This window comes from Xanthobacter dioxanivorans (genome assembly GCF_016807805.1).
GTDB classification, from domain to species: domain Bacteria; phylum Pseudomonadota; class Alphaproteobacteria; order Rhizobiales; family Xanthobacteraceae; genus Xanthobacter; species Xanthobacter dioxanivorans.
Genome location: NZ_CP063362.1, coordinates 895,432 through 951,246, shown reverse-complemented (window position 1 = coordinate 951,246; position 55,815 = coordinate 895,432). Strand labels below are relative to the sequence as shown.

Here is a 55,815-nt window from a genome sequence, read left to right as displayed (position 1 = left end):
GCCGCCTTGGCGCGCGGCCATTCGTGGTCGAGCAGGGAGAACCAGGCGGTGTCGCGGTTTCGCCCCTTCACGATCATGTGCTGGCGGAAGACGCCTTCAAAGGTGAAGCCGAGGCGCTCGGCCGCCCGCCGCGAGGGGGCGTTGAGGGCGTTGCACTTCCATTCGTAGCGCCGGTAGCCGAGATCCTCGAAGGCGTGGCGGGCCATGAGATACATGGCTTCGCTCGCCCCCGGCGTGCGCTGCAGCGCCGGCGTGTAGAGGATGTTGCCCGCCTCGATCACCCGGTGCGCCGGCTCGATGCGCATATAGGTGGCATGACCCACCGCCCGGCCCGTTGCCGCCTCCTCGATGGTGAACAGGAGAGGGTCGGCCTTGGTCGCCGCCTCGCCGTAATATCGCGCGAAGGCGGCCACGTCGGGAAACGGCGCGGGGGAGAGATAGGCCCAGAGCGCCTCCCGCTCCGGCCCGTGGGACAGGGCGTAGAGGGAGGCGGCGTGCCGGAGCGCGTCGAACGGCACGAGGCGGACGTGGCGGCCTTCCAGCGTGATGGCGCAGGGGCGCCGCGCCGGGTTGCCCTCGACCGGAGCGCCGAGGGGGATCGCCGGCGCTGTCTTTTCGTTCATGGCGGGTGGCTCAGTGGTTGTCGCGGGGCACGCCCATGGTCTGGGCGACGCGCTGGTACTTCACCGCGGGTTTCAGCACCATGCCCTCGTCGAACTGGGCCACCATGGAGCGCTGGATCTCCTGCCAGGGGGTCTGGCTCGGCGGCACCTTGAAGCCGCCATGGCCCTGCAGGTCGGAGCGGCGCTGCGCCAGTTCCTCCGGCGGGATCAGGATGTCGGCGGTGCAGGTGTTGAGGTCGATGCGCACCCGGTCGCCGGTCTTCAGCAAAGCCAGGCCGCCGCCCGCCGCGGCTTCCGGCGAGGCATTGAGGATCGAGGGCGAGCCCGACGTGCCCGACTGGCGCCCGTCGCCGATGCAGGGAAGGGCATGGATGCCCTTCTTGATGAGGGCGGCGGGGGGCTGCATGTTCACCACCTCGGCGCCGCCGGGATAGCCCAAGGGGCCGGTGCCGCGGATGAACAGCAAAGTGTATCCGTCGATGCCGAGGGCGGGGTCGTCGATGCGGTGGTGGTAGTCCTCCGGTCCCTCGAACACCACGGCGCGGCCCTCGAAGGCCTCGGGGTCGTCGGGGTTGGAGAGGAAGCGCTGGCGGAACTCGGGGGAGATCACCGAGGTCTTCATCACCGCATTGTCGAACAGGTTGCCGTGCAGGACGATGAAGCCGGCATCCTCCTTCAGGGGGGCGTCATAGGCCTTGATGACGGCGCGGTCCCAGGAGAGCTTGCCCTTGCAGTTCTCGCCCATGGTGCGCCCGTTCACGGTGCGCGCGCCCTCGTGGATCTTGCCCTTCTCGATGAGCTCCGCCACCACCGCCGGCACGCCGCCGGCGCGATGGAACTCCTCGCCGAGATACTCGCCAGCGGGCTGCATGTTCACCAGCAGCGGGATCTTGTGGCCCACGCTCTGCCAGTCGTCCACCGAGAGCGGGACGCCCACGTGGCGGGCGATGGCATTGAGGTGGATGGGCGCGTTGGTGGAGCCGCCGATGGCGGAATTCACGCGGATGGCGTTCTCGAACGCCGCGCGGGTGAGGATGTCGGAGGGCTTGAGGTCCTCCCACACCATGTCGACGATGCGCTTGCCGGTGTCGTAGGCGATCTGGCCGCGCTCACGATAGGGCGCGGGAATGGCGGCGCAGCCGGGCAGGGACATGCCCAGCGCCTCGGCCAGCGCGTTCATGGTGGAGGCGGTGCCCATGGTGTTGCAGTGGCCGACCGAGGGCGCGGACGAAGCCACAACGTCCATGAAGGTGTCGTAGTCGATCTCGCCGGCGGCGAACTTCTCGCGGTTCTTCCACACCACGGTGCCGGAGCCGGTGCGCTCGCCCTTCCACCAGCCGTTCAGCATGGGTCCGCCGGACAGCACGATGGCGGGGATGTTCACGGTGGCCGCCGCCATGATGCAGGCCGGCGTGGTCTTGTCGCAGCCGGTGGTCAGCACCACGCCGTCGAGCGGATAGCCGTAGAGGATTTCCACCAGCCCGAGATAGGCGAGGTTGCGGTCGAGGGATGCGGTCGGCCGCTTGCCGGTCTCCTGGATGGGATGGACCGGGAACTCGAACGGCACGCCGCCCATGGCCTCGATGCCGGCGCGCACGCGAGAGGCGAGCTCGATGTGATGGCGGTTGCAGGGAGACAAATCGGAACCGGTCTGGGCGATGCCGATGATCGGCTTGCCCGATTGCAGCTCTTCCCGGGTCAGGCCGAAATTGAGGTAGCGCTCGAGATAGAGGGCCGTCATCCCCGGATTGTCGGGGTTGTCGAACCACAGCTGCGACCTGAGCTTCAGGCCGTGTTTCTCGGGCTGCTCGCCTTGACCGGACATACGCGCCTCCGTGGCTTCTATCGGTCTCCGGCGTTCCGCCGCGCCGGATTTTAATCGATTTGATCGGCGGGATTTATGCGCCCCGCCGCGCCGGAAATCAATCGGGATTGGAATGCCTCGCAGGACGGCGGAAGCCGGATCAGTCGGCGGGCCGGGGTGCGATCCGGCGCAGGGCGAGGGACTCCCACGCGGCCACCACCAGAAGCGCGGCCGTGCCTGCCGCCGCAAGGCCGAGCGGGCTGAAGGCCCCGGCGAAGGGAGCCAGCGGCGCCAGCAGGACCAGCCCCGCCAGATGGGAGAGCGGGAAGCGGCGCAGCAGCGGATATTTGAACAGCCCGCAGCCCAGCAGGTAGAGCGCCGGACCGCCGACGATGGCCGCCGTCGCCGCCGGCGACACCTCCCCGCCGGGATGGGCGAGGATCAGTTCGTCGGACAGGGCGCAGCCGATGATGCCGAGGACGATGATCTGGTGGACATACGTGTAGCCCAGCCGGGCCATGTGGCCGCTTTCCTGCGCATGGGCGATGCGGCTGCTGGCGCGCTCCGAGCCGGTGTCGAAATAGATCCACCACATGGCCACGGTGCCCACGAAGGCGACGACGAAGGCGCTGAAGTTCGTCACCGTCCAGGCGAGCCCGGAGGCGGTGGCGCCGGTGACGAGGACGGATTCGCCGAGGGCGATGATGATGAACAGCGCGCAGCGCTCCGACAGATGCCCGCCTTCCACGTTCCAGTCCGCCGCCTTGGAGGCGCCGAGGCCGGGAACGAAGAAGCCGGTGGCCGCGGCGATGCTGTCGATGACCGCGGCCAGCGCCCATACGCCGAGCCGCGCGCCATCGTGCAGGAAGGCGCCGGCGATCCACAGCGCCGACGCCAGCGCCTGCCAGCTGAGGATGCGCGTGAAGTTGGTCGCCTGCGCGCGATCGTGGCGCGCCACCGCCCAGATGGTGAAGGCGGAGCGTCCCATCTGGAACGTGGCGTAGGCCAGGGCGAAGGGAAGGCCGCCGTCGTGGAACGCCTTGGGCAGGGTCGCCGACAGGACGAGGCCCACCAGCATCAGGACGAGCAGCGCCAGCCGCACCGGCTTGCGGTCGGGATCCAGCCAGTTCGTCACCCAGGCGGTATCGATCCACGCCCACCACACCGCGACGAACAGCACCAGCGTCTGCGCCAGGCCGGTGAGGGAGAGGTCGTGCAGCAAATGGTGGGAGAGCTGGGTGATGGCGAAGACGAAGACGAGGTCGAAGAACAGCTCGACGAACGTCACCCGGTGGTGCCCGTGCGCCGCCGCCTCGCGCAGCAAAGACCCGCGTGCCCCGAATCCGGTCATGACGCCCCCGTTTTGCGCCCCATCCGGCGAGGCGGCTCGATCTCTGGCCCGGTGCAGGATGCTGCCGCATCCCGCGGCGGCGCAAGTCCCGCCGCGCCCCGGCGCTGCCGGGTTTGCGGAACGCGGAAATCGGGTTAATCGGAAGGACCGAGCAGGAGACACGATGACCTTCTTCCGCCGCGCCGTGCCGCGTGCCCCAGCCGATGCCGGACCCGTCCGGCTTTCGGGGGTCGAGGTGACGCGCGGCGCGCGGACGGTCTTTGCCGGCCTCACCCTCACCCTCGCCGAGCGCCGCATCGGCCTCGTCGGCGACAACGGATCGGGCAAGTCGACACTGCTGCGGCTGATCAACGGGCTCCTTTTGCCCGATGCCGGCACCGTCACCGTGGGCGCCCTCGACACGCGCGCGGATCGTCGCAAGCTGCCGGCGAGCGTGGGCTTCGTGTTCCAGAACGTGGACCACCAGATCATCTTCCCCTCGGTGCTGGAGGAGATCGCCTTCGGCCCCATCGCCCAGGGCATGCCCAAGGCGGAGGCGAACGCCGCCGCCGACCACCTGCTCGCCCGCCACGGCTGCGCCGGCTGGGGCGAGCGGGCGGTGGCCGACCTCTCGGAAGGCCAGAAGCAGCTTGTGTGCATCCTCGCGGCACTGGCCGCGGGGCCGCGCATCCTGCTGCTCGACGAGCCCTTCTCCAGCCTCGATCTGGCGACGCGCCTCGCCTTTGCCGCGCGGCTCGCCGCGCTGGACCTCCAGGTGATCATGGCGAGCCATGACCTCCACCTTTTCGACGGCTTCGACCGGGTGCTGTGGCTGAAAGGCGGCTGCATCGCCGCCGACGGCCCGCCGGCACACGTGCTTGCGCTCTACGAGGCGGACGCCCGTGCCCGTGCCCGCGCGGCGGATCCCGGCATCGCGATGCCGGCGGGCGGCTGGGGTGGCGCGTCGTGATCGCCGGCTATTTCTCCGGCAGGAGCCTGCTCCACCGCATTCCGGCGGGGGTGAAGCTGGTGGCGCTCGCCGTGCTCTCGGTGCTGATCCTGCCGGTCAGCGATCCGGTCGTGCTGGCCATGGCGCTGGCGGCGGTGGTGACGGTCTATGCCGGCTTCGGCCAGCCGGGGCTGAAGCGCATCCTCGCGTGGCGCAGCCTGCTGCCGCTGCTGGTGCTGATCTTCCTGCTCCAGGCCTGGGCGGCCTCGCTCCATGTGGCGGCGGCGAGCGTGCTGCGCATCGCGGTGATGGTGCTCATCGCCGACCTCGTCACCCTGTCCACCCGTCTCCAGGACATGATGGACGCGCTCGCCGTGCCGCTCCGGCCGCTGGCGCGGTTCGGGCTCGATCCGGCGCGGCTGGCGCTGGCCGTATCGCTGGTGCTGCGCTTCGTGCCGGTGCTGCTGGACAGCTGGCGCGGGCGGGAGGAGGCCTGGCGGGCCCGCAGCCCCCACCGGCCCGGCCTTGCGCTCGTGGGCGCCTTCTTCTCCGGTGCCCTCGTCATGGCGGACCAGGTGGCGGAGGCGCTGGAAGTGCGGGGCTTCGACGCGCCGCCGCCGGAACGCTGAAGGAACAAGCATGGATTCACGCACCTTCGATACGCGGACCCTCGTGCGCGTCGCCCTCGTGGCCGCCCTCATCGGCGCCCTCGGCTTCGTCCCGCCGCTTTATCTGCCGGTGGCCGCCGGCGTGCCCATCACCGCCCAGAGCCTGGGCGTGATGCTGGCCGGGCTCCTGCTGGGGGCGCGGGCCGGCGCGGCGGCGGCGGCCCTGTTCGTCGTCGTGGTGCTGCTGGGCGTGCCGATGCTGTCGGGGGGCGGGGCGGCATCGGCATCCTCGCCACGCCACCGGCGGGCTTCTTCCTTGGCTTCATCCCCGGCGCCTTCGTCACCGGGCTCCTCGCCGAGCGCCTGCGCCTTGCGCCCCTCCTCTCGGCCTTCCTCGCCGCCGCGACCGGCGGCATCGGCGTCGTCTATCTGTGCGGCATTCCGGTGAGCGCAGTCATCGCGCACGTCCCGTTCGGCTATGCGGCGGTCGGATCGGCGATCTTCCTGCCCGGGGACGTGTTGAAGGCGGTGGGGGCGGCCCTGCTCGCCACCACCGTGCTGCGCAGTTGGTCGGCCGCGCCGCAACCGCGCCCGTGAGCATCACCCGCTCCCTCGCCGTCCAGGCCGCGACGCGCGCCGACGCGCCGGCGCTGACCTGCGAGGGGGAGCAGCTCACCTATGGGGAGCTGGATGCGCTGGTGGCCCGCTGCGCCGCCCGTTTCGCCGCGGCGCCGCCGGGCGGGATCGCGCTGGATCTTCCCAACGGTGCGGCGCTGGCGGTGCTGTTCCTCGCCGCCGCCCGTGGGGGACGCGAAGCGCAGGTGCTCGATCCCGCGTGGCCGCGCGCCCTGCGGGCGGATGTGCGCGAGCGGATCGCGCCCGGCCTTCTGGTGACGATCGCGGCGGACGGGGATGTGCGCCTTCCACCCGGGCAAGGCCTTGCCGGCCTCGCCGAGGCGGTGGGTGCCGGCGCGGCGGCGCCGCTGCCCGAGCCGGATGGCGCGCTGCCCTTCTATGTCGGTTTCACCTCCGGCTCCACCGGCGTGCCCAAGGGCTACCGGCGCACCCACCGGTCGTGGACCGAGAGCTTCGACGCGGACACGCGCGAGTTCGGCATCGGCCCCGCCGACGTGATCCTCGCCCCCGGCGCGCTCACCCATTCGCTCTTCCTCTACGGGCTGGCGCGCGGGCTGGACGCCGGCGCCCACGTGGTCCTGTGCCGAAGCTTCCGGCCGCGCGCGGTGGTGGAGCTGGCCCGGCGGCATGGCGCCAGCGTGCTCTACGGCGTGCCGACCCAGCTCGCCTTGCTGCTCGACCTGCTGGAGGGGGAGGGCCGTGTGCTGGACGGCATCCGGCTCGTACTCTGCTCCGGCGCCAAATGGCCGCCGGGGCGCAAGGCGGGGCTGTCGCGGCTCATGCCCGGCGCCCGTTTCGCCGAGTTCTACGGCGCCTCGGAATTGTCCTTCATCACCGTGGCGAAGGCCGAGGAGGAGGTGCCGGAGGGCTCGGTGGGGCGCGCCTTCAGCGGTGTCGGCCTTTCCATCCGCGACCGGGCCGGCCGGCGCCTGCCCGCGGGGCGCACGGGACTGGTCTTCGTCGAGAGTCCCTTCGTCTTCTCCGGCTATGCCACCGGCGAGAGCGCCGATCTCCTGCGCCATGGGGCGGCCCTGAGCGTCGGCGACATGGGCATGCTCGACGCCAACGGCTTCCTCACCCTCGTCGGCCGCTCCAAGCGGATGATCGTCACCTCGGGCAAGAACCTGTTCCCGGAAGAGGTGGAGCGCCTGCTGGAGCAGCATCCCGCGGTGCGGGCGGCGGCGGTGCTGGGGGTGCCGGACGGCCTGCGCGGCGAGCGGCTGGTGGCTTTCCTTTGCCTGAGGGAGGGGGCGGCGGCGACCCGCGCCGAGCTGACCCGCTGGCTGAAGCCGCAGCTACCGCTGTTCAAGGTGCCGCGCCGCTATGCCAGCGTCGCAGACTGGCCCCTCACCGCGTCCGGCAAGACCGATTTTCCCGCCGTCGCCCGCCTGTGGCCGGGCCGATGCGAGCTCCTGCCATGAGCGCCGTGGAGATCCGTGCCGCCCGTCGCACGGCGGTGGTGCCGCGCGGCGGCGCTTTCCGCGACGTGGAGGCCTTCGCCCTCGCCGCCGCCCTCATCGGGCCGGTGCTGGCGGACGCTGGCATCGCGCCGGAGGCGGTGGACGAGCTGATCCTCGGCAATGCCCTGTCCGGCGGCGGGAACGTCGCCCGCGTCGCCGCGCTCGCGGCGGGCCTGCCCGCGGGCGTGCCGGCATCGACCCTCGACACGCAATGCTGCTCGGGCCTCGACGCCATCCGTCTCGGCGCGGCGCGGATCGCGGCGGGGGAGGCGCGCTGCGTGCTGGCGGGCGGGGTGGAGAGCTTCAGCCGGGCACCGCTGCGCGCCCATCGACCGCGCATCAAGGACGAGGCGCCGGCCTTCTACCGGCAGCCGGCCTTCACGCCCTGGCCGGAGCGTGAGCCGGACCTGGCCGACGCCGCCGCCGCGCTGGCGCGGCTGGAGCACGTCACCCGCGCCGAGCAGGACGCCTTCGCCGCTGAAAGCCATCGGCGCGCGCTGGCCGCGCCGCCGACGGAGGAGATCGTGCCGGTGGAAGGGGTTGTCGCCGACCCGTTCGCCCGCCGCCTTTCGCCGGCCCTCCTTGCCCGCCTTCCGGCCCTCGCCGGGGAGGCGGCGTACGCCGTCACCGCCGCCACCACGGCGGTGGAGGCGGATGCCGCCGCCCTGGTGCTGCTCGTGCCGGCCGGAACCTGCGGCGTGCGCATCGCCGGGGCCCTGGCGTGCGGGGGGGATCCGATGATGCCGGCGCTCGCGCCCGTTGCGGCGGTGCAAGCCCTGTGCGCGCGGCTCGGGCTGCGCGCCGCCGAGGTGGAGCAGGTGGAACTGATGGAGGCTTATGCCGTGCAGGCCCTCGTTGCCATCCGCCGGCTCGGCCTCGATCCGGCGCGGGTGAATGCCCGGGGCGGCGCGCTCGCCCGCGGCCATCCCATCGGCGCCTCGGGTGCCATCCTCGCGGTGCGCGCCTTCCACCGGCTGCGCGCGGCGCGTGGCCGCGCCCTCCTCGCCATCGCGGGGGCGGGCGGAATCGCCAGTGCCATGGTACTGTCCCGAGGGGAGACGGAACCGGGCTCCCCGTGGCAGGATTGAAGCCGTGACCCCCTCGCCCGCTGCCCCATGATGAATGCTCCGTCCTCGATAACCGGCACGCCCGAAGATCTCGCGCCCGCCTCGCATGCGGGAGCGGCGCTGGTGCGCGCCCTGTCGGCCAGCCTCGATGCGCTGGAAAAGGCCGCCGCCGACCCGGATCCGGTGGAGATGGTCCACGACGCCCGCAAGGCCATGAAGGAATATCGGGCCTTGCTGCGCCTCGTGCCCGACGCCGTGGCCCGCGTGGCGCGGCGGCACTCGGCCGAGGCGGCGCGCGCCATGTCCCACGCCCGCGACCGCGCCACCGCCCACGAGGCGCTCGATCTGCTCGACGCCATGGGCCTGCTGCTGCCCTGCGACCTCGCCGATGCACGCGCCGCCGTCGGCGATGACGCCACGCCGGAGGAAGCCGAGCGCCACCGCGCGTCCCTCGCCGCCTTCCTGGCCGAGGCGCGGGAGCAGATCGACGGCGCGCTCGGTGCCGCAGCCGGCATGGCGGACGTGGGCGAAGAGCTGGAACACTCCTACCGGCGGGCGCGGAGCGCCGACTTCGGCACGCCCGAGGCCATGCACGAGGCGCGCAAGCGCGTGGTCGCCCACCGCTACCAGATGAGCTTCATTGCCACGGCGTTCGCCGGCCGTGGCGCCAAGCGCGCCCGCAAGGCGCAGCGCCTGCGGGACTTTTTCGGTGCCTACCAGGATCTGGAGACGTTACGCCCCATGCTCCACGGGGCGCAGCCGGCCCTGGCCGAGGGAACGCTGGAGCGGCTCGACCACGCCTTGAAGCGGGCGCAGGCGCACCTCCGGAAAAAGGCCCTGCGCCGTCACGCCGCGCTGTTTCGCCGCAAGCCGGAGGACTTTCGCCGTCACTACCGGGATATTCTCTAGGCGCGGCTGGAATTGACGCCGGTCATGGCGTTGCCATGGGCGCGCTGCATGCTGGCGCCTTGAAAGCGCCCCGAGAAGGGGCGAGGAGCTGTATTGCCTTGACGGCGCCCTGCCCGAGACGCGCCAGCGATCCTGAAGAGACCTGCCGATGCCCCTCGTTCCCCGCGCCCTGTCCGTCGTGCCCGCAGCGCCGCCCTCGCCGGCCGGCCCCGAAGCCCTGCCGGCCCCGAAGCCCGCTGACGCTCCGGCTGCCGCGGTGGCGCGCCCGCCCATGGACTTCACCCAGCTGCCCCATCCCGGACGGATGATGGCGGAGGTCTGGGCGCGGCTCGCCTGCCACGACGACGAGGATTTCGACGCGGGCTCCGGCCCCGACGCCTTCCGCGCGGTCGACCGGGCGGCGGCGGCGCTGGCGGCACGCGCGACGTCGGGCCTGTCGCCGGCGAGCATGACCCTCGCCTGCCTGGACTGGTGGATGCATCTGGCCGCCGCCCCCGGCAAGCAGGCGGAGCTGGCGCTGAAGGCCTGGCGCAAGGCGGCGCGCTTCGGCTCCTATGCCATCGCCTCCAGCTTCGACCGCAATTTCCCCAATTGCATCACGCCCCTGCCCGGGGACGAGCGGTTCAGCGCCCCGGCGTGGCAGGACTGGCCGTTCCGGTTCTGGTACCAGGCCTTCCTGCTCAACCAGCAATGGTGGCACAATGCCACCCACGGCGTGCCGGGCGTTGCCCCGCATAACGAGGCGATCGTCTCCTTCGCCGCGCGCCAGCTCCTCGACATGATGTCCCCGTCCAACTCCGCCGCCAATCCGGAGGTGATCCGGCGGACGCGGGAAACCATGGGGATGAACGTCGTGCAAGGGACGCGCAACGTCCTCGAGGACATGGCGCGCAAGGCGACCGACCAGCCGCCGCCGGGCGCCGAGGCCTTCGTTCCCGGCGAGACCGTGGCGGTGACGCCGGGTGACGTGATTTTCCGCAATCACCTCATCGAGCTGATCCAGTATCGCGGCGCCACCGAGGTGGTCGACGCCGAGCCGGTCCTCATCGTCCCGGCCTGGATCATGAAGTATTACATCCTCGACCTTTCGCCGCACAATTCGCTGGTGAACTACCTGGTGTCGAAGGGGCACACGGTGTTCTGCATCTCCTGGCGCAATGTCACGCAGGAGGACCGCAACCTCGGGTTCGAGGATTATCGTCGCATGGGCGTCATGGCGGCGCTCGATGCGGTGAACGCCGTGCTGCCGGGCCGAAAAGTGCATGCGGCGGGCTATTGCCTTGGCGGGACGCTGCTCTCCATCGCCGCCGCCGCCATGGCCCGCGTCGCCGACGACCGCCTCGCCTCGGTCACCCTGTTCGCGGCGCAGACCGACTTCTCGGAGCCGGGCGAGCTCCAGCTTTTCGTCGACCCGAGCGCCCTCCACATGCTGGAGAGCATGATGTGGGACCAGGGCTTTCTCTCCGCCGGGCAGATGGCGGGCGCCTTCGAGATGCTGCGCTCCAACGATCTCGTCTGGTCGCGCCTGGTGCATGAGTATCTGATGGGCCAGCGCGCGCCCATGAACGACCTGATGGCCTGGAACGCCGACGCCACCCGGATGCCCTACAAGATGCATTCGGAATATCTGCGCCGGCTGTTCCTCGACAACGACCTCGCCGCCGGCCGCTATTCGGTGGACGGGCGGCCCGTGTCGCTGCTCAACCTGCGGGTCCCCCTGTTCGTGGTGGGGACGGAGCGGGACCACGTGGCGCCGTGGCGGTCGGTCTACAAGATCCACCAGATCACCGACACCGACGTCACCTTCGTGCTGACCTCCGGTGGGCACAATGCCGGCATCGTCAGCGAGCCGGGGCACAAGCACCGGCATTTCCGCATCCACGAGACCAAGCTCGGCGACCTGCATCTCGGCCCCGACGAATGGGTGGAGGCGACGGCACCGCAGGAGGGGTCGTGGTGGCCGGCCTGGGAATCCTGGCTGGCGGCGCGGGCCTCGGGCAAGGTGGCGCTGCCCACGCTGGGCGGGCCCGGCTATCCGGTGCTGGGACCGGCGCCGGGAACCTATGTGATGCAGCGCTGAAGCACGGGAGCGCTCACGGCACCAGCACGGCGGCGCCCTTCAGGCGGCCATGGCGCAGGTCGTCGAGGGCGGTGTCGGCCTCGGCGAGGGGGTAGGGCGTCACATGGGTGGCGACGCCCGCCTTCGGCGCCAGCTCCAGGAATTCGCGGGCGTCGTCGCGGGTCAGGTTGGCGACCGACAGGATCTTCCGCTCCTCCCACAGCCAGCGATAGGGGAAGCCGGGGATGTCGCTCATGTGGATGCCGCCGCACACCACGCGCCCGCCCTTGCGCACCGCCCGGAGCGCCTGCGGCACGAGCTCGCCCGCCGGGGCGAAGATGAGGGCGGCGTCCAGCGGCTCGGGTGAAGGGGTGTCGGAGGGGCCGGCATACACCGCCCCGAGGGTGCGGGCGAAATCCTGCGCCGCCGTGTCGCCCGGCCGGGTGAAGGCGTAGATCTCGCGGCCCTGCCAGCGGGCCACCTGGGCGATGATATGGGCCGCCGCGCCGAAGCCGTAGAGGCCGATGCGCTTGCCTTCGCCCGCCATCTTCAGCGTCCGCCAGCCGATGAGGCCGGCGCAGAGCAGGGGCGCCAGCGCCACATCCTCGCCCGCCTCGCCGAGGGGGTACACGAAGGCGGCGTCCGCCACCGTGTGGGTGGCGAAGCCGCCATCCCGCGTGCAGCCGGTGAAGGCGGGGGCATCGCACAGGTTTTCCTCGTGCGCCGCGCAATAGGGACAGGTGCCGCAGGCGTGCCCGAGCCATCCCACCCCAACCCGTTCCCCCATCCGCAGATGCGTCACGCCGGCGCCGAGGCCGGCCACCCGGCCGACGATCTCGTGCCCCGGCACGATGGGAAGGATGGTCTGCGGCAGCTCCCCGTCCACCACGTGGAGATCGGTGCGGCACACCCCGCAGGCGGTGACCTTGATCACCACCTCGCCGGGGCCGGGCACGGGATCGGGCCGTGTTTCGGCGACGAGCCGTTCCCCGGCGCGCATCAGGACCATGGCATGCATGTGGGGCCTCCCCGCTTCGCTGCGGAAGACTGGCATCGTCCGCTCCGGGGCGCCATGGCCTCCCCCGGGGAATGCCGCCGTCAGCTGCCGCCGATGAAGATGCCCGCCGCCAGCACCAGCGCGCCCCCCAGCACCACCTGGAACACCGAACGCCAGAAGGGCGTCTCCATGTAGTGATTCTGGATGAAGGCGATGGCCCACAGCTCCACGAACACCACGGCGATGGCGATGATCGTCGCGGTCCAGAACTGCGGGATCAGGTAGGGCAGGGCATGGCCGAGCCCGCCCACCGCGGTCATGACGCCGGAGGCGATGCCGCGCTTGAGGGGCGAGCCGCGGCCGGAGATCACGCCGTCGTCGTGCACCGCTTCCGTGAAGCCCATGGAGATGCCCGCGCCCACCGCGGCGGCAAGGCCGACCAGCAGGGTGGTGTGCGAGTTCTGCGTGGCGAAGGCGGTGGCGAAGATGGGGGCGAGGGTGGAGACGGAGCCGTCCATGAGCCCGGCGAGCCCCGGCTGCACCCAGGTGAGCACGAACTGGCGACGGGCCTTCTCGTCCTCCTCCTTGCGCTTGTCCACCGGCAGATAGCGGGCTGCGAGGGAGCCGGCGATCTCCTCGTGCTGCAGCTCGACCTTGTAGAGCTCCTCCAGCAGCTTGCGGGTGCCGGGATCGGCCGTCTTCTTCTGTGCCTGAAGGTAGAAATTGGCCGATTCGTCCTCCATCCGCCCAACTTCCTGGCGGATGCGATCGAGGCCGAGGTTACAGATGTACCAGACCGGCCGGCGGCTGTAGTAGCCGGCGATGCTCTCGCGGCGGATCAGCGGCACATGGGCGCCGAACCGGCGCTCGAACTCGCGGGTAAGGTTGGTCTGGTGGCCGCGCTCCTGCGCTGCCATGCTTTCAAATACCTTTGCGGTATCCGGATAATCTTTTCGCAGGGTCTCGGCGTAATCCGTATAGGTGCGGGCATCGTCGTCCTCCGAGGTGATGGCGAGGGCGAGCATCTCCATTTCCGACAGATCGGAAAAACGGCGGCGGCCGGGGAAAAGCGACATCATCCCGGGTGACTCCAAATTAGAATATTTCTAATATTTAGTTTAGAGCACACCTGCGCAAAGGCAATGCGACGGTATCGCCGCGCACCATCGGGAGGCGGGCTTGGGGCGGCGGACTTGGGGGCGGTGGGCTTGGGGGCGGCGGCCATGATGCGGCAGCCGGGCGCCGCGCGGGACCGCTTTTTGCTGGTCGCCGCCGCCGTGCTGCCCCTTGCCGCCGGCCTCGGCCTCGCGGCATTCGGGCGGCCGGAGGCGGCCCACCTCGCCTTCATCCTCGGCACGCTGCCGGTGCTCGCCGTGCTGCTGTTCGACATCGCCCGCTCCCTGCGCGAGGGGCGGTTCGGCCTCGACATTCTCGCCGCCCTCTCCATGGCGACGGCGCTCGGCTTCGGCGAGCCGCTGGCGGGCAACGTGGTCGCGCTCATGTATGCCGGCGGCCAGCAGCTGGAGCGGTTCGCGGAGGGCCGCGCCCGCCGGGAGATGACCGCGCTCGCCGCGCGCGCGCCCCGCACCGCCATCCGGCGCGAGGGCGAAGCCCTGAACGAGGTGCCGGTGGAGGCCGTCGCGCCGGGGGATGTGCTCCTGGTGCGGCACGCCGATACGGTTCCGGCGGATGGGATCGTGCGCGGCGGAGCGGCGGTGCTCGACCTGTCCTCCATCAACGGGGAGGCGCAGCCGGTGCGCGTGAGGGCGGGCGAGGAGGCGCCCTCGGGGGCGATCAATGCCGGCGGCGCCTTCGAGATGGACGTGGTCCGGCCTGCGGGCGAAAGCACCTATGCCGCCATCGTCCGCCTGGTGGAGGCCGCGGCGGCGAGCCGGGCGCCCATGGCGCGGCTCGCCGATCGCTACGGGCTCGTCTTCCTGCTGGTATCGCTGGCCCTCGCCATCGGGGCGGCGCTCGTGGCGGGAGATCCGCGGCGCGCCCTCGCGGTGCTGGTGGTGGCCACGCCTTGCCCGCTGATTCTCGCGGTGCCCGTGGCGCTGATGGCCGGGCTGTCGCGCACGGCCAAGCGCGGCGTGCTGGTGAAGAACGGCGGGGCACTGGAGAAGCTGGCGCGGGTCGGCGCCCTCGTCATCGACAAGACCGGCACCCTCACCCACGGACGGGCGGGGCTCGCCGAAATCCGCGCGGCGGAAGGTTTTCCGGCGGACGAGGTGTTGCGCCTTGCCGCCTCCCTCGACCAGGCGTCCAGCCATGTGGTGGCGTCCGCCCTGGTGGACGCGGCGCAGGCCCGCGGCCTCGCCTTGTCGCCGCCGCGGGCGGTGGAGGAGGACGGCGGCGTCGGCATTTCCGGCATGGTGGGCCGCCGGCAGGTGGTGGTGGGCGGCTCCGGCTTCGTTGTCGCGCGGTCGGCGGGGGATCCGGCGCCGTTGCGCGCGGGGCTGCCGCCGGCGAGCGCGATCGTCGCGGTGGCGGTGGACGGCCGGCTCGCCGGCATCATCGCGCTCGCCGACACGATCCGGGAGGATGCGTCGCAGATGCTCGCGGCGCTGCGGGCCGGCGGGGTGAGGCATATCTGCCTCGCCTCGGGCGACCGGTCGGAGGCGGTGGCGGCCCTCGGCGGCAGTCTCGGCCTCGATGCCTGGGCGGGGGAGCTCTCGCCGCAGGACAAGGTCGCCTGCGTCCAGGCGGCGCGGCGTCAGGCCGGCGAGCGGTCCGGGCGATCCGGGGCGGTGATGATGGTGGGTGACGGGGTCAACGACGCGCCCGCCCTCGCCGCCGCCGACGTGGGGGTGGCCATGGGCGCGCGCGGCGCGGCCGCGTCCGCCGAGGTGGCGGACGTGGTGCTGCTGGTGGACCGGCTGGACCGGCTCGCCGAGGCCATGGCTATCGCGCGGCGCGCGCTGGCGGTGGCGCGCCAGAGCGTGTTCTGGGGCATCGGCCTGTCCCTCGCCGGCATGCTGGCGGCGGCCTTCGGCTATCTGGAGCCGGTCGAGGGCGCGCTGCTGCAGGAGGCCATCGACGTGGTGGTCATCCTCAACGCCATGCGGGTGCTGGTGCCGGGGCGGGGAGAGGGCGCGGCGTAGCCGATGGCCCGCCGCCCGCCGGCGTCGGGGCGGACCGAGCCTCCTGCGTGGTCGGGCGGCGGGCGCGCCAGAACGGCGCGTCGGGCCAGCGGCCCTCGGCCGCGTAGAAGGCGGCGCGCAGGCGCACATTGGCGGTGAAGCGCGCGAACAGGCGCGCCTGATAGGCGAGGAGCGGGGCGGGTCCCACTCCGGCGCGGGCATCCGCGATGGCCGCGCCGGCCGCAAGGCCATCGTCGAGCGCCCGGACGATGCCCTGGGACAGAAGCGGATCGCAGCTGGCGGCGGCATCGCCCACCGCCAGCCAGTCCGCGCCGGCCACCGCGCTCAGGATGGCGGTGGGGGCGATGCGGACCTGCGGGGTCGCGGCTTCGTCGGGTCTTCCGCCAGCGAGCACGGGGCCGACGAGGCGGGTCTCGGCGAGCGCCGCGCGCAGGGCGCCGGCCTGCGGCAGCCCGGTTTCGCGGGCGGTCGCGGCGTCGGAGGCGCGGGCGACCACCATGCGTCCGCCGGGCACGCGGCTCGCATACCACCAGCCCTCGGGGACGGCCTCGACGAAGGTGCGGGGCGGCACGTCCCCGGGCCTGCCGAGGGGGAGGACGAGGCAGTGAAAGACAAGCTCGTCCAACCGGTTGCGTGCCACCTTCAGGCCCCGCAGCGCCACTGCGCCGATGCCCGAGGCGTCCACCAGGAAACCCGCCTCCACCGTTCGCGGCCCGGATGGCCCGTCGAAGCCGAGGGCGTAGCCGCCGGCCGCGCGGCGCACGATGGTGCGCAGCTTCAGCGGGGTGAGGACGGGAACGCCAAGCGCTTGCGCCCGCTCGCGAATCTGCCGGTCGAAGGCGGCGCGGTCGAGATGCCAGCCGGCGCCGAAGGGAAGGAAGACCGCATCGTTGTGGCCGGGCTGCTCCTTGCCCCACAGCGAGGTGCCGCCCGTCGCGCTCAGGTGCCCGGCCGCGGCGAAGCGGTCCCATGCGCCCAGGCGCTGCAGCAATGGCACGGCGGCGCCGGGGATGGTCTCGCCGATGCGGATGGCGCCAGGCTGCCCGCCGGCGTCGAACAAAGCGATGCCGCCGACGCCGCGCTGCGCCAGCGCGATGGCGCACGAACATCCGGCGACACCGGCGCCGACGATGGCGATGTCCACCCGTGTCGGCGGCGTGTCGGGCCGGATGTCGGGCGACATGTCGGCCATCGCCTCAGGGCGCCGGCGGACTGTTGAAGGTCGGCCACGGCGCGACCGCCTGGGTGGCATCGGCGGGGAAGCCGCAGGCCACCTCCAGGAACGGGTCGTCGGCCGAGGCCGCCCGCGCGGCCGGATCGATGCGGCTCGCCTGCACCACGAAGCCCACCTGGTGCCATTGCGAGATGAAGGTGATCTGCTCCTGGAAGCGGCCGGCATTGGCCGGATAGGGGGTCGCGGTGCCGGTGCCGCGGATGGCGAACAGCTGCGGCCCCGGGGTCCAGCCGGTGGCGGGATCGAAGCTGGCGAGGGCCTGCGGGTAGACCACCACCGGCCGCTCGGCCGGCCACGACCAGTAGAGGGCCTGGTCGTTGGCGGGGTTGGGGTCGAGGGGGTGCGAGGCGCAGTGGTTGTAGTCCGTGTGCCAGGGCACCGCCATGAACTTGGTGAGATCCCCGGGCTCCGCCGGGGCGGTGCGCAGCGGCACGTAGCCGACCGAGAGGAACGGGGCATCCGCCCGCGCCTTGGCGTAGTCGAGCCGGGCGGCATTGATGCGGAAGGCGCCCGCGGACGCCCAGTCCCGCACATAGAGGTTCGGGTCGCGCACCGGGAAGGAGACTTCGATGCCGGGGCTGAAGCGCCCGCCGAGGCAGTTGGCGAGGGCGACGCGGTCGAGGTCCTCGCCCGCCCCCAGGGCGTTGCGCGGACCCGGCGTGAAGCGGTGGCGGTGCCATTGCTTCAGCAGGAAGAACTGGGTGTGGGTGAGGGTGAGGAACGGCCGGTCGGTGTCGCCCAGCGCCAGCGGCATCATCGGCGCGCCGGTGGCGAAGGTCTTCGGATCGGAAGGGTTGCGGATCAGGGCGTCGAAATAGGGGATCTTCTGCGTCGGGTCGTCCGCCGGCGTGATGGCGCCGATGCGGTTGTGGGCGGCCACCGCCGGGGCCGGCAGGTTGGTGTTCCAGCGCTGCAGCGTCACCGCGTGGAACAGGGGGCGGATGTCGTCCTCGAAGGCGGGGGTAAAGTCCGGGTTGAACGCGCCGTTGTCATGGAGCGCGGGAGCGAGGGCGAGCTTGCGCACGAAGGTGTCGTAGACCTCGTCCCAGGCGCTGACCACGTTGCGGGTCTGCGGGGCGAAGCCGGGATCGCCGGTCATGGCCCAGGCCCCGGTCACCGTGTCGGTCGAGCCGTCGTCATAGACGATGAGGGCGTTCACCGGCCCGTCGCTCATGTCGTCGAACCAGTCGGTGTTCTCCGCCCCCCAGTATTCGCTGACGCTCGGCAGGGCGCCGTTCACGTCCATGCCGACCGCAGCCCCGAAGCCCGGGGCGAAGATGAGGCGCCCGGAGCCGGCCTCGATGCGGATGTCGCCGAGGCGCGTGAGCGGCGCGGAGGGGGCGTGCAGCTTGAAATGGTCCTGCGGGAAGGAGACCGGATATTGGGGCAATGCCTGCACCGGGGCCTTCGCCGCGGCGGCGGGCTCGGCCATGCCGCTGGCCGGGGTCTGCCGGTCGAACGCGAGCACCGTGTCCGCGGCTGCGCGGGCCGAGAGGGCGCGCGGGCCCGGGTCGATCACCAGCCGGCGCAGCCGGTCCGGATTGTCGAGGGGCCCGTCCTGCGGCCGGCGGACGGGCGGCAGCTTGCCGTTCTCGAAGCCGGCAAGGGCCGGGAAATGGCCCGGCGTATCCATCATGGCGTAAGTGTTGAGCTTCTTGTTGGCCACATGGACCTGCCAGACGATGTCGGCCACCGTCCGGCCGTTCACCAGCGATCCCTGGCGGATCTCGGTGCTTTCCCCGGTCGGATAGCCGCCCTTCGCATAGGCATAGATGCGAAAACGGATGGCCTGCCGCTTCAGCCGTCCCTGGGCGTCGCGGAAGTCGGCCGCGGTGATGGGCCGGTCGGTCGCCGGATCGAGCGGCAGGCCGCCCCAGATCGGCGGGCCGGAGCGCGGCAGCTCGCCGGCCGCGGTCTCCGGCGCCAGATAATAATCGGGGCTGTTGCCGACGCGGGCGATGCCGATGGCGGGATGGATGCGGAAGACCGGCTTCGGCGCGGCCGGGGCCGGCTGGCCCCGGGCCTCGTCCCCCGTGCGGGGGGGCAGCGCCGCCGCGGCGGCAAGCAGCGTCGTGCTCGCCGCCCCTTTCAGAAGGTCTCGCCGATCCATGCTCGCGCCCCCGCCCCGGTCAAGCTTTGGCGGAGTGTGCGCAGAGTTTCCTGCGGGAAAAAGCCGAAAGTGGCCTTCGGCCCGCTCTTATTCGGAGATCTTGCGCGCCCGGCTGCCGAGGGTGCGCAGCCGCAGGGCGTTGAGCTTGATGAAGCCCGCCGCGTCGCGGTGGTCGTAGGCGACCGCGCCTTCCTCGAAGGTGACCAGATCCTGGTTGTAGAGGGAGTAGGGGCTCTTGCGGCCGATGACGGTGGTGTTGCCCTTGTAGAGCTTCACCGTCACCTCGCCGGTCACGAAGGCCTGGGAGTGGTCGATGGCGGCCTGCAGCATCTCGCGCTCGGGGGAGAACCAGAAGCCGTTGTAGATGAGCTCCGCATAGCGCGGCATCAGCTCGTCCTTGAGGTGCGCCGCGCCACGGTCCAGCGTGATGCTCTCGATGCCGCGATGGGCGGCGATGAGGATGGTGCCGCCGGGGGTCTCGTAGACGCCGCGGCTCTTCATGCCGACGAAGCGGTTCTCCACCAGGTCGAGCCGGCCGATGCCGTTGGCCTTGCCCAGCTCGTTGAGGCGGGTCAGCAGGCTGGCCGGGGACAGCGCCTCGCCGTTGATGGCCACCGCGTCGCCCTTGTCGAAGGCGATGGTGATGATGGTGGGCTCGTCGGGCGCGGCTTCCGGGGAAATGGTGCGCTGGTAGACGTATTCCGGCGCGTCCTCGGCCGGATCCTCCAGCACCTTGCCCTCGGAGGAGGAGTGCAGCAGGTTCGCGTCCACCGAGAAGGGGGCCTCGCCGCGCTTGTCCTTGGCGATGGGGATCTGGTGCGCCTCGGCGAACTCCAGCAGGCGGGTGCGGGAGGTGAGGTCCCATTCGCGCCAGGGCGCGATGACCGTGATGTCCGGTTCAAGCGCGTAATAGGCCAGCTCGAAGCGCACCTGGTCGTTGCCCTTGCCGGTGGCGCCGTGGGACACCGCGTCGGCGCCCATCTTCCGCGCGATCTCGATCTGCTTCTTGGCGATCAGCGGCCGGGCGATGGAGGTGCCGAGCAGGTACAGCCCCTCATAGACCGCATTGGCGCGGAACATGGGGAACACGTAGTCGGCGACGAATTCCTCGCGCACGTCCTCGATGAAGATGTTCTCGTCCTTGATGCCGAGCAGCTGCGCCTTCTTGCGCGCCGGCTCCAGCTCCTCCCCCTGCCCGAGGTCGGCGGTAAACGTGATCACCTCGCACTTGTAGGTGGTCTGGAGCCATTTGAGGATCACCGAGGTGTCGAGCCCGCCGGAATAGGCCAGCACCACCTTCTTCACGTCACGCGCCATCACGTCTCTCGGGGGTTTTCAAGGTGAACAAAGCGGCGCGGACTATAGGCCGGCGCCGCGCCGTGGCAAGTAGCGCGCCGCAACGGCGCGCCCGCCGCGCCAGACGAGGCGGGCAAGACGGATCGCCGACCGCCAGGCCATGCGCACGAAAGCGTGGAGGCCGAGACCGATGCGGCCGATGGCCCGTTCCACCTGGTCGTCGGTCGGCGGGCGGGCGCGGTCGTAGAGCCACAGGCGGGTGAGGGCGACGATCAGCACCACGAGGACGGCGGAGAACACCACGTCGGTGAAGAAGTGGCCGCCAAAGGCGATGCGCAGGCCGCCGGCGACGGCGCCGAAGGTCACCGCCGCCACCATGGCCACCGCCCCCGCCGGCCCCGGCACGAGGCTCGCCGGCGCCGTCAGCCAGAAGCCCAGCGCGCCCTCGCCGGAGACAAAGGAGCAGTTGCCGGGGCAGGTGCCGTCGGTTTCATACCAGGACTTGAACGCGTCCTTGCCGCCGAAGCTGTCCACGTGCACCGGGCGCGGCCGGCCCCATTCCTGTTTCAGGATGCCGTTGACGATGAGGCCCGGCCCCACCGCCATGGTGAGGGCCAGCAGCACCGCCGCCCGCGCCGGCATGAACATTTTTCCCGCTGGGAAGATCAGTTTCAGCACGATGGCGGCGAAGGCCGGGGCGGCGATGGCCCAGGGGATATAGTTGGCGAGGGAGCGGGCGGTCCGGGCCCACGGCGCGGCGGCGAGCGCGAAATTGCGCCGCGAGGCATCCCAGAACAGGCTGGAGATGGCCATGTCCCATTGCGGGAAGACGGTGAACAGGATCGCCACGGCGGCCCCGGTCACCAGCGCGAAGAACACCACCCACTTCAAAGTGTCACCCGCTCCCGCCCCGCCTTGATCCGGAGCTCTTGCGAAAGGCCCTCGCTCCGCCGCACAGTCGGCAGGCGATGTACAGGCAGGATAAGCCCATGGCCAGCGCCCCCCTCGATTTCTATTACGACTTCTCCTCGCCCTACTCCTACCTCGCCGCGGCGCGAATCGCCGCGCTGGCGGAAGGCGCCGATGTGCGGATCGCCTGGAAGCCGTTCCTCCTGGGGCCGATCTTCGCCGCCAAGGGCCATGCCACCTCCCCCCTGGTCTCCGACCCGGACAAGAACGTCCACATGTGGGCGGATGTGACGCGGCTGGCGGAACTCTACCACCTGCCGCCCCTGCGGCGGCCCGATCCGTTTCCGGTCAACAGCCTGCTGGCGGCCCGCGTGGCGCTCCATCTCAACGACGCCTGCCGCCCCGCCTTCACCCGCGCGGTGTACCGGGCCGAATTCGCCGAGGGCCGCGACATCGCCGACCGGGAGACCATCTACCACCTGCTGGCCGGGCTCGGGCACTTCTTCGAGGAGGTCATCGACGAGGCGGAGCGCCAGGAGAACAAGGACCGCCTCCGGGCCCAGACCGAGGCGGCCAGGGCCGAGGGCGTCTTCGGCGCGCCCACCTTCATCGCCGCCGACGGCGCGCTGTTCTGGGGCAACGACCGGCTGGAAATGGCCCTCGACCACGCCCGGCGCCTCGCCCGGGCGGCCTGAGGCGGTCGCGACGGCGGGACGGAAGGCGGCAAGGAAGGCGGCAAGGAAGGCGGGAACTGTGCCGCATGGGCTGTCGCAATGCGGCGCGGCTCTGATATATGCGCGTCACAGTCCTGCGACCGAGGCCCACTTTCCATGGCGAACGTCACCGCATTCCCGGACAAGGCTACCATCGCCGAGCAGACCGCGCGGATGCTGCTCGAGGTGGAGGCGGTCCGCTTTTCCTCCGGGGAACCGTTCATCTTCACCTCCGGTTGGGCCAGCCCGGTCTATATCGACTGCCGGCGGCTGATCTCCTTCCCCCGGGTCCGCCAGACGCTGGTGGATTTCGGCATCTCCACCATCTTCCGCGAGATCGGCTACGAGCAGTTCGATGCCGTGGTCGGCGGCGAGACCGCCGGCATTCCGTTCGCGGCCTGGGTCGCCGACCGGCTGATGCTGCCCATGCAGTATGTGCGCAAGAAGCCCAAGGGCTTCGGCCGCAACGCCCAGATCGAGGGCCACCTCGCCCCCGGCCAGCGCGTGCTGCTGGTGGAGGACCTGACCACCGACGGCAAGAGCAAGGTGAATTTCGTCAACGCCCTGCGCACGGCCGGCGCCGAGTGCTCGCACTGCTTCGTCTTCTTTTATTACGACATCTTCTCGGAGGCCTCGGGCATCCTGGAGGACGCCGGCCTCACCCTGCACCGCCTCGCCACCTGGTGGGACGTGCTGGCGGTGGTCAAGTCCATGAACCGATTCGAATCGGCGCAGATCGCGCAGATCGAGGCGTTCCTGCACGATCCCCACAGCTGGTCGAAGGCCCACGGCGGCACCGCCACCACCGGCGAGTGACGCCGGATGGATGTCTACGCCCTCGTCCGGCCGTTCTTCCGCTTCGTCTCGCCCGAGCGCGCCCACGGCCTCGCCGTGCGCGCGCTGAAGACCGGGCTCGTGCCGGAGCTGTCCGGACCGGATGATCCGGTGCTGGCGACGCGGGTATGGGGCATCGCCTTCCCCAATCCGGTGGGGCTGGCGGCCGGCTTCGACAAGCATTGCGAGGTGGCGGACCAGGTGATGCGCCTCGGCTTCGGCTTCGTGGAGGCCGGCACCGTGACGCCCCGCCCGCAGCCGGGCAACCCCATGCCGCGCCTGTTCCGGCTGGATGAGGACGAGGCGGTGATCAACCGCTTCGGCTTCAACAGCGAGGGCCTTGCCCCCTTCGTCTACCGGCTCGGCAAGCGCCGGTCCGCCGGTGCCACCGGCATCGTCGGGGCGAACGTGGGGAAGAACAAGGAGAGCGAGGACACGCTGGAGGACTATGCCGCCGGCGTCTCCGCCACCTGCCGGCTGGCCGACTACGTGGTGTGCAACGTCTCCTCCCCCAACACGCCCGGCCTGCGCGCGCTGCAGGCGCGGTCCGAGATGGAGGCGCTGCTGGCCCATCTCATCGCCGTGCGCAACGCCTCCATTCCCGATCCGGCGGGCCGTCCGCCCCTGCTGGTGAAGGTGGCGCCGGACCTCGACGACGCGGCCCTCGCCGACGTGGCGGAGGTGGCGCTGCGCACCGGCGTGGACGGCATCGTCATGGGCAACACCACCCTGTCGCGCCCGGCGAGCCTCAGGAGCGGGCACAGGAGCGAGGCCGGCGGCCTGTCCGGCAAGCCGCTGATGGCGCTGTCCACCGAGCGCCTCGCCGCGCTTTCCCGCCTGGTGGGCGGCCGGCTGCCGCTCATCGGCGCGGGCGGCATCGGCTCCGGGGCGGACGCCTATGCGAAGATCCGCGCCGGGGCGAGCCTGGTGCAGCTTTATTCCGCCCTGGTGTTCCACGGGCCGGGCCTGGTCGGCCGGATCAAGGCGGACCTCGCCGCCCGCCTCAAGGCGGACGGCTTCGCCGCGGTGGCCGACGCCGTGGGCGCCGACGTGCGCTGAACCCGCGTCAGGGCTGGCCGGCGCGCTGGGCCAGAAGGTCGCGGATCTCGGCAAGCAGCGTTTCGGTTCGGCTGGGCGCCGCCGGCGGCTTGGCGGCCTCGGCCCGGCGCAGCGCGTTGAGGGTGCGCACCACGAGGAACAGCACCGCCGCGACGATCATGAAATTGATGGCGATGGTGATGAAGGCGCCATAGGCCAGCACCGCGCCCTGCTTCTTGGCGTCGGCCAGGTTCTCGGCGGTGACGGTCTTGGCCAGCGGGATGAAGTGGTTCGAGAAATCGAGCCCGCCGGTCACCGCGCCGATCACCGGCATGAACACGTCGCCCACCAGCGAGGTGACGATGTTACCGAAGGCGGCGCCGATGATCACGCCGACGGCGAGGTCCACCACGTTGCCGCGAACCGCGAACTCCTTGAACTCCTTCAGGATCGGCATTCTTGTCTCCCTTCGCCGCGACTGATGCGGGCCTGAGAATAAGGCCCGCATCACGGAAGGGAACGCGGTCGCATGCGGGCCGGTTCGCCCGCCGGCGCGGTTTCCGCCTGCCCGTGACGCTTTCATGACTTTGAGCGCGCCCCTGCCTATGTTAGGGAGGGCCGCCGCCGGCGACGGAGGCGGGCTTTCGGGCTCAATGGAAACGACCCTCATGAGCCTCGCGCATCATGGGCATCATGGCGACAAGCTTAAGAATGGCGGACCGGCAGACCAGCTTCGAGTATGAGGATCTTCTCGCTTGCGGACGCGGCGAGCTGTTCGGGGCCGGGAACGCGCAATTGCCCCTGCCACCCATGCTGATGTTCGATCGCATCGCGGAGATTTCCGAGACCGGTGGCGAGTTCGGCAAGGGCATGGTGCGCGCCGAGCTCGAGGTGAACCCCGATTTGTGGTTCTTCGGATGCCACTTCAAGGGCGACCCGGTGATGCCCGGCTGCCTGGGCCTCGACGCCCTGTGGCAGATGGTGGGCTTCTTCCTCGGCTGGCTCGGCTCGTCGGGCCGGGGCCGCGCGCTGGGGCTCGGCGAGCTCAAGTTCTCCGGCCAGGTGTTGCCCGACGTGAAGAAGGTCGTGTACGGCGTGGAACTGAAGCGCGTCATGCGCTCCAAGCTCGTGCTCGGCATCGCCGACGGGTGGGTCGCCGCGGACGGCGTGGTGATCTACCGGGCGAAGGATCTGAAGGTCGGCCTGTTCCAGGCCGAGGTGGCGCCGGTGGCGGCGGGAGCCGTGGGCGCCTGACAAGGCGCCGCCACGATCCGTGGCCATAATGGTGCTTTCCAATGGGGATTTGACATGCGGCGCGTCGTCGTCACCGGGATGGGCATCGTCTCGTCCATCGGCAACACCACGCAGGAGGTGCTTGCCAGCCTGCGCGAGGCCAAGAGCGGCATCTCCTTCGCCGAGGACTATGCCAGGCTCGGCTTCCGCTCCCAGGTGCACGGGGCACCGACCCTGAACGCCGAGGAAGTGGTGGACCGCCGCGCCATGCGCTTCCACGGCGGCGGCACCGCCTGGAATCACGTGGCCATGGACCAGGCCATCCGCGATTCGGGCCTGGAGCCCGGCGAGGTCTCCAACATCCGCACCGGCCTGATCATGGGCTCGGGCGGCAGCTCCACCAAGACCATCGTCGATTCGGCCGACATCGCCCGCGACAAGGGTCCCAAGCGCGTGGGGCCGTTCGCGGTGCCCAAGGCCATGGGCTCCACCGCCTCGGCGACCCTGTCCACCTGGTTCAAGATCAAGGGGCTGAGCTATTCCATCTCGGCCGCCTGCGCCACCACCAACATCTGCATCGGCAACGCCTACGAGCTGATCCAGCACGGCAAGCAGGACATCATCTTCGCCGGCGGCTGCGAGGACCTGCACTGGACCCTGTCGGTGCTGTTCGACGGCATGGGGGCCATGTCCTCCAGCTACAACGACCGGCCCCTGGTCGCCTCCCGTGCCTATGACAAGAACCGGGACGGCTTTGTCATCTCCGGCGGCGCCGGCGTGCTGGTGCTCGAGGAGCTGGAGCACGCCAAGGCCCGCGGCGCGCGCATCTACGGCGAGATCGCCGGCTACGGCGCCACCTCCGACGGGGTGGACATGGTGGCCCCCTCGGGCGAGGGCGCGGAGCGGGCGATGAAGCTCGCCATCTCCGGCATCAAGGCGCCCATCGACTACATCAACCCGCACGCCACCTCGACGCCCATCGGCGACCTCAAGGAGATCGAGGCCATCCGCGCCGTGTTCGGCGCCGCGTGCCCGCCCATCTCCGCCACCAAGTCGCTGACCGGCCATTCCCAGGGCGCGACCGGCGTGCACGAGGCGATCTATTCCATCCTCATGATGCAGAACGGCTTCATCTGCGAGAGCGCCAATATCGAGGAGATCGATCCGGCCTTCGCGGACATGCCGATCGTGCGCCAGCGGATCGACAACGTGTCCCTCGGACACGTCCTGTCCAACGGCTTCGGCTTCGGCGGGACCAATGCGAGCCTCGTGATCAAGCATGTGGACGCCTGAGGAGCCGCAGGCTTGAGGGATCGTCCGCCGGATCGTTCGGGCGGCGTTTACGATTGGACATGAATGGTGAAGGCGCCGGTGGCGCCTTCCATGGCGCCACCCGGCGTGGTCTGCTATCGGCGTTTCAGGCGCAAGAGGTGGGTTGATGCAGGACCTGATGAAAGGCAAGCGCGGCCTGGTGATGGGCGTGGCCAACGACCATTCCATCGCCTGGGGCATCGCCAAGGCCCTGGCGGCGCAGGGCGCCGAGCTCGCCTTCACCTATCAGGGCGAGGCGGTGGCCAAGCGGGTGAAGCCGCTGGCCGAGAGCCTCGGTTCCTCCATCCTCCTGCCCTGCGACGTGGAAGACCTCGCCAGCGTCGACGCGGTGTTCCAGGCGCTGAAGGACCGCTGGGGCAGCATCGATTTCCTGGTGCATGCGGTGGCCTTCTCCGACAAGTCGGAGCTGAAGGGCCGCTACGCCGACACCAGCCGGGAGAATTTCTCCCGCACCATGGTCATCTCCTGCTTCTCGCTCACCGAGGTGGCCAAGCGCGCCGCGGCGCTGATGCCCAACGGCGGCTCCATCGTGACCCTCACCTATGGCGGGTCGACGCGGGTGATGCCCAACTACAACGTGATGGGCGTGGCCAAGGCGGCGCTGGAAGCTTCGGTGCGCTACCTCGCCGCCGATTACGGCGCGGCCGGCATCCGGGTGAACGCCATCTCGGCCGGCCCCGTGCGCACCCTGGCCGGCGCGGGCATCGCCGACGCCCGGCTCATGTTCAACTACCAGAAGCGCCACGCGCCGCTGAAGCGCACGGTCACCATCGAGGAAGTGGGCGGCTCGGCCCTCTACCTCCTCTCCGGCCTGTCCGCCGGCGTGACCGGGGAGATCCATTTCGTGGATTCCGGCTACAACATCATCTCCATGCCCCATCCCGACGTGCTGAAGGCCCAGGAAGACGCCGAGGCCAAGCTCGCCGGCGAGGCTCCGGTGAAGCCCGCCGGCGAGGCCCCGGTGAAGGCCGCCGAATAAGCCCATGCGGCGGCTCGGGGAGGCGGGAGGCGGCGGACCGGCCGCGACGGCGCTCACCCGGCGGACGTTTCTGGGCGCCGCCGGCCTCGGCCTTTTCGGCGCGAGCTTCCCCGGTGCGACCACGGGCCACGCCCAGCCGACCGCCGCCGCCGGCATCCCGATCAGCGAGGAGGCGCGCCGGCTGCTCGCCGCCTTGCCCGGCAAGGCGGTCATGGGGGCGCGGGTGCCGCCGCTGGTGACCGAGCTCGTGGATTTCAACGCCCCCGGCTGGCGCCGTTCGGCGGACGACATGCGCACGCTGCTGGCGGGCGACCCCGGCCTGGCTTATGCCGTGGTGCAGGCGCCGCGGCTCGACGTGGGCTCGGTGGAGGCGGCGCGGGTCGCCCTGGCCGTGCTGGCCCTCGATCCGCCGCGGTTCCAGGCCTTCTACGAGGCCCTGGCGCGGGGCGAAGGCCCCATCGACGGGGTCAGGGCGCTCAACGTGGTCCGCGCCGAGGGCATCGACCACTACAAGGTGTTCCGGGCCTCCAACCAGCCGGACGTCACCGACAGCCTGTCCAGGGCGGTGGAGCTCGTCTCGGCCCTGCGGGTGATCGATCCGCCGGCTTATGTGATCGGCGGGCAGGTCTGGACGGGCGAAGTGGACCTCGCCCGCAAGCGCGCGCTCATCGCCGCCGCCCGCGCCTGCGGCGGCTGCTGAGGCGACGCCGGAACCGGGCCGCCCGGCCGGGCGGGGAATCGTTGCGCCCTGACGCTGCGTCCGGCGTATTTCCCTCTTTACCTCTTTCCGCGGACAGGCTGGTATCCCGCCCGAACCGCCATGGTCCGGGCGGGAAGGGGGAACGAGGGGGATGGACGCGTTGATCGTCGCCGTTTTGGTGTTCCTGGGCCTCTTCGGCGGGGCCTGCGCCGGCATGTGGGGAGCGCGCCGGCTCAAGGAGCACCACCTTTCCAAGGAAACGCAGGAGGCGGTGAAGCTCGGGGTCGGCATGGTGGCGGCCATGGCGTCGCTGATCCTCGGCCTGATGACTGCCTCGGTGAAGGGGAACTTCGATTCCACCGCCAAGGACGTGCAGCAGTACGCCACCTATCTCATCACCCTCGACGTGGCGCTGCGCCATTATGGCCCCGACGCCGTTCCGATCCGGGCCGCGCTCGGCGACTACACCCGCAACGCCATCGCCGAGACCTGGCCGGATTCCGGCATGCCCCCGAAGATCGGCAGCGCCGATTCGGAGCAGCGTCTCTCCGAGGTCGGCCACCTCATCCGCGCCCTGGAGCCCAGGACGACGGACCAGACCGAGCTCAGGGGCGAGGCGATCGAACGCTACAAGTCGCTGGCGGCCCTGCGCTGGGTGCTGATCGAGGAGAGCGCCACCCAGGTCCCGCCCGTCTTCATCGGCGTGATCATCGTCTGGCTCACCCTCATCTTCCTCAGCTTCGGTCTGTTCGCGCCGATCAACGGGGTGTCGCTGGTGGTGTTCCTGCTGTGCGGCGTGTCGCTCGGCGGTGCGATCTTCCTGATCCTGGAGATGAGCACGCCCTTCGACGGCATCATCATCGTGGCGCCGGACGCCATGCGGAAGGCGCTGTTGCATATCGCGGGCTGATGCCGGCGGGGCCGTCCGCGTCAGCCGCGGAACAGGCCGGCGCCCTCGGCGGTTGCGCCGCCCCCGCGCAGCGGCTAGAGGCTCGCTGTCCGCCCCTGCCGCGCTCCTTCGGGATGGCCGCGGGGCGGACGCGGATGCGGGCCGGTGATCGGTCGCACGGTCTTTCCAAGGGACAGGGGAGGCGGGAATGGGCCGCAAGACCCTTTGGGTGGCGGCGGCGAGCGTGCTCGTCGGCATCGCCGTCCTCGGCCTCAAGACGCTCGCCTGGTGGGTGACCGGCTCGGTGGCGCTGCTTTCCGACGCGCTCGAGAGCATCATCAACGTGGCGGCGTCCGCGGCGGCGCTGCTGGCGCTCAACGTCTCGGCGCGGCCGGCGGACGCCAACCACCAGTACGGGCACCACAAGGCGGAATACCTCTCCGCCGTGCTCGAAGGGGTGCTGGTGGTGATCGCCGCCCTCACCATCATGCGCGAGGCCTATAACGGCTTCCTCGATCCCCGCCTGCCCGAGCAGCCGCTGAAGGGCATGATGCTGAACGGCGCCGCGACCGCGCTCAACGGGGTGTGGTGCATGGTGCTGCTGCGCGTCGGCAAGGCGCAGCGCTCGCCCGCGCTGGTGGCCGACGGCAAGCACATCCTGACCGACGTGGTGACGTCGGTCGGCGTGCTGGGCGGGTTCGTGCTGGTGCCCATCACCGGCTGGCCGCAGCTCGATCCGCTGCTCGCCGGGCTGGTGGCGCTGAACGTGCTGTGGACCGGCTGGGGGCTGATGAAGGATTCCGTCGGCGGCCTCATGGATGCGGCGGCCCCGCCGGAGGTGGTGGCGCGCATCCGCGAGCTCGTGTCCCTCCATGCCGCCGGCGCCATCGAGGCCCACGACCTGCGCACCCGCCATGCCGGGCGCATCACCTTCGTGGAGTTCCATCTGGTGGTGCCCGGCGGCATGACGGTGGCGGCGGCGCACGACATCTGCGACCGCATCGAGAGCGCCTTCGAGAAGGACATGGACGACGCGGTGATCACCATCCACGTGGAGCCGGAAGGCGAAGCCAAGCACCGCGGCGTGGTGGTGCTGTAGGGGAGGGTGGGGTGGAGAGCGGAGAGCCGCGCCACCCCTCACCCCCGCCCTCTCCCGCAAGGGGAGAGGGAGTCCGGCCGGTTTCCAGTCAGAAGAATTGTCTCAGTCGTACACCGCCGGTGTTCCCTCTCCCCTTGCGGGAGAGGGTTAGGGTGAGGGGGGCGCGCTGCCGCCCTCCTGTCTCCTCCGGCGCCGCGTCGCGGCCGGCCCGGGCGGTTGCCGCGGGACGGCGAGCCCCTCACGCCCCCTTCGGCCGGAACGCGGCGACCACCGCCGGGTCGGTCTCGATGCGCGCCGCGCCGATGAGGTCGAGGCAATAGGGGATCGCCGGGAACACCGCCGCCAGGCACACCGCGATGGAGGCGGGCTTGCCCGGCAGGTTCACGATCAGGGTCCGCCCGCGCACGCCGGCCTCCTGCCGCGACAGGATGGCGGTGGGCACCTCCTCAAGGCTGATGCGCCGCATCTGCTCGCCGAAGCCCGGCAGCGGCTTCTCGATGACGCCGGCCATGGCCTCCGGCGTCAGGTCGCGGGGGGCGGGGCCGGTGCCGCCGGTGGTGAGCACGAGGTCCGCCCCCGCCGCATCGGCGAGATCGATCAGCGTGTCGCGCACGCTCTCGAAGCCGTCGGGAATAACCCGGTAGTCCGTGGTCCAGGCGCTGGTGACGGCGCGCCGCAGCCAAGCCTCGATGGCGGGGCCGCTCAGGTCCGCGTAGGTGCCCGAGCTGGCGCGGTCGGAAATGGTGACGATGCCGATGCGTGCTGGTGCCATGATGGGTGCGCGGGTCCCTGAAAGAATGTGGCCGGCATTGTAGGACCGGATTCGCCCCGCCGTCTCCTGTCGCGCCGGCAGCGGCAATGCGGCGCACGAGCCGGGCGGCGCCATCGGGTCGGCGCATGCTCCTCCTGGCTTTCCCGCGATGGATGCAGATGCCCGATGCAGCGCGAGCATACGTTTTCAGCTTGCCTTGCGTCGGCGAAACCGTATTCATTCGGATACATCTTCTCGGCTGTGTTTTTTCCGGAGGGGGAGGTCGGATCGGGGCGATCGCAGCGCCGGGATCAAAATGCCGGATCGGGGGGGCCTCGCCCCGCGCGAGCTGTCCCACCTGCGGCGGGTGAAATGCTCCGGCTCCGTGTTTCAACGCATTTTCTTCACGCGGAGCCGAATTCGCGCCGCTTGAAAACGCTTCAGGACCCCGTCGCCGCCGGCACGTTTCCCGTCGGCGGGCTCGCCCCTGGGGGCGCCGGAGACCCGGGTCGATGACCAGGACTTCGGAAGCATGTTTTTTGTAAAGTTTTTCACGACATGTAGATAATACGTATTATTCGCATATTGAATTGTATTTTTGTAAGATGTACGGGCGCATCTGAAGAAAAATAATATGTGACAACAGCGAAAGGCACCCCATGGCCAATACGACGGCGGAGCTCGATGCGCTCCTCATGCAGCGATCGCTGACCGATCCGCAGCTTCTGGCGGCGGCGGAGGCGGCGGCGGACTTCCGGATCCTGCCGGACGCGACCGTGATCAAGGTCGGCGGGCAGAGCGTCATCGACCGCGGCCGCGCGGCGGTGTACCCGCTCATCGACGAGATCGTCGCCGCCCGCAACGACCGCAAGCTGCTGATCGGCACCGGCGCCGGCACGCGGGCCCGCCACCTTTATTCGATCGCGGCCGAGCTGAACCTGCCGGCGGGCGTGCTGGCGCAGCTCGGCGCCTCCGTCGCCGACCAGAACGCCGAGATGCTGGGCCAGCTCCTGGCGAAGCACGGCATCTCCAAGGTCGACGGCGCCGGGCTCTCGGCGGTTCCGCTTTTCCTGTCCCAGGTGAACGCCGTCGTCTTCAGCGGCATGCCGCCCTACTCGCTGTGGATCCGCCCCGCCGCCGACGGCGTCATCCCGCCCTACCGCACCGATGCCGGCTGCTTCCTTTTGGCCGAGCAGTTCGGCTGCAAGGCGATGATCTACGTGAAGGACGAGGATGGCCTCTACACCGCCAATCCCAAGACCTCGAAGGACGCCACCTTCATCCCGAAGATCTCGGTGGACGAGATGAAGGCGCGGGGCCTGCACGATTCGATCCTCGAATTCCCGGTGCTCGACCTGCTCGCGGCGGCGCGCCACGTCCGCCAGGTGCAGGTGGTGAACGGCCTCGTCCCGGGCAACCTGACCCGCGCGCTCGCCGGCGAGCATGTGGGCACCATCATCACCGCGAGCTGAGAGCCAACGCCATGTCCGACACCATCAGCGACATCAAGCACGTCGCCTCCCCGCTCGCGCGCCAGACCCTGCTCGACGGCCAGCTCACCCGCCCGGTCGCCGGCGTCAGGCCCATCCGGCTCCTGCCCTGGCTGCAGGTGGTGAAGATCGGCGGCCGCTCGATCATGGACCGCGGCCCGGACGCCATCCTGCCGGTGGTGGACGAGCTGCGCCGGCTCCTGCCCGAGCACCGCATGCTGATCCTCACCGGCGCCGGCATCCGCGCCCGGCATCTTTATGGGGTCGGCCTCGACCTCGGCCTGCCGGTGGGCTCGCTCGCCCCCCTCGCCGCGAGCGAGGCCGGGCAGAACGGCCACATCCTCGCCTCGCTGCTGGCGCCGGAAGGCGTCTCCTATGTGGAGCACCCGACCATCGCCAGCCAGCTCGCGATCCACCTCTCCGCCGCCCGCGCGGTGGTGGGAAGCGCCTTCCCGCCGTATCACCACCACGAGTTCCCCGGCGCGCGCATCCCGCCGCACCGGGCCGACACCGGCGCGTTCCTGCTCGCCGACGCGCTGGGCGCGGCCGGCCTCACCATCGTGGAGGACGTGGACGGGGTGTATACCGCCGACCCGAAGGGCCCCGAAGGCGCGACGGCGCAGCTCCTGCCCGAGACCACGGTCGCGGAGCTCTCCGCCCACGCGGGCACGCTGCCGTTCGACCGCGCCCTGGTGGAGGTGATGGCCACCGCCCGGCACATCGAGCGGGTGCAGGTGGTGAACGGCCTCGTGCCCGGCCGCCTCACCGCCGCGCTGCGCGGCGAGCACGTGGGCACCATCGTCCACACCGGCGCCCGCCGGAACTGAGCGCGTCCTTTGCGTCCCGTCCCGTCAGCCCTCCGGGGCTGACGGGCTCAGGGGCGCCGCGCCGTCCCAAGGTTCACCCGTCCCAAGGTTCACCCCGCCCGAACGCTCACGCCGCTTCCAGCGGCGGCACGTCCAGCGCCCGGAAGATGGCGCAGCGGCGGAACGCGTCGATGCCGGGCGGCTCGTTCTTCTGCGAGCAATACTTGGCCACCAGCTTGGCGAGGCCCTTGATGTCGCGGCCCGAGGTCTCCGGGAACATGGTGACCAGCGTGCCGATGAACTCGTCGGTGAGCGGCAGGCCGAACTGGTCCGCCATCACCCGCCAGATCTTGCGGCGGTCGTCCGGGCCGGGGGAGTGGTATTTGATCAGCGCGATGCAGCGCGAGACGATGGCCTCGTCGATGTCGTCCACCCGGTTGGTGGTGAGGAACAACAGGCCGTTGAAGTATTCGAGCACCCGCAGGAACACGCCGACCACGGCGTTCATGGTGAGGTTGTCCTGCCGGCGCTTGATGTAGACGTCGGCCTCGTCGATCAGCATCACCGCGCCCCAGCGCTGGGCGCGGGTGAGGGCATCCTTCAGCGCCTGCTCCATGTGGGCCACGTCGAGGCCGAGCTGGCCGGAATGCACCCGGTAGAGCGGGCGCTGGATGATCTCCGAATAGACCTCGGCGGTGAGCGTCTTGCCCACCCCGGGCGGGCCGGCGCACAGCACGGTGGTGCCGCCGGACTTGCCGGCCACCACGTCGTCCATGAGCGTGTTCATCTCGGCGGTGAGGATGTCGATGAGGTCGGTCTGCTCCGGCGGCAGCACCAGCTTGTGCTTCAGCTCCGGGTGGTACTCGTAGGGCTTGATGTCGTCCACGTGCACCCACACGTGGTGGTGCAGCTCCAGATGGAACATCAGGATCAGCGGGTGGATCGGCATGTCGGTGAACGAGCCCTTGCGCACGTTCGCCTGCGCCGCCTTCAGCGCCTCGTCCACCGCCATGTGGAAGAGGTTCTGCTTGTCCGCCTTCTTCACGATCTTGTCGAGGAAGAAGCCGGATGTCTCCGCCCCGAGGGTGCGCTCGCCCAGCAGCTCCTCGTCGTTCACGAGCCGCGCCTGCGAGCCGGAGGACGACAGGACGAGAACCGATTTGCGCGCCCAGTCGGTGTCGCGGCGGTTGGCGGTGGGGTCCTCGGCGAAGATGCCGGTGCCGGTGCCGGAGAATTGGTGGCCGTAGCGGGCGCGCCACTCGAAATAGCGCACCATCTGGTCGTCGAACGACGCCAGGAGGCCCTCGTCCTCCATCAGCCAGCCCTTGGCCGCCAGGGTGCCGGGGATGGTGAGCCCGCGCAGGTCCTTGGAGCGGATCAGCAGGTTCTCCACATGGACCTTGCCGCGATTGTTGGCCTTCAGCTCCACGATGAGGCGGCCGGCCTCCTCCTCGCCCGGCGGCGTGTAGTCGAGGCGGGTGATGAGGTAGGGCTCGGGCTTGCCGCCGGGATTCATGCGGAACAGCCAGCCGCGCACGCAGGTGTTCACGAAATACAAGGCGAGGGCGCCGGCGAGGTCCTCCAGTTCCTCCGGGGCGAAGCGGCGGCCCTCGTCGCGGAACACCCCGACGAGGTTGGCCAGCTGCTCCTCCTGCCCGCGGATGGCGGTGCCGCCATTCTTCAGCACCAGGCCATGCAGGTGGGCGAGCTCGTCCGGCTGCAGCGTGTCGAGCCCCAGCTCCATGCGGGTGCTGAGGCGCGGCTGGGCGAGCAGGTGCGCCTGATCCGGGAAGGCCTCGACGAGGGATTCGACGACCAGGCGTTCGACGATGAGCTTCATGGCGGCCTCACGGTGACGAACGATGTCCGGGCTTCGACAAATTTGGCCGACCTGCGACAGACCCTGGCATCGGAAGGGGGTTGAAGCGACGTTGGAAAGGGGTTGAAGCGACCTTGAAAAGGGTCAGAGCAAGAACGGGGCCGCGCTCCGGTTTCGCCCGGCACGGGTTGCGGCAGGTCAATGCGGCTGCCCGTCCCTTGTGCATCGCGGCGCCCATCGCCGCGCCAGCCGGACCCGCCGGCGGCGCGGGTTGGGGGCTATGCAAGTCATTGGCATCACGGCAGAAGTCACGCGTGGCGGTGGGCCGGCCGCGGTGGCGTCCAATACTGAAATCCGCCTGAAATTTCAGCTTGAACAGCAAGGCGAAATAGCTTTGTATGTTATCTAATTTCCGGCGCCGCCCCACGGTTCCGGCCCGCCTTCCAGCGAGGTTGCCCCGCCGCCATGCTCGCCCAGCAGATCGTCAACGGCCTCATGCTCGGGGCCATCTACATGCTGGTGGCGGTGGCCTTCACCCTCGCCATCGGCGTGCTCAACTTCCTCAACTTCTCCCTGCCGGGCCTGTTCATGGTGGGCGGCATGCTCGCCTTCGGGCTGATGAAGGCGGGCTGGCCCTTCCTCCTCGCCGCCGCCGGGGCGCTGGCCGCCGCCGCGTTCGCCTCGCTCCTGGTGGAGCGGTTCGCCTACCGGCCCATGCAGGGTGGCGACCCGGAGGTGCCGCTGGTGTCCTCCCTCGGCTTCCTGGTGCTGCTGGAAAACCTCATGCTCATCCAGTACGGCTCGGACCAGCAGGCGTTCCCGGCGCTGCTGCCCGATCTCAATTTGCGCCTCGGCGGCCTCGTCATCGGCATCGCCCAGCTGATTTCGCTGGCGCTGTCCCTCGGCCTCGTCGCCTTCCTGTCCTGGTACCTCTCCTCGACCGCCGCCGGCCGGCGCATCCGCACCGTGGCGGAGAACCGGGAGACGGCGCAGCTCTTGGGCATCGACATCTCCCGCCTGGTGCCGCAGCTGTTCGTGGCCTCGGCCCTGCTGGCGGCGCTGGCGGGCATCCTGTTCGCGGTGAACTACCAGCAGGTCTCCCCCTTCATGGGCGAGGGGGTGGGCTTCAAGGGCGTGGCCGCCATGATCGTCGGCGGCATGGGCTCCATCTGGGGCGCGGTGCTGGGCGGGCTGGTCATCGGCCTTGCCGAGGTGCTCTCCATCTCGCTCATCGGCGCCGACGTGGTGAACATCTCGGTCTACGGCCTGCTGCTGCTCATCCTCATCGTGCGGCCGCAGGGCCTCGTCGGCCGCGCCGCCAGCCGGGAGAAGCTGTGATGAGCGGCTATCTCACCGGCGTCCTCGTCGTCCTCGCCTTCAACGTGATGGCGGCCTATGCGGTGTACCTGCCGCTCGCCGCCGGCCAGCTCAACCTCGGCATCGCCGGGTTCATGGCCATCGGCGCCTATGCCTCGGCCTTCCTCACCAACGAATATGCCTGGCCCATGTGGGTGGCGATCCCCGCCGGATCGGGGCTCGCGGGCCTCGTCGGCCTCGCCATCGGCTTTCCGGTGCTGCGCACCCACGGCATCTATTTCGCCATGGCCACCTTCGCCCTCGGGCAGGTGATCTCGGCCGTCTTCCTCAACCTGGAAGTGGTGGGCGGCGCGGCGGGCTATCCGGTCACCGATTATGCGGGGCCGAGCGTGGTGTTCGCGGCGGCGGCGGGGGTGGTGCTGGTGATGCTGCTGCTCTCGCGCACCCGCTTCGCCCTCTACCTCACCGCGGTCAAGAGCGACGCGACGGTGGCGGACCTGCTCGGGGTGTCGGTCCGCGGCATGAAGGTCGCGGCCTTCGCGCTGGGCGCCATGGTGGCTGGCTTCGGCGGTGGCCTCTACGCGCACCATTACAGCTTCGTCGAGGCCCAGCATTTCAACGTGCTGTTGTCCGTCTTCACCGTGCTCTACGTGCTGTTCGGCGGCACCCAGACGGTGTGGGGCCCGCTGGTGGGCGCCGCCTTCTTCACCCTGGTGCCGGAGCTGCTGCGCGCCTCCGACCAGTGGCGCTACGCCCTCTTCGCCGTGTTCATCATCGTGTTCATGGCGGTGCGGCCGCAGGGGCTGGTCACCACCTCTCTCTTCCGCCTGTTCCGGCGCCGTCCCGCGGAGGTGTCCTCATGAGCGCGGCCCTCGCCATCTCCGGCCTGTCCAAGTCGTTCGCCGGCGTGCGCGCCATCCGCGACCTCTCCTTCCGCGTGCCGAAGGGCGTCACCACCGCCCTCATCGGCCCGAACGGGGCGGGCAAGACCACGGTGTTCAACCTGGTCAGCGGCGTCTACGGCGTGGATGCCGGGCGCATCGAGGTGAACGGGGTGGATGTCACCGCCATGCCGTCGCGCAAGCGCATCACCACCGGGGTCGCCCGCTCGTTCCAGAACATCCGCCTCATGCCGCATCTCTCGGTGCTGGAGAACCTTCTGGTCGGCCAGCACGTGCGGGCATCCTCGCTCAAGGCGCTGCTCACCCCCTACCGCCTCGTCCCCAGCCACCGCTGGAAGCGGGAGGCGCGCGACGCGCTGGAGGAAACCGGCCTCGGCCGCTGGGCGGACGAGACGGTCTCCACGCTCCCCTACGGGGTGAGGAAGCGCATCGACCTGGTGCGGGCGACCCTCGCCGGGGCCAGCCTGCTGATGCTCGACGAGCCCGCCGCCGGCCTCAACCCCAGCGAGACCAACGCCTTGCGCGATCACCTCACCGCCCTGATGGCGAAGGGGATCACCCTGCTCGTGGTGGAGCACGACATGCACTTCGTGGACTCGATCTGCGAGAACGTGGTGGTGCTGAACTTCGGCGAGAAGATCGCCGAGGGCCCGCTGTCGCGCGTGCGGCAGGATCCGAAGGTGCGCGAGGCCTATATCGGCACGGACGAGGAGGCCTGAGCCATGGCGCTGCTCGAAGTCTCCTCCCTTTCCGTCTCCTACGGCCGCGTCGCGGCCCTCGCCGACGTGTCGCTCACGGTGCGCGAGGGCGAGATCGTCACCGTGCTCGGCGCCAACGGCGCGGGAAAATCCACCCTGCTGAAAGCCATCCTCGGCGCGGTGCCGGTGAAGGGCGGCGGCATCACCTTCGCCGACATCGACCTCACCCGCGCCGCCCCGCACAAGCGCATGGCGCAGGGCCTGGTTCTGGTGCCGGAGGGCCGGCGCATCCTCATCTCCCTCACGGTGGAGGAGAACCTGCTGCTGGGCGCCCACATGCGCACCGACACGGGCGCGGTGCGCGGCGAGATGAACGCCATCTACGACCGCTTCTCCAATCTCGCCGAGCGCCGCCACATGCCGGCCTCCTGCCTCTCCGGCGGCGAGCAGCAGATGCTGGCCATCGGCCGCGCCATGATGGCGCGGCCCCGCCTGATGATGCTGGACGAGCCGTCGCTGGGGCTTTCGCCTTTGTTCGTCTCGAAGCTGTTCGACCTCATCCGCGAGCTCAACGCCGGCGGCCTCTCGGTGCTGCTGGTGGAGCAGAACACCGGCAAGGCCCTGAAGGTGGCCCATGCCGCCACCGTGCTGGAGCTCGGCCGGGTGACCATGGCGGGCGAGCCCGCCGCGCTCGCGGCCGATCCGCGCCTGCAGGCGGCCTATCTCGGCGGCGGCTCCGCCCCCGCCCATTGATCCGAACGACAAGAACCACAGAGGAGTACGGGACATGAAGAAGAGCGTGCTGTTTGGTGCCGGCCTTCTGGCGGCGCTCGTCTCCGCCGGCGCGGCGCGGGCCGAGGAGGACCTCGTCCTCGGCTACATGATGGCCAAGAGCGGCCCCTATGTGAGCCTCGCCAACACCAACGAGGTGGCGGTGGATCTGGCGGTGGAGGAGATCAACAAGAAGGGCGGGATCAACGGCCGCAAGATCAAGGTGGTGAAGTTCGACACCGCCGGCGATCCCAAGCAGGCCACCACGGCGCTGCGCACCTTCGCGCAGGACGCCGGGGCGCTCGCCATCATCGGGCCGTTCTCCTCCTCCGAGGTGCGCACCACCTTCCCGGTGGGCGAGCGCGAGGGCATCGCGCAGATGTCCATGGCCTCCTCGGCGCCGGGCCTCACCAAGGGCTTCACCTACGGCTTCCGCAACACCACCGACGAAGGCAAGGTCATCGACCAGGTGCTGGCGGCGGTGAAGGACAAGAAGCTGCCCATGGCCTCGGGCGCGGCGGCCTATGCCACCGACGACGTGGTGTCCAAGTCCATCGGCACGGTGGTGGTGCCGAAGATGTTCGAGAAGTACGCCATTCCCTCCAAGGGCGCGGTGGACTTCCAGCTCGCCGCCTTCGACCTGTCGCCCCAGGTGGCGCAGCTCAAGCAGATGGCGCCCGACATCGTCGGCCTCGGCTCGCCGCCCGAGGGCGCGGTCAACATCGCCAAGGAGCTGAAGCGCCAGGGCGTTTCCACCCGCCTCATCGGCGGCACCACCATCGCCGACCCCGAGCTGCCCCGGCGCATGGACGGCGCCGGCGAGACCCTGACCATCGGCACCACCTTCTTTCCGGAGGTGAACGACCGCACCAAGGGCTTCGCCGCCGAATTCGCCAAGCGCACCAAGGCCGCCGGCCTTGCCCGCACCGAGCCGAACCAGATGGACGCCTCGGTCTACGACATCGTCTACCTCTACGCCGCCGCCATGGAGAAGGCCGGCGTCACCGGCGACAAGGCGAAGCTCGCCGCCGAGCGCGCCGCCATCCGCGACCAGGTGGCCAAGCTCAAGGACTATCCGGCGCTGGAAGGCTCCATCTCCTTCGCCGACGGCGATGCGGTGAAGCCGGTCTACGTGCTTGAGGTGAAGGGCGGCAAGTGGACGCTGCTCGATACGCGGATGCCGAACTGAACCCGGCGTCCGCGTCCGGCCGGCGCTCCCTTCCCCCCTTTCGGGAGTGCCGGTCTTTTCCCACCGAAGTTGCAGAGGACCACATGCCGGGCACCGCGCTCCATTTCACCATCCACGCCGACGGCCGCGCCTATGAGGAGACGCTGCTCGTCCGCCACGCCGTGATCGCCGGCTGGACCGGCCGGGACAAGGCGGCGCTGGAGAAGCACATCGTCGAGCTGGAGGAACTGGGTGTCGCCCGCCCCGCCTCGACCCCCATCTACTACCGGGTGGCGGCGGCGCGGCTGACCACGGCCGATGCCATCGAATGCACCGGGCCGGACAGCTCCGGCGAGGTGGAGTTCATGGTGGTGCAGAGCGGCGGGCGGCGCTGGCTCGGCATCGGCTCGGACCACACCGACCGCAAGGTGGAGACCTACGGCATCACCGTCTCCAAGCAGATGTGCGACAAACCGGTGGCGCCGGAGCTGTGGGCCCTCGATGAGGTGTTGCCCCACTGGGACAGCCTCGTGCTGCGCGCCCACGCGGTGATCGGCGGCGAGACGGTGCTCTACCAGGAAGGCTCCGTGGCGGCCATGCTGCCGCCGGGCGAGATCCTGGACGGCTATGCGGCCGGCTTCGGCGACGGCACGGCCATGTTCTGCGGCACGCTCGCCGCCCGTGGCGGCATCCGGCCGGCGGAGCGCTTCGCGTTCGAGATCGAGGATCCGGTGCTGGGGCGCGTCATCCGCCACGCCTACGACGTGACGGTCCTGCCGATCGCCGGCTGAGCCCGGCGCGCATGCGCCGGCCGGCCGGACCGGGAGCCGATCGGTCTCGGCCTCGGGGACGAGTTCGGCGCTGAAACCACCGGCGGGAGGACGCCCAATGCAGCTGGATGCGCACGCCACGCAGGAGCAGGCCACCGCCGAAGGGGGCGCCGGCCCGGTGCGCTCCCTGCGCGAGGAGGCCTACGCGCTCATCAAGCAGCGCATCATCATGTGCGCCTTCCGCCCGGGCGAGGCCCTGAGCGAGGCCCAGGTCTCCGCCTCCCTCGGTCTCGGCCGCACGCCGGTGCGCCAGGCCTTCGACCGGCTCATGCGCGACGGGCTGGTGGAGGTGCTGCCGCGCAAGGGCATCATGGTGCGTCCCATCAGCCAGGACGAGGTGCGCGACATGGTGGAGGTGCGCCTGCTCAACGAGGGCCAGTGCGCGCGCCTCGCCGCCGAGCGCGCCGAGCCGGCGACGCTGGAGGCCCTGGCCGAGAACGTGCGCCGCGGCGGGCGGGCGGCGGCCGACGGGGACGTCGAGGCGCTCATGGCCCTCGACCGGGAGTTCCACACCACCATCTCGGCGGGCGCGCGCAACCTCGTGCTCGCCGAGATCCTCAAGAACCTGCACGAGCGGGCGCAGCGCGTGTGGTTCGTCTCCCTGCGCGACGCCGGTCATCACCGCCGGGTGGTGGACGAGCACGCCGCCATCGTCGCGGCGCTCACCGACCGCGACCCCGATGCCGCCGAGCAGGCGACGCGGGCGCACATCCTGTCGTTCGCTGAGAACCTGACGCGGCAATTGTGAGGGCGGCCGTATCCCGGCCGACGGCAACGCAGCGCAAGCGAAGTGGAAGGAGCGCCGGGATCCCGCGCGCAATCAGGCTGCGCAGCAGGCAACGCCAGGACGGCGGCGTCATGAAGCGCCTGCGGCGGACATGTGCGCTGGACCCCGGCTCACCTTCCGCTCACGCTTCAGTCGGCCGGGGAACCAACTCGCCCCCTATCCCAGCCACATCCCCACCAGCGCGGTGGCGATGACCCACAGGGCCATGTTGCCCCAGAAGGCGCGGCGCGCCTCGGCCCGGCCGATGCCGTCGAGAGAGTCCGGCGACAGGCGCAGCCCGTCCCGCGTCGCCTCGTCGAGCTGCTCCATCACGCGGGCGGTGCGGGTGAGGAGGCCGGGCAGGGTGGCGGCGAAGTGCCCCATCTCGCCGAGGCCCGAGCCGGCGCGCTTCAACTGCCCCACGGGGCCGAGATTGCCGGCGATCCAGTCCTCCACCACCGGGGCGGCGGTGCGCCACATGTCGAGCTGAGGGTCGAGGGAGCGGGCGACGCCCTCCACCACCACCATGGTCTTCTGCAGCAGCAGCAGCTCGGGCCGCGTCTGCATGTCGAACAGGGCGGTCACCTCCAGCAGCAGGGCCAGGAGGCGCGCCATGGAGATCTGGTCGGCGGTGCGCGAGTGGATCGGCTCGCCGATGGCGCGGATGGCGAGGGCGAAATCGTCCACCGAATGGTGGAACGGCACGTAGCCGGCCTCGAAATGCACCTCCGCCGTGCGCCGCCAGTTGCGGGTGATGAAGCCGTAGAGGATCTCGGCGAGGAAGCGCCGCTCCTTCAGCCCCAGGCGGCCCATGATGCCGCAATCCACCACCACGAGCCGGCCCTGGGCGTCCACGAACAGGTTTCCCGGATGCATGTCGGCGTGGAAGAAGCCGTCGCGCATGGCCTGCCGCAGGAACGACTGCATGACGATGCGGGCGATCTCCTTCGGGTCGTGCCCGGCGGCGATGATGGCGTCCTTGTCGGAGAGCTTGATGCCGTCGATCCACTCGGTGGTCAGCACCTCGCGGCTGGAGCGGTCCCAGTCCACGTGCGGCACGTGGAGCTCCGGGTCGTCCCGTGTGTTCTCGGCGAGCTCCGCATAGGCGGCGGCTTCCAGGCGCAGGTCCATCTCCATGGAGACGGAGCGGGAGAGCGTGTCCACCACGCTCTCCAGCCGCAGCCGCCGGGCCTCGGCGAAGTTCTGCTCGGCGAAGCGGGCGATGCGGCGGAAGGTGCCCATGTCCGAGGCGAAGCGCCGGCCGACGCCGGGGCGCAGGATCTTCACCGCCACCATGCGGCGGCTGCCGTCGGGATCGACGGTCTCGGCCTGGTGCACCTCGGCGATGGAGGCGGCGGCCACCGCCGGCCCGAAGACGGGGAAGACATCGCGGACGGGCCGCTCGAAGGCGTCGGTGATGGTGGCCTCCGCCACGTCCTGGCCGAAGGGCGGCATGCGGTCCTGCAGCACCTCCAGGTCGCGGGCGACCGAGGCGCCCACCACGTCCGGGCGGGTGGCGAGGAACTGGCCGAGCTTCACGTAGGACGGGCCGAGGCGCGACAAGGCGGCGGAAAAGCGCGCGCGGCGGCTGCCGGCATCCTTGCGGGCGATGAGCCGGGCGATGCGCAGGAGCGGGCGCGCCAAGGGCGGCGCGGCGGCGGGGGAGACGAGGGAGAGCACGCCTTCGCGCGCCAGCACGTATCCGGCGCGGGCGAGCCGCGCGGCGTCGGCGACGAGGAGGAAGATCATGGGCGGCGCCTGCCCTGCGCGCGCGCCGCCATCAGATGCGGAAGCCCCAGTGCAGGGCCACCACGCCGCCGGTCATGCGGGTGAAGTCCACGCGGGAGAAGCCCGCCTCGCGCATCATCTGGGCGAACGCCTCGGCATGGGGAAAGCGGCGGATGGATTCCACCAGATACTGGTAGGGCTCCGCGTCTCCGGCCACGCGCTTGCCGATCTCGGGGATCACGCGGAAGGAGAAGGTGTCGTAGATCTTGTCCAGCAGCGGCACGTCCACCTTGGAGAATTCCAGCACGAAGGCGCGCCCGCCGGGCTTCAGCACGCGGCGCATCTCCTTCAGCGCCACCGGGATGCGCGGCACGTTGCGGATGCCGAAGGCGATGGTGACGGCATCGAAGCTCATGTCGGGGAAGGGCAGGGCCTCGGCATTGGCCTCGGAGAAGGTGACCTGCTCCGAAAGGCCGCGCTTCTCGGCGCGCTCGCGGCCCACCGCCAGCATGTCGGCATTGATGTCGGCGACGATGGCGCGGGTGCCGGCGCCGCCCGCCTTCACCACCCGGAACGCCACGTCGCCGGTGCCGCCGGCCAGATCCAGCAGGTGGAAGGGGCGGGTTCCCGGCGGCGGGCGCAGCTTGGAGACCAGCGCGTCCTTCCACGCCCGGTGGAGGCCGCCGGACATGAGGTCGTTCATGATGTCGTAGCGGCGCGCCACCTTGTGGAAGACGTCGTCCACCAGCGCCTGCTTCTCGGCGAGGGGCACCGTGCGGTAGCCGAAATGGGTTTCGGTCCGGGGCTCGCCCGAGGGGGGCGTGGAAATCGGGTCCGTCATGATGGATCAGGGCCGCACGTTGTTGCTCTTGGGCGGCGACCTTATCGGATGATCCCGGCGCGCGCCATAAAGCCGGCGTCGCACGCCCGGAGGGGGAGCTGTTCCCCCCTGAAGGGCCGCCGCGCCGTTGGCCCACATGCCCTTGGCCCACATGCCCTTGGCCCACAACGTGCCCTCGGCCCACGTGCCCTTGACGCGGCCTCAGCTCTTCTTGCGCGGCGCCCCGGCCATGCCGGACACGTCGAATTCCAGTCCCTCGGCGGTGTAGCGCGGCTCCGGGCCGGCCGCCGCGCTGCCGCATTTGCCTCCCGACGCCTTGCCCGCCGCCGCGTCCCTGGGGCCGCGTGAAAAGCCGAGGGACAGGCCGAGGCGTCGCTTGCGGGCGGCGATTTCTTTCCGCAGCGGGAAGACCGGAACGTTGATCGTGATCGTCATAGCCACGCTCCAAAAGTACATCGCGCGTCAAAGTGAGCACGGATTTGTTACAGTTCTTTACAGTTCAGTAACTTTTCCATGCCGAGAGGGCGTGCTTCTATGGCACGTCCCCATAACGCTGGCTGAACCGGGCGTTTATTGGGCGTTCATGGGGATGAACGAGGCCTTAATTCGGCAGCCCGCAAGGTGTGGCAAAAAGGGCGCGAAAATCCTTGCGCCGGCTCTATTCCGCCGCTGTCCGGGCGAGCCGCCAATGGGCGAGGATGGCCCTGAGAGCCGCCGGTTTCAGCGGCTTGTTGAGGATCTCCATGTCCGCCGCGCGGGCCGCGTCGCGCACCTTCTTGCTGCGGTCGGCGGTGATGAGCACGGCGGGAAGTTTCCCCAGTTTCCACCTCAGCGACATGACCGCGTCGATGCCGTGCCCGCCGTCGAGGTGATAGTCCACGAGGGCCACGTCCGGCTTCTTGCGCCGCCGGCGGACCTCCTCGATGGCGCCGGCGGCGCTGGGGGCGGTGATGACCTCGCACCCCCAGCCGGTGAGCAGCATCCGCATGCCCTCGAGGATGGCCGGCTCGTTGTCGATGGCGAGGATGGTGAGGCCGTCGAGCGGCGCGCCGCGGCGGGCGGGGCTGGGCAGCGCCTGGGGCTCCTCCGGCATGGAGACGGCGACCGGCAGGTCGACGATGAAGGCGGAGCCCTTGCCGGGCGTCGAGCGCAGGGTCACCTTGTGCTCCAGCACCCGGGCGATGCGCTCGACGATGGAGAGGCCGAGCCCGAGCCCCCGCGCCACCTTCGCCCCCTGGTCGAGGCGCTGGAATTCCTGGAACACCAGCTTGTGCTTGGAGCGCGGGATGCCGACCCCGGTGTCGTAGACCTCCACGCGCACTTTGCCGTCGTGCCGCCGGCAGCCCACCAGGATGCGCCCGCGCGGGGTGTACTTCACCGCGTTGGAGATGAGGTTCTGCAAGAGCCGCCGCAGCAGCCGGCGGTCGGAGCGCACGGCCAGCGCGCAGGGCACGAAGGTCAGCCGGAGGTTCTTCTCCCGCGCCAGCGGCGCGAATTCCATCTCCAGGGGCTTCAGGATGTCGGCGAGGCGGAAGGGCGCGATCTCCGGGCGCATCACGCCGCTGTCGAGGCGCGAGATGTCGAGCAGCGCGGCGAGGATCTCCTCCACCGATTCCAGGGAGGCGTCCACGTTGCCGGCGAGGCGCTCCTCCTCCGGGCCCTTGGCCCGCTCCACCATGGAGGTCACGTAGAGGCGGGCGGCGTTCAGCGGCTGCAGGATGTCGTGGCTGGCGGCAGCGAGGAAGCGCGTCTTGGAGAGATTGGCCTCCTCCGCCTCCTCCCGCGCCTTCTCCAGGGCCTGGTTGAGACGCTCCAGCTCCTCGGTGCGCTCGCGCACGCGGCGCTCCAGGGTCTCGTTGGCGCGCTCCAAAGCGAGCGCCGATTCCACGCTCGCGGTGATGTCGGTGAAGGTCACGGCGATGCCGCCGTCGGGCATGGGGTCCGAGCGCGCCTCGATCACCGCGCCGCGCTGGTGCAGGCGCTCGGAGAAATCGGGGCTGGGGCCGGCATAGCGGTTGAGGCGCGCGCCGATCTCGCCGGCGTCGTCGGCCGGGGCGGCGGCGAGGATGTCGGTGAGAGGCACGCCCACGGCGTAGCATTCGGCCGGCAGGTCGAGCATCTGGCCGAACTGCCGGTTCCAGCAGACGAGCCGCAGGTCGCGGTCGAACACGGCGATGCCCTGGTGCACGTGGTCGATGGCGTTTTGCAGCAGCTCGCGATTGTACTGGATGGCGGCGGAGGCGTCGTCGAGCAGCTTCAGCGCCGCCTTGGTGGACACGGTGCGCTTGCGCAGCAGCAGCGACAGCACGAGGCGCGAGGAGGCCGCCCCCACCGCCGAGGCGAGCAGGTGCTCGGCGTAGCGCACCATGCCGGCGTCGGCCTCGCGATGCGGGTCGAGGGTGACGCCCTGCTGGCGCGCATGGTTCTCGAACGAGGCGCGGGCCCGGTCCGGCCCCAAATAGCGCTCCACCGTCGCCATCACTTCGCCGAGGGTCACCGACGAGCGCCAGCGCAGGAAGGCCGGACGCAGGGGCGCCCGCTCGCCGCCGCCGCCCGAGAACAGCCGCGCCTGCACCCGCTCGATCTGGCTCGGCTGGGTGAAGAGGGAGACGGCCACCAGAATCAGGGTGTTGAGCCCGAGGCTCCAGGCGACGCCGTGGGCGAGAGGCCCGGCGGCCAGCCCGAGCAGCGCCGTGGGCTTGAGCAGGCCGATGCCGAACGGCCCGGCCTGCACCACCGTGGACGCCACCAGCCCCGCCTCGGCGAGGCTCGGCAGCAGCAGCGTATAGGTCCACAGCAGGCCGCCGACGACGATGCCGGCAATGGCGCCCTTCGCCGTCGCCCGCTGCCACAGCAGGCCGGCGGCGAAGGCCGGGCCGACCTGGGCGATGGCGGCGAAGGAGAGCAGGCCGATCTGCGCCAGCTGCACCTCGCCGGTGGTGCGGTAATAGAGATAGGCCAGCAGGACGATGACGAAGATGGCGATCCGCCGCACCAGCAGCAGCAGGCCGGTCATGTCGTCGCGTGGCCCACCCTCGTCGGAGCGCTGCGCCCGCCGGCGCAGCAGCAGGGGCACGACGAGGTCGTTGGAGACCATGATGGCGATGGCCACGCACTCCACGATGACCATGGCGGTGGCGGCGGACAGGCCGCCCACGAAGGCGAACAAGGCGAGCGCCTCCGCCCCCGCCGCCAGCGGCACCGCCAGCACGTAGACGTCGCTGTCCACCATGCCGAGGGGGAACAGGATCTTGCCGGCCAGCGTCAGCGGCACCACGAACAAATTGATGAGCACGAGATAGAGGGGGAAGAGCCAGCGCGCGCGGCGGATCTCCTCCTCGCCCTTGTTCTCCACCACCGCCACGTGGAACTGGCGCGGCAGCAGCATGAAGGCGCCGCCGGAGAGGATGGTCATGGTCAGCCAGCTCTCGAGCGACAGGCCGCTCTCGAACGGCGCGGCGACATCCGCCTCGCGTGCCGCGTTCCACAGCTGCCACGGCCCGTCGAACAGGATGAAGGTGACGAGGATGCCCACCGCCAGGAAGGCGGCGAGCTTGACCAGGGATTCGCTGGCGATGGCGAGCATCAGCCCGTCCTGGTGCTCGGTGGCGTCGGTGTGGCGGGTGCCGAACAGAATGGCGAAGGCGGCCATGGCGCAGGCGACGAACAGCGCCAGGTCGCCCACCAGCGTGTTGCGCCCGCCGGCCCCGGCGAAATGGCCGATCATGGCCACGAGGGAGGCGGACACCGCCTTCAACTGCAGCGCGATATAGGGAACGGCGGCGACGATGGCGACGATGGCGACCAGGGCCGCGATGCCCTGGTGCTTGCCGTAGCGCGCGGCGATGAAGTCGGCGATGGAGGTGATGTTGTTGGCCTTGGCGAGCCGCACCACCCGGAGGAAGAAAGGCGCGCCCACCGTCATCAGGATGATGGGGCCGAGATAGATGGTGAGGAAGTCGAAGCCCTGGGTGGCGGCGAGGCCCACCGAGCCGAAGAAGGTCCAGGAGGTGCAGTAGACCGCCAGCGACAGCGAATAGATCATCGGCCGCGGTGCGCGCCGGGCGGCGCCCGGGCGCAGCCGGTCGCCGTAGCTCGCGATGGCGAACAGGAAGCCGATATAGGCCAGCGCTACGAAGATGACGACCGAGGCCTGAAGCATGTCTCCCGTCCGGCGGCGCGCCCTGATCCGGTGCCGTCGGCCCGGTGCCCCATCGCGCGTTCTTCTTCTGTTTGCCGGGACCTCATCATTTCACCGCCGGCTTGTCCAGCGGATGCGTCAAGTCCCGGGTCGCGCCGGCGGCGGCGCCGGCCCACCGACACGCGCCGGGGGTCAGGGGGCGAGGAAAAAGCCCACGGCGAGCGCCACCACCGGCGGCTGCCAGGCGTGCGGGCCGTGATACTCCATGTAGGTGACGTCGTAGCCCGCGTCCTTCAGCAGCGCCGCGTGCACCCTCCCGCTGCGGTCGATGGGGATCTGCTCGTCGTCGACGCCGTGGGAGATGAAGACGCGCGGCGCCCCCTCCTGCCGCTGCACCGACATGAAGCCGGCGGACGAGGCGATCACATGGGTCACGAAGTGGCCGTTGGTGAGGCCGAGGGAGAGGGCATAGCTGCCGCCGTCCGAATGGCCGGCGAAGGCGATGTGGGCCGGGTCGACGGCAAATCGCGCCGCCACGAGGCCGAGCGCCGCTTCCAGCCGCTCCCGGTCCGGCCCGTTGCCGGCGATCACGATGTCCCAGGTGGGAAAGACCGATTGCGGCACCAGTAGCAGGAAGCGGTGCTCGGCGGCGTGGGCCGCCATCATGGGCAGGATCTTTTCGGCGCTGCCGCCGCCGCCGTGGAACAGCACCATCAGCGGCACCGGCGCGGCGGGGTCGAGGCCCTCGGGCACTACCAGCAGCGTGTCGCGCGCGCCCGGCAGGCCGAGAGCGTGGGTGCCGGCCGGCAAGGGGGGCAGGAGGGGCGGCCGGCCTGGCGGCGGGGGCTGGAAGGCGATGCGTCCGATGAGGCTGGAGTCGAGCATGGCGGGCCTGTTGTGCGTCTGTCTGGTCGACCGTATGCGGCAGACCAGATGGAGTGTCACCAGCCCCGGAGACCCGTCAAGCCTGTGCCGGCTGCGCGGCGCGCTCCAGCGCCGCGCGCAGCTGCGTCACCTCCTTCTGGAGCGCCATGACCCGGGGCAGATCCAGGCCGGTGGCGGCGAGGATGCAGCCGGGGATCCCGAGCGCGGCCTCCCGCAGGGCACCGCCCTGCGCGGTCAGGCGGACCCGCACCACCCGCTCGTCCGCAGCGTCACGGGCGCGGGTGACATGGCCGAGGGCTTCGAGCCGCTTGAGCAGGGGCGTCAGCGTGCTCGATTCCAGCCCCAGCTTCTCGCCGATCCCTCCCACCGTCTGGTCGTCGGCGTCCCAGAGGGCGACCATCACCAGATATTGCGGGTAGGTGAGCCCCAGCTTGTCGAGCAACGGCTTGTAGACACGGGTGAAAGCGTGGCTCGCCGCATAGAAGGCGAAGCACAGGAACTCGTCCACGCGGGGAAAGGCAGGGGGCGGCGGGTCTGCGGGGGAGGCGGGCATCGGGGGGCATCCTGAGGAAGATGGCTCAAAAATAATTAGTGCACGATCAAATCGCAAGCGCTTGACATGGGACTCCCATCTCTCTAGATAGATCGTACACGATTTAGTCGCGCAATATTAAAGGCGCGACATCTGCAGAGAAGGAAAGCCGCCATGTCCGTGAATGTCCTCTACAGCACCTCCGCCCGCGCCACCGGTGGCCGTGACGGCCACTCCGCCACCCTCGACGGGGCGGTGGACGTGAAGCTGACCACGCCCAAGGAGCTGGGCGGCGCCGGCGGCGATGGCGTGAACCCCGAGCAGCTGTTCGCCACCGGCTACGCGGCCTGCTTCCTCGGCGCCATGAAGTTCGTCGCCTCGCAGGGCGGCAGCGCCAAGGTGCCGGCGGACGCGAGCGTCACCTCCACCGTCGGCATCGGGCCGCGCTCGGAAGGCGGCTTCGGCCTGGAGATCGCCCTGGCGGTGTCGCTGCCGGGCGTGGACCGGGACGCCGGCGAGGCGCTGATCGCCAAGGCGCATCAGGTGTGCCCGTACTCCAACGCCACCCGCAACAATATCGACGTGAAGCTCAGCCTGGTCTGAAGCTCGGCCTGGTCCGAGGCGCGGCCCGCGGTTGCCGCGCCTGCGCTCCCTTAGCCACCGTCGCCCTCCGGCTTGACCGGAGGGCCATTTCTCCACGAGTGGGGAGATTGGGACAAAGGGCGCGATGGGTCTCCCGGTCGAGCCGGAGGACGGCGGTGACGGCAAGCGCGCCCGCTCCGCCCGGCCGGCCTCAGTTGGCGACGCTGCGCATGGCCATCTTCTCGCGCCGGCGCTGGACCGAGGAGGGGATGTTCATGCCCTCGCGATACTTCGCCACCGTGCGCCGGGCGATGTCGATGCCGTCGCCCTTCAGCTTCTGCACCAGCGTGTCGTCGGAGAGCACGTCCTCCGGGCTCTCCGCCTCGATCAGCAGCTTGATGCGGTGGCGCACGGATTCGGCCGAGTGGGCCTCGCCGCCGCCGGAGGCCGAGATAGCCGAGGAGAAGAAGAACTTCATCTCCACCACGCCGCGCGGGGTGGAGATGTATTTGTTGGAGGTCACCCGCGACACGGTGGATTCGTGCATGCCGATGGCGTCCGCCACCGTGCGCAAATTGAGCGGGCGCAGGTAGCGCACCCCGTGCAGCAGGAAGGCGTCCTGCTGGCGCACGATCTCGCTCGCCACCTTCAGGATGGTGCGCGCCCGCTGGTCGAGGGAGCGGGTGAGCCAGCTCGCGCTCTGCAGGCAGTCGGCGAGGAAGCTCTTCTCCTCCTGCGAGCGGGCGTGCTTGACCACGGTGGCGTGGTAGGTCTGGTTCACCAGCACCCGCGGCAGGGTTTCCGAATTCAGCTCCACCAGCCAGGTGCCGTCGGCGCCGGGGCGGACATAGACGTCCGGCACCAGCGGATGCACCACGCCGGAGCCAAAGGCGAGGCCGGGCTTGGGATCGAGCCGGCGGATCTCGCCGATCATGTCGGAGAGATCCTCGTTGTCCACGGCGCAGATGCGCTTCAGCGCGTTGCGGTCGTGCCGGGCGAGCAGCTCCAGGTTCGCCACCAGCGCCTGCATGGCTGGGTCGAAGCGGTCGCGCTCCCTGAGCTGGATGGCGAGGCATTCGGCGAGGTTGCGCGCGCCGACGCCGGAAGGCTCGAAGGTCTGGATGAGCTTCAGCACCCGCTCGACCTCGGCCGGGGGCACGCCGAACTGCTCGGCGAGCTGGTCGAGGTCCCCGGTGAAGTAGCCCGCCTCGTCGATGAGGCCGATGATGTTGACGCCGATGAGCCGGAGCGCCGGGTCGCTCGCCGCGACCGAAAGCTGGGCTTCCAGATGGTCGGCCAGCGTGGTCTCTGCGGTGAGGAAGGCTTCCGGATTGTAGTCCTCGCCCCGTTCGCCGCCGCCCCATTCGCCGCCGGAGGGGCCGGGCGCCGAGGCGCTGGTGTCGCCCCTGCCGCGGTCGGCCGGGGTGTCGTCCGGGAAGACGTTGCCGAGATCGGTGTCGAGGCGGGTTTCCATGGCCGCGCGGCTCGGCTCCATGTCCCCTTCCATCCAGTCGGCGGAGGCGGGGGGCTCCTCGCGGCTGGCGGCCTCGGCCTCGCCGCGCTCCGCCGCTTCCGAGGGGGTCTCGCCGGCGCTGTCCGGGCCTTCGTTCTCGGCCACCCGTTCCAGAAGCGGATTGCGCTCCAGCTCCGCCTCCACGTAGGCGACGAGCTCCATGTTGGAGAGCTGCAGCAGCTTGATGGCCTGCATCAGCTGCGGCGTCATCACCAAAGACTGGCTCTGCCGGAATTCCAGCTTCGGGCTCATCGCCATGGCGGCAGCCCCTGCTGACGGGCGCGGGAGGCGGCGCTCATAGCCGGAACTCCTCGCCGAGATAAAGCCGCCGCACGTCCGGGCTGGAGACGATGGCTTCCGGGTCGCCCTCCATCAGCACCGAGCCGGAATGGATGATGTAGGCCCGGTCGATGAGGCCGAGGGTCTCGCGCACGTTGTGGTCGGTGATGAGCACGCCGATGCCGCGGGAGGTCAGGTGCCGCACCAGCGCCTGGATGTCGCCCACCGCGATGGGGTCGATGCCGGCGAAGGGCTCGTCCAGCAGCATGAAGGCGGGCCGGCTGGCCAGCGCCCGCGCGATCTCCAGCCGCCGCCGCTCGCCGCCCGAGAGCGCGATGGAGGGCGACTTGCGCACGTGGGTGATCTTGAATTCCTCGAGGAGGGCTTCCGTCTCCTCCCGGCGGCGGGCGCGGTTGGGCTCGGTCACCTCCAGCACGCCCATGATGTTGTCTTCCACCGACAGGCCGCGAAAGATCGAGGCCTCCTGCGGCAGGTAGCCGACGCCGAGGCGGGCGCGGCGATACATGGGCATGGGGGTCACGTCGTGCCCGTCGAGCTCGATGCGGCCCTGGTCGGCCTTCACGAGGCCCGTCACCATGTAGAAGCAGGTGGTCTTGCCGGCGCCGTTGGGGCCCAGAAGACCCACCGCCTCCCCGCGCCGGACGTTGAGGCTCACGTCGCGCACCACCTTGCGTCCGCCATAGGACTTGGCGAGGCCGAAGGCGGCGAGGGCGCCGGTGCTGTCGAAGGTGTCGGCGTAGCCGTCGGGTGCCCAGGCCCGGGCGTCGTCGTAGGAGGCGTCGTCGTAGGAGGCGTCATCATAGGAGGCGGCGTCATGCGCGGCGCCGTCCCAGTCCCGCGGAGCTGCCGGCGCCGGAACATCCTTGCCGTTCCGGCGTTTGCCGCCGCCCGATTTCGACTTGCCGAACATGGACAGGACGTTCAACGCGACCTCCGGACCCCGGCCCCCAGAATGAAGGGTTTAGAACGTCCGTGCCTGGGATGCAATCCGTACATGCAAATTGCGGGCCGCCGAGGGCGCCACCCTTCTGCGCCCTCCCGCGCGGGTGCCGCCAGGGCAGGCGCGCGGCGGCCGCCGCGGGGTGGCGGCGGGGGCGCGGGCCGCTCCGTCCGCGACGCGGCCGCGGGTCAGCGGCGCGGCGCCTGGCCGCCCTGGCCCTGCTCCGGCTTGGCTTCTCCGGGCTTGGCGTCTCCCGGCTTGGCGTCCTGCTTCAGGCTGCCGGGGATGATGAGGCTCTCCACCCGCCCCCCTCGAACTTGGACACGCCGGTGACGAGATCCACCACCAGCTTCTGGCCGCGGATGACGTTGGGCCCCTGGGTGAGCACCACAGGCTTGCCGACGAGGGTGACTGTGTTGGATTTCATCTCGAACGTGCCGCTGTCGCCCGAGGCGGTCTGTTCCTTGGTCTTCACCACCACGCCGCCGGTGGCCTCGAGCTTGCGGATCTGGCCCTTCTGCACCGGCTGATCCCCGCCCTGCGGCGCGCCGCCGACGGAGCCGTCATAGTAGACGAGCAGGTCCTTGGACCGCATGGTGGTATCGCCCTGGATCACCACCACGTTGCCGGAGAAGACGGCGACCTTGTCCTTGTCCCGCACCTCGAGGGAATCGGCATTGATGCGCACCGGCTGGTCGCGGTTCTTGGCGAAGCCCTGGAGCGCGTTGGGCACGTTCGAGGTCTGCGCGACGGCGACGGCCGGAACGAGCAGGCAGGCCGCGACGGCGAGCCGGCACCAAAGTGCCGCTGCGTCATGGGGCCTTCGGGCGGGAGCCTGGCGAGGCGCGGAAAGCATCATCTTCTGGGATATCACGGTGCGATGGCCGGCCGTCGGGGCGGCAGAGGCGCGGAGGGCAAGGGGGGCGCGGGTGGGGGAGGCTGGACCGGATCCTGCGCCGCGACGGCGCCGTCCTCGCGGCGGGCCTGCGCGGCGGGGGACACTGCCGGCTTTGCCGGGGCGGAGCCGGCGGCCGGCGCGGCGGCGTCGTTCTGCCGGCCGGGCAGGTGGGAGGGCAGGAAATCCAGCTGCACGTGGCCCTCGAACATGGCCCGCTTGCCGCGATCGGTGACGGCGAGCCGGTCGGCCACCAGCTTGCCGTCGAGATAGGTGAACTCCACCGGGTGCTCGGTGGTGATGGTGCCGGCCTTCACGTCCACCGCCGCGTCCTGGAGGCGGCCGGCATAGCCGCCGGCCATGGCCAGGTCCACGCCGTCGCCCAGGGTGATGAACTGCTTCTTGGTGTCGAAGCTGCCGACCTTCGCGTTGACGCTGGTCCAGCCCTTGTCCGCCAGCTCCAGCCGCGCCACCACGTCCGTCAGGTCGATCACGTCGGGCCGTGTCAGGTCCTGCGTCGCCGTCTTGGCAGTGACATGGTAGCCGCGATTGTCGTCCGTGAAGCCGGAGAGCTTCGGCAGCTCCATGGTGAGGCGCGATCCGCTGAGGGTGAGGTGGCCGATATCGAACGGCAGCTCGATGGTCAGGCTGAGCCGCGAGAGAATGGAGACACCGGCGATGAGCACGATCGCCGCCACGATGGAAATGGGCAGCAGGCGCTTGATCCAGCGCACGCGCCGGCTGTGCCGCCGCGCGGTTTGGAAGTCGGGGGCGGCCCGCGGGGAGAAGGCGGCGGCGTCGCGCCGTTCCTCCTCGCGCAAAACCGCATCGCGCAAAACCGCCTCGCGTGAGTCATCGTCACGCGAGGTCTCCTGGCGAAGCCCCGGCGCGTTGAGCTCCGCCTCGTCCTGCGGCTCAAAATCGTGTGGCGGCACGTGTCGGTTCATGGCCCTGTTCCGGCGGCGGGCCAAACCCGCGTGCGCCTGTCCGCGGTCTCGGCGCTTGGCCGGCCGGCGCGTCGCCCCACGCGCCCGGCCAAATTGTCCGAAATGGCGATCCGGTGCAAGGGGCGGCCGGAAACCCGCCCGGTTGCAGGGTTCTCCGCTCGCCCGATGTCAGCTGTGGGCGAAGATGTCCTCTTCCGCCCAGCCGGACAGGTCGAGCGCGGCGCGGGCGGGCAGGAAGGCGAAGCAGGCCGCGGCGAGCCCGGTGCGGCCCTCCCGCGCCAGCATCTCCTCGAGCTTGGCCTTGAGGGCGTGCAGGTGGAGGACGTCGGAGGCGGCATAGGTGAGCTGGGCGTCGGAGAGGTCCGCGGCGCCCCAGTCCGAGCTTTGCTGCTGCTTGGAGATGTCCACGTTCAGCAGCTCGCGCAGGAGGTCCTTCAGCCCGTGCCGGTCGGTGTAGGTGCGCACGAGGCGCGAGGCGATCTTGGAGCACCAGACCGGCTGCGGCATCACATGGAAGGCGTGCTGCAGCACGGCGATGTCGAAGCGGCCGAAATGGAACAGCTTCGTCACGTTCGGGTCGGCGAGCAGCCGCACCAGGTTCGGCGCGCTCCTGGCGTCCGCCCCCTGGGGGATCTGCACGAGGTCGGCGCTGCCGTCGCCGTTGGACAGCTGGACCAGGCAGAGGCGGTCGCGGAAGGGGTTCAGCCCCATGGTCTCGGTGTCGATCGCCACCACGGGCGCGGCAACGAAATCCGCGGGCAGGTCGCCGCGGTGCAGGCGGATGGTCATGGGTGCGTCTTTGTGCTTTGGAACATCTCGGCTTTTAGCGAAGGCTCGCCCGCCTGTCGATGGCCGTGCAGCGACGGTTGCGGCGTGCTACAAGCCCGCCGTTTTCTATGGGGGGAAATCATGAAGCGAAATGTCGTCGTCGCAGGCCTTGCGGGCCTGCTTCTGGCGCTGGGGTGGCTTGCCGGCGCGGGTGCCGCCATGGCCCAGCCGGTGCCGCCCGGCAGCTACCTGCAGAGCTGCCGCGACGTGCAGGTGCGCCGCGGCGGCGACCTCTCCGCCTTCTGCGCCACGCGCAACGGCCAGTGGGTGGGCGCGCGCCTCAACGACTTCCCCAGCTGCCGGGGCGACATCTCCAACCAGAACGGCCAGCTGTGGTGCGAGCGCCGCGCCGCGCCGCCGCCGCCCGGCCCCGGCGGCTTCGGACCGCGCGGCTCCTATCAGCAGAGCTGCAACCGCATCGAGTTCCGCAACGGCGTGCTGAGCGGCTTCTGC

The 55,815-nt window shown here is 70.5% G+C and carries 50 protein-coding genes and 1 pseudogene (2 of these 51 cut by a window edge); 28 read left to right on the top strand and 23 right to left on the bottom strand.

The window, feature by feature from the left end; all coding sequences use genetic code 11:
• The 3 genes from EZH22_RS04575 to EZH22_RS04565 all read right to left on the bottom strand — a co-directional run.
• A protein-coding gene (locus EZH22_RS04575) for a GNAT family N-acetyltransferase (protein WP_203194584.1) crosses the window boundary here: on the bottom strand, positions 1–623 show its 5' portion. Its footprint begins 85 nt before the window's first position; only the first 623 of its 708 coding nucleotides appear in the window; the start codon lies at positions 621–623; the stop codon falls past the left edge of the window.
• A gap of 10 nt (positions 624–633) precedes the next feature.
• Positions 634–2,448, bottom strand: a complete 1,815-nt coding sequence (locus tag EZH22_RS04570) for an IlvD/Edd family dehydratase (RefSeq protein WP_203194583.1) — start codon at positions 2,446–2,448, stop codon at positions 634–636.
• A 139-nt stretch (positions 2,449–2,587) separates the two neighbouring features.
• Entirely contained in the window at positions 2,588–3,778 is a 1,191-nt protein-coding gene (locus tag EZH22_RS04565) for a low temperature requirement protein A (protein WP_203194582.1), read from the bottom strand.
• Between the two features lie 163 nt (positions 3,779–3,941).
• Here EZH22_RS04565 and EZH22_RS04560 point away from each other — a divergent pair, with 163 nt between their 5' ends.
• The 7 genes and pseudogenes from EZH22_RS04560 (at position 3,942) to EZH22_RS04530 (ending at position 11,466) form a co-directional block, all read left to right on the top strand.
• Positions 3,942–4,727, top strand: a complete 786-nt coding sequence (locus EZH22_RS04560) for an energy-coupling factor ABC transporter ATP-binding protein (protein WP_203194581.1) — start codon at positions 3,942–3,944, stop codon at positions 4,725–4,727.
• Entirely contained in the window at positions 4,724–5,335 is a 612-nt protein-coding gene (locus EZH22_RS04555; protein ID WP_203194580.1) for an energy-coupling factor transporter transmembrane component T family protein, read from the top strand. Before EZH22_RS04560 ends, EZH22_RS04555 begins: the two co-directional genes overlap by 4 nt.
• Before the next feature lie 10 nt (positions 5,336–5,345).
• Positions 5,346–5,911: pseudogene (locus EZH22_RS04550) on the top strand (biotin transporter BioY).
• The gene (locus tag EZH22_RS04545; protein ID WP_203194579.1) at positions 5,908–7,371 is read left to right on the top strand and encodes an AMP-binding protein; all 1,464 of its coding nucleotides are present in this window, start codon (positions 5,908–5,910) and stop codon (positions 7,369–7,371) included. Before EZH22_RS04550 ends, EZH22_RS04545 begins: the two are co-directional and overlap by 4 nt.
• Positions 7,368–8,498 (top strand): thiolase family protein, encoded by a 1,131-nt coding sequence (locus EZH22_RS04540; RefSeq protein WP_203194578.1) that lies wholly within the window; start codon positions 7,368–7,370, stop codon positions 8,496–8,498. Before EZH22_RS04545 ends, EZH22_RS04540 begins: the two co-directional genes overlap by 4 nt.
• A 27-nt stretch (positions 8,499–8,525) precedes the next feature.
• On the top strand, positions 8,526–9,386 hold the full coding sequence (locus tag EZH22_RS04535) for a CHAD domain-containing protein (RefSeq protein WP_203194577.1): 861 nt from the start codon (positions 8,526–8,528) through the stop codon (positions 9,384–9,386).
• 307 nt (positions 9,387–9,693) lie between these two features.
• Positions 9,694–11,466 carry a PHA/PHB synthase family protein gene (locus EZH22_RS04530; RefSeq protein ID WP_231711489.1) on the top strand — a complete coding sequence of 591 codons (1,773 nt, stop codon included), beginning with the start codon at positions 9,694–9,696 and terminating at the stop codon, positions 11,464–11,466.
• A 13-nt stretch (positions 11,467–11,479) separates the two neighbouring features.
• Here the strand turns inward: EZH22_RS04530 and EZH22_RS04525 are convergent, their stop codons facing one another.
• A complete protein-coding gene (locus tag EZH22_RS04525; protein ID WP_203194576.1) occupies positions 11,480–12,463 on the bottom strand; it encodes a zinc-dependent alcohol dehydrogenase family protein in 984 nt (327 codons plus the stop codon).
• Positions 12,464–12,543: 80 nt separating this feature from the next.
• On the bottom strand, positions 12,544–13,521 hold the full coding sequence (gene mbfA, locus EZH22_RS04520) for an iron exporter MbfA (RefSeq protein ID WP_203194575.1): 978 nt from the start codon (positions 13,519–13,521) through the stop codon (positions 12,544–12,546).
• 144 nt (positions 13,522–13,665) lie between these two features.
• On the opposite strand from mbfA, the gene EZH22_RS04515 reads away from it, so the two are divergent.
• On the top strand, positions 13,666–15,546 hold the full coding sequence (locus EZH22_RS04515) for a heavy metal translocating P-type ATPase (RefSeq protein ID WP_203194574.1): 1,881 nt from the start codon (positions 13,666–13,668) through the stop codon (positions 15,544–15,546).
• Here the strand turns inward: EZH22_RS04515 and EZH22_RS04510 are convergent.
• The 4 genes from EZH22_RS04510 to EZH22_RS04495 form a co-directional block, all read right to left on the bottom strand.
• Positions 15,497–16,729 (bottom strand): tryptophan 7-halogenase, encoded by a 1,233-nt coding sequence (locus tag EZH22_RS04510; protein ID WP_203194573.1) that lies wholly within the window; start codon positions 16,727–16,729, stop codon positions 15,497–15,499. The genes EZH22_RS04515 and EZH22_RS04510 overlap by 50 nt on opposite strands.
• A 13-nt stretch (positions 16,730–16,742) precedes the next feature.
• A complete protein-coding gene (locus EZH22_RS04505; RefSeq protein ID WP_203194572.1) occupies positions 16,743–18,890 on the bottom strand; it encodes a LodA/GoxA family CTQ-dependent oxidase in 2,148 nt (715 codons plus the stop codon).
• A gap of 87 nt (positions 18,891–18,977) precedes the next feature.
• The gene (locus EZH22_RS04500; RefSeq protein ID WP_203194571.1) at positions 18,978–20,207 is read right to left on the bottom strand and encodes an argininosuccinate synthase; all 1,230 of its coding nucleotides are present in this window, start codon (positions 20,205–20,207) and stop codon (positions 18,978–18,980) included.
• 42 nt (positions 20,208–20,249) lie between these two features.
• Positions 20,250–21,065: a phosphatase PAP2 family protein gene (locus tag EZH22_RS04495; RefSeq protein ID WP_203194570.1), complete on the bottom strand. Its 816-nt coding sequence runs from the start codon at positions 21,063–21,065 to the stop codon at positions 20,250–20,252.
• Between the two features lie 110 nt (positions 21,066–21,175).
• On the opposite strand from EZH22_RS04495, the gene EZH22_RS04490 reads away from it, so the two are divergent.
• From EZH22_RS04490 to EZH22_RS04480, 3 genes are all read left to right on the top strand, one after another.
• A complete protein-coding gene (locus EZH22_RS04490) occupies positions 21,176–21,790 on the top strand; it encodes a 2-hydroxychromene-2-carboxylate isomerase (protein WP_203194569.1) in 615 nt (204 codons plus the stop codon).
• 135 nt (positions 21,791–21,925) lie between these two features.
• Positions 21,926–22,624, top strand: a complete 699-nt coding sequence (locus EZH22_RS04485) for an orotate phosphoribosyltransferase (protein WP_203194568.1) — start codon at positions 21,926–21,928, stop codon at positions 22,622–22,624.
• 6 nt (positions 22,625–22,630) lie between these two features.
• On the top strand, positions 22,631–23,701 hold the full coding sequence (locus EZH22_RS04480) for a quinone-dependent dihydroorotate dehydrogenase (protein ID WP_203194567.1): 1,071 nt from the start codon (positions 22,631–22,633) through the stop codon (positions 23,699–23,701).
• A 7-nt stretch (positions 23,702–23,708) separates the two neighbouring features.
• On the opposite strand, the gene mscL is transcribed toward EZH22_RS04480, so the two are convergent.
• Positions 23,709–24,131 (bottom strand): large conductance mechanosensitive channel protein MscL, encoded by a 423-nt coding sequence (gene mscL / locus EZH22_RS04475; protein WP_203196376.1) that lies wholly within the window; start codon positions 24,129–24,131, stop codon positions 23,709–23,711.
• 260 nt (positions 24,132–24,391) lie between these two features.
• Here mscL and fabA point away from each other — a divergent pair, with 260 nt between their 5' ends.
• From fabA to EZH22_RS04445, 6 genes are all read left to right on the top strand, one after another.
• The gene (fabA, locus tag EZH22_RS04470; protein ID WP_203194566.1) at positions 24,392–24,934 is read left to right on the top strand and encodes a 3-hydroxyacyl-[acyl-carrier-protein] dehydratase FabA; all 543 of its coding nucleotides are present in this window, start codon (positions 24,392–24,394) and stop codon (positions 24,932–24,934) included.
• Between the two features lie 54 nt (positions 24,935–24,988).
• Positions 24,989–26,206, top strand: coding sequence for a beta-ketoacyl-ACP synthase I (fabB, locus tag EZH22_RS04465; protein WP_203194565.1), 1,218 nt, complete (start codon positions 24,989–24,991; stop codon positions 26,204–26,206).
• Positions 26,207–26,351: 145 nt separating this feature from the next.
• Positions 26,352–27,224, top strand: a complete 873-nt coding sequence (gene fabI, locus EZH22_RS04460; protein ID WP_203194564.1) for an enoyl-ACP reductase FabI — start codon at positions 26,352–26,354, stop codon at positions 27,222–27,224.
• A gap of 4 nt (positions 27,225–27,228) precedes the next feature.
• Positions 27,229–27,924, top strand: a complete 696-nt coding sequence (locus EZH22_RS04455) for a DsbA family protein (protein WP_203194563.1) — start codon at positions 27,229–27,231, stop codon at positions 27,922–27,924.
• Positions 27,925–28,075: 151 nt separating this feature from the next.
• Positions 28,076–28,834, top strand: a complete 759-nt coding sequence (locus EZH22_RS04450; protein WP_203194562.1) for a bestrophin-like domain — start codon at positions 28,076–28,078, stop codon at positions 28,832–28,834.
• Between the two features lie 187 nt (positions 28,835–29,021).
• Positions 29,022–29,912: a cation diffusion facilitator family transporter gene (locus tag EZH22_RS04445; RefSeq protein WP_203194561.1), complete on the top strand. Its 891-nt coding sequence runs from the start codon at positions 29,022–29,024 to the stop codon at positions 29,910–29,912.
• Positions 29,913–30,150: 238 nt separating this feature from the next.
• Here the strand turns inward: EZH22_RS04445 and mog are convergent, their stop codons facing one another.
• Positions 30,151–30,684 carry a molybdopterin adenylyltransferase gene (gene mog, locus EZH22_RS04440; RefSeq protein WP_203194560.1) on the bottom strand — a complete coding sequence of 178 codons (534 nt, stop codon included), beginning with the start codon at positions 30,682–30,684 and terminating at the stop codon, positions 30,151–30,153.
• 638 nt (positions 30,685–31,322) lie between these two features.
• On the opposite strand from mog, the gene EZH22_RS04435 reads away from it, so the two are divergent.
• Entirely contained in the window at positions 31,323–32,135 is an 813-nt protein-coding gene (locus EZH22_RS04435) for an amino acid kinase family protein (RefSeq protein WP_203194559.1), read from the top strand.
• Positions 32,136–32,146: 11 nt separating this feature from the next.
• Positions 32,147–32,980 carry an amino acid kinase family protein gene (locus tag EZH22_RS04430; protein WP_203194558.1) on the top strand — a complete coding sequence of 278 codons (834 nt, stop codon included), beginning with the start codon at positions 32,147–32,149 and terminating at the stop codon, positions 32,978–32,980.
• 106 nt (positions 32,981–33,086) lie between these two features.
• On the opposite strand, the gene EZH22_RS04425 is transcribed toward EZH22_RS04430, so the two are convergent.
• The gene (locus EZH22_RS04425; RefSeq protein WP_203194557.1) at positions 33,087–34,799 is read right to left on the bottom strand and encodes an AAA family ATPase; all 1,713 of its coding nucleotides are present in this window, start codon (positions 34,797–34,799) and stop codon (positions 33,087–33,089) included.
• 444 nt (positions 34,800–35,243) lie between these two features.
• On the opposite strand from EZH22_RS04425, the gene EZH22_RS04420 reads away from it, so the two are divergent.
• The 7 genes from EZH22_RS04420 (at position 35,244) to EZH22_RS04390 (ending at position 41,212) form a co-directional block, all read left to right on the top strand.
• Complete coding sequence (locus tag EZH22_RS04420) at positions 35,244–36,116, top strand: branched-chain amino acid ABC transporter permease (protein ID WP_203194556.1); 873 nt, start codon at positions 35,244–35,246, stop codon at positions 36,114–36,116.
• Complete coding sequence (locus tag EZH22_RS04415; protein WP_203194555.1) at positions 36,116–36,958, top strand: branched-chain amino acid ABC transporter permease; 843 nt, start codon at positions 36,116–36,118, stop codon at positions 36,956–36,958. The genes EZH22_RS04420 and EZH22_RS04415 overlap by 1 nt, the downstream gene beginning before the upstream one ends.
• The gene (locus EZH22_RS04410) at positions 36,955–37,716 is read left to right on the top strand and encodes an ABC transporter ATP-binding protein (protein ID WP_203194554.1); all 762 of its coding nucleotides are present in this window, start codon (positions 36,955–36,957) and stop codon (positions 37,714–37,716) included. Before EZH22_RS04415 ends, EZH22_RS04410 begins: the two co-directional genes overlap by 4 nt.
• Before the next feature lie 3 nt (positions 37,717–37,719).
• Entirely contained in the window at positions 37,720–38,448 is a 729-nt protein-coding gene (locus EZH22_RS04405) for an ABC transporter ATP-binding protein (RefSeq protein WP_203194553.1), read from the top strand.
• Between the two features lie 34 nt (positions 38,449–38,482).
• A complete protein-coding gene (locus tag EZH22_RS04400; RefSeq protein ID WP_203194552.1) occupies positions 38,483–39,655 on the top strand; it encodes an ABC transporter substrate-binding protein in 1,173 nt (390 codons plus the stop codon).
• An 83-nt stretch (positions 39,656–39,738) separates the two neighbouring features.
• Complete coding sequence (locus EZH22_RS04395) at positions 39,739–40,425, top strand: DUF2848 domain-containing protein (protein WP_203194551.1); 687 nt, start codon at positions 39,739–39,741, stop codon at positions 40,423–40,425.
• A gap of 97 nt (positions 40,426–40,522) precedes the next feature.
• The gene (locus EZH22_RS04390; protein WP_203194550.1) at positions 40,523–41,212 is read left to right on the top strand and encodes a GntR family transcriptional regulator; all 690 of its coding nucleotides are present in this window, start codon (positions 40,523–40,525) and stop codon (positions 41,210–41,212) included.
• A 195-nt stretch (positions 41,213–41,407) separates the two neighbouring features.
• Here the strand turns inward: EZH22_RS04390 and ubiB are convergent, their stop codons facing one another.
• From ubiB to EZH22_RS04360, 6 genes are all read right to left on the bottom strand, one after another.
• The gene (gene ubiB, locus EZH22_RS04385) at positions 41,408–42,979 is read right to left on the bottom strand and encodes a 2-polyprenylphenol 6-hydroxylase (protein WP_203194549.1); all 1,572 of its coding nucleotides are present in this window, start codon (positions 42,977–42,979) and stop codon (positions 41,408–41,410) included.
• Positions 42,980–43,010: 31 nt separating this feature from the next.
• Positions 43,011–43,799 (bottom strand): bifunctional demethylmenaquinone methyltransferase/2-methoxy-6-polyprenyl-1,4-benzoquinol methylase UbiE, encoded by a 789-nt coding sequence (gene ubiE, locus EZH22_RS04380; RefSeq protein ID WP_203194548.1) that lies wholly within the window; start codon positions 43,797–43,799, stop codon positions 43,011–43,013.
• A gap of 201 nt (positions 43,800–44,000) precedes the next feature.
• Entirely contained in the window at positions 44,001–44,234 is a 234-nt protein-coding gene (locus EZH22_RS04375; RefSeq protein WP_203194547.1) for a hypothetical protein, read from the bottom strand.
• 223 nt (positions 44,235–44,457) lie between these two features.
• Positions 44,458–47,961 (bottom strand): PAS domain-containing hybrid sensor histidine kinase/response regulator, encoded by a 3,504-nt coding sequence (locus EZH22_RS04370; RefSeq protein ID WP_203194546.1) that lies wholly within the window; start codon positions 47,959–47,961, stop codon positions 44,458–44,460.
• A gap of 171 nt (positions 47,962–48,132) precedes the next feature.
• Positions 48,133–48,825: an alpha/beta hydrolase gene (locus EZH22_RS04365; protein WP_203194545.1), complete on the bottom strand. Its 693-nt coding sequence runs from the start codon at positions 48,823–48,825 to the stop codon at positions 48,133–48,135.
• Between the two features lie 76 nt (positions 48,826–48,901).
• Complete coding sequence (locus EZH22_RS04360) at positions 48,902–49,378, bottom strand: MarR family winged helix-turn-helix transcriptional regulator (protein WP_203194544.1); 477 nt, start codon at positions 49,376–49,378, stop codon at positions 48,902–48,904.
• A 153-nt stretch (positions 49,379–49,531) separates the two neighbouring features.
• Here EZH22_RS04360 and EZH22_RS04355 point away from each other — a divergent pair, with 153 nt between their 5' ends.
• On the top strand, positions 49,532–49,960 hold the full coding sequence (locus tag EZH22_RS04355; RefSeq protein WP_203194543.1) for an organic hydroperoxide resistance protein: 429 nt from the start codon (positions 49,532–49,534) through the stop codon (positions 49,958–49,960).
• A 190-nt stretch (positions 49,961–50,150) separates the two neighbouring features.
• On the opposite strand, the gene rpoN is transcribed toward EZH22_RS04355, so the two are convergent.
• The 5 genes from rpoN to EZH22_RS04330 all read right to left on the bottom strand — a co-directional run bounded on the left by rpoN (position 50,151) and on the right by EZH22_RS04330 (position 55,323).
• The gene (rpoN, locus tag EZH22_RS04350; RefSeq protein ID WP_203194542.1) at positions 50,151–51,710 is read right to left on the bottom strand and encodes an RNA polymerase factor sigma-54; all 1,560 of its coding nucleotides are present in this window, start codon (positions 51,708–51,710) and stop codon (positions 50,151–50,153) included.
• A 37-nt stretch (positions 51,711–51,747) separates the two neighbouring features.
• Positions 51,748–52,677 (bottom strand): LPS export ABC transporter ATP-binding protein, encoded by a 930-nt coding sequence (gene lptB / locus EZH22_RS04345; RefSeq protein WP_203194541.1) that lies wholly within the window; start codon positions 52,675–52,677, stop codon positions 51,748–51,750.
• Positions 52,678–52,963: 286 nt separating this feature from the next.
• Complete coding sequence (locus EZH22_RS04340; protein ID WP_231711291.1) at positions 52,964–53,551, bottom strand: LptA/OstA family protein; 588 nt, start codon at positions 53,549–53,551, stop codon at positions 52,964–52,966.
• Between the two features lie 11 nt (positions 53,552–53,562).
• The gene (locus EZH22_RS04335) at positions 53,563–54,534 is read right to left on the bottom strand and encodes a hypothetical protein (protein ID WP_203194540.1); all 972 of its coding nucleotides are present in this window, start codon (positions 54,532–54,534) and stop codon (positions 53,563–53,565) included.
• Positions 54,535–54,702: 168 nt separating this feature from the next.
• Positions 54,703–55,323 carry a ribonuclease D gene (locus EZH22_RS04330; protein ID WP_203194539.1) on the bottom strand — a complete coding sequence of 207 codons (621 nt, stop codon included), beginning with the start codon at positions 55,321–55,323 and terminating at the stop codon, positions 54,703–54,705.
• Positions 55,324–55,443: 120 nt separating this feature from the next.
• Between EZH22_RS04330 and EZH22_RS04325 the strand changes: the two genes are divergently transcribed.
• Positions 55,444–55,815: the 5' portion of a CVNH domain-containing protein gene (locus tag EZH22_RS04325; protein WP_203194538.1), read on the top strand. The gene runs 294 nt beyond the window's last position; only the first 372 of its 666 coding nucleotides appear in the window; the start codon lies at positions 55,444–55,446; its stop codon lies off the right edge, out of view.

Coding starts and splice junctions, on each gene's coding strand:
- EZH22_RS04570 (WP_203194583.1), bottom strand. CDS start 2,448: ATGTCCGGTCAAGGCGAGCAGCCCGAGAAACACGGCCTGAAGCTCAGG.
- EZH22_RS04565 (WP_203194582.1), bottom strand. CDS start 3,778: ATGACCGGATTCGGGGCACGCGGGTCTTTGCTGCGCGAGGCGGCGGCG.
- EZH22_RS04560 (WP_203194581.1), top strand. CDS start 3,942: ATGACCTTCTTCCGCCGCGCCGTGCCGCGTGCCCCAGCCGATGCCGGA.
- EZH22_RS04540 (WP_203194578.1), top strand. CDS start 7,368: ATGAGCGCCGTGGAGATCCGTGCCGCCCGTCGCACGGCGGTGGTGCCG.
- EZH22_RS04535 (WP_203194577.1), top strand. CDS start 8,526: ATGATGAATGCTCCGTCCTCGATAACCGGCACGCCCGAAGATCTCGCG.
- EZH22_RS04530 (WP_231711489.1), top strand. CDS start 9,694: ATGGCGGAGGTCTGGGCGCGGCTCGCCTGCCACGACGACGAGGATTTC.
- EZH22_RS04525 (WP_203194576.1), bottom strand. CDS start 12,463: ATGCATGCCATGGTCCTGATGCGCGCCGGGGAACGGCTCGTCGCCGAA.
- mbfA (WP_203194575.1), bottom strand. CDS start 13,521: ATGATGTCGCTTTTCCCCGGCCGCCGCCGTTTTTCCGATCTGTCGGAA.
- EZH22_RS04515 (WP_203194574.1), top strand. CDS start 13,666: ATGATGCGGCAGCCGGGCGCCGCGCGGGACCGCTTTTTGCTGGTCGCC.
- EZH22_RS04510 (WP_203194573.1), bottom strand. CDS start 16,729: ATGTCGCCCGACATCCGGCCCGACACGCCGCCGACACGGGTGGACATC.
- EZH22_RS04505 (WP_203194572.1), bottom strand. CDS start 18,890: ATGGATCGGCGAGACCTTCTGAAAGGGGCGGCGAGCACGACGCTGCTT.
- EZH22_RS04500 (WP_203194571.1), bottom strand. CDS start 20,207: ATGGCGCGTGACGTGAAGAAGGTGGTGCTGGCCTATTCCGGCGGGCTC.
- EZH22_RS04490 (WP_203194569.1), top strand. CDS start 21,176: ATGGCCAGCGCCCCCCTCGATTTCTATTACGACTTCTCCTCGCCCTAC.
- EZH22_RS04485 (WP_203194568.1), top strand. CDS start 21,926: ATGGCGAACGTCACCGCATTCCCGGACAAGGCTACCATCGCCGAGCAG.
- EZH22_RS04480 (WP_203194567.1), top strand. CDS start 22,631: ATGGATGTCTACGCCCTCGTCCGGCCGTTCTTCCGCTTCGTCTCGCCC.
- fabA (WP_203194566.1), top strand. CDS start 24,392: ATGGCGGACCGGCAGACCAGCTTCGAGTATGAGGATCTTCTCGCTTGC.
- fabB (WP_203194565.1), top strand. CDS start 24,989: ATGCGGCGCGTCGTCGTCACCGGGATGGGCATCGTCTCGTCCATCGGC.
- fabI (WP_203194564.1), top strand. CDS start 26,352: ATGCAGGACCTGATGAAAGGCAAGCGCGGCCTGGTGATGGGCGTGGCC.
- EZH22_RS04455 (WP_203194563.1), top strand. CDS start 27,229: ATGCGGCGGCTCGGGGAGGCGGGAGGCGGCGGACCGGCCGCGACGGCG.
- EZH22_RS04450 (WP_203194562.1), top strand. CDS start 28,076: ATGGACGCGTTGATCGTCGCCGTTTTGGTGTTCCTGGGCCTCTTCGGC.
- EZH22_RS04445 (WP_203194561.1), top strand. CDS start 29,022: ATGGGCCGCAAGACCCTTTGGGTGGCGGCGGCGAGCGTGCTCGTCGGC.
- mog (WP_203194560.1), bottom strand. CDS start 30,684: ATGGCACCAGCACGCATCGGCATCGTCACCATTTCCGACCGCGCCAGC.
- EZH22_RS04435 (WP_203194559.1), top strand. CDS start 31,323: ATGGCCAATACGACGGCGGAGCTCGATGCGCTCCTCATGCAGCGATCG.
- EZH22_RS04430 (WP_203194558.1), top strand. CDS start 32,147: ATGTCCGACACCATCAGCGACATCAAGCACGTCGCCTCCCCGCTCGCG.
- EZH22_RS04425 (WP_203194557.1), bottom strand. CDS start 34,799: ATGAAGCTCATCGTCGAACGCCTGGTCGTCGAATCCCTCGTCGAGGCC.
- EZH22_RS04420 (WP_203194556.1), top strand. CDS start 35,244: ATGCTCGCCCAGCAGATCGTCAACGGCCTCATGCTCGGGGCCATCTAC.
- EZH22_RS04415 (WP_203194555.1), top strand. CDS start 36,116: ATGAGCGGCTATCTCACCGGCGTCCTCGTCGTCCTCGCCTTCAACGTG.
- EZH22_RS04410 (WP_203194554.1), top strand. CDS start 36,955: ATGAGCGCGGCCCTCGCCATCTCCGGCCTGTCCAAGTCGTTCGCCGGC.
- EZH22_RS04405 (WP_203194553.1), top strand. CDS start 37,720: ATGGCGCTGCTCGAAGTCTCCTCCCTTTCCGTCTCCTACGGCCGCGTC.
- EZH22_RS04400 (WP_203194552.1), top strand. CDS start 38,483: ATGAAGAAGAGCGTGCTGTTTGGTGCCGGCCTTCTGGCGGCGCTCGTC.
- EZH22_RS04395 (WP_203194551.1), top strand. CDS start 39,739: ATGCCGGGCACCGCGCTCCATTTCACCATCCACGCCGACGGCCGCGCC.
- EZH22_RS04390 (WP_203194550.1), top strand. CDS start 40,523: ATGCAGCTGGATGCGCACGCCACGCAGGAGCAGGCCACCGCCGAAGGG.
- ubiB (WP_203194549.1), bottom strand. CDS start 42,979: ATGATCTTCCTCCTCGTCGCCGACGCCGCGCGGCTCGCCCGCGCCGGA.
- ubiE (WP_203194548.1), bottom strand. CDS start 43,799: ATGACGGACCCGATTTCCACGCCCCCCTCGGGCGAGCCCCGGACCGAA.
- EZH22_RS04375 (WP_203194547.1), bottom strand. CDS start 44,234: ATGACGATCACGATCAACGTTCCGGTCTTCCCGCTGCGGAAAGAAATC.
- EZH22_RS04370 (WP_203194546.1), bottom strand. CDS start 47,961: ATGCTTCAGGCCTCGGTCGTCATCTTCGTAGCGCTGGCCTATATCGGC.
- EZH22_RS04365 (WP_203194545.1), bottom strand. CDS start 48,825: ATGCTCGACTCCAGCCTCATCGGACGCATCGCCTTCCAGCCCCCGCCG.
- EZH22_RS04360 (WP_203194544.1), bottom strand. CDS start 49,378: ATGCCCGCCTCCCCCGCAGACCCGCCGCCCCCTGCCTTTCCCCGCGTG.
- EZH22_RS04355 (WP_203194543.1), top strand. CDS start 49,532: ATGTCCGTGAATGTCCTCTACAGCACCTCCGCCCGCGCCACCGGTGGC.
- rpoN (WP_203194542.1), bottom strand. CDS start 51,710: ATGGCGATGAGCCCGAAGCTGGAATTCCGGCAGAGCCAGTCTTTGGTG.
- EZH22_RS04340 (WP_231711291.1), bottom strand. CDS start 53,551: ATGATGCTTTCCGCGCCTCGCCAGGCTCCCGCCCGAAGGCCCCATGAC.
- EZH22_RS04335 (WP_203194540.1), bottom strand. CDS start 54,534: ATGAACCGACACGTGCCGCCACACGATTTTGAGCCGCAGGACGAGGCG.
- EZH22_RS04330 (WP_203194539.1), bottom strand. CDS start 55,323: ATGACCATCCGCCTGCACCGCGGCGACCTGCCCGCGGATTTCGTTGCC.